The sequence below is a fragment of the Microbacterium sp. CH1 genome, assembly GCF_001595495.1.
Lineage (GTDB): Bacteria > Actinomycetota > Actinomycetes > Actinomycetales > Microbacteriaceae > Microbacterium.
In genome coordinates this window covers 100116-152017 of record NZ_LOSO01000002.1, presented here as the reverse complement: position 1 = coordinate 152017, position 51902 = coordinate 100116, and the positions used below count along the sequence as shown (strand labels likewise).

The window sequence follows — 51902 nt, the reverse complement described above, 5'->3', positions numbered from 1 at the left end:
GGGGCCGGCGGGGCGTGTCCAGTCTACCGGCGCGGGTCGGGCGGGACGCTTCTGCCCTAGGGTGTGGGTATGCACCGTCGCCCCCGCCTCCTCCTGGTCGGGCTGGTCGCGGTCCTCGCTCTCGCCGGGTGCGCCCCGGACGCGAAGCCGACGCCCGAGCCCACCCGCACGACCGCCGCGTCACCGACCCCGACACCGACCCCGACGGAGGAGCCGATCGTCGCCCCGGACGCGGCGTTCGACGTGACGTGCGCGGACGTGGCCGCTGTCGTCGAGGGCCTCGGTCTGCCGGCGGTCGGTGCGCAGGAAGTGCTGGCTCTCACGTCCTCCCCCAGCTGGTACCCGGGGCCGGCGCAGCACATGATGCAGCGCGTGGGTGGCGTCGCCTGCTCGGCCGGAGACCAGGAGGCTCACGACCCGGACATCATGCCGCAGGAGTCGTGGGAGGTCTTCCTCGTTCCCGGAGCGCAGGCCATCGTCGACGGGGTCACCGCACGCTTCGAGGATGCGCCGTGGACGGAAGAGGCGTGGTGCGACGAGGGGCGATGCGTCGCGATGCTGCGCGACGGCGACGTGCTGCTGAGCGCGGCCCTCACCTCTCCGTCCCTCACCGCGGGCGACACCGACCGCGTTCGCGGGGCGCTGGTCGAGCTCCTCGGCCCGGCGTCCGCCACCGCGCGATCGGTGGAGCCGGCGTCGAGCGAGATCCTCGGCATCGCCTGCGACGACCTGCTGACGGCTCAGGAACTGGGCGAGCAACTCGGGAAACACGTGGAGAGCGTCGACCACTCGCAGTTGGGCGGCTGGGGTGTTCCGGCAGAGGTCTACTACGTCCGCAGCGGAGCGCAGTACTGCATGTATGCGGAGGGGCAGGACGTCTACAACGACGAGACCTTCCTGACCATCAACACGCTTCCGGCGGGCGCGTGGGCGTTCCAAGGCCTCGCGGATGGGACGCCCGTCCCGGTCGACGGCGCGGATGAGGCGTCCTTCCGCACCGACTACTACGGACGCTCGGCTCTGGACGTGCGTGTCGGATCGGATTGGATCCGTTTCACCATGTTCGACGGAGGTACAGCGGAGACGCTGGCGCCCATCGCCTCGATGGCCGTCGAGCACCTGGAGCGGGGACGTTCCGCATCGCAGTGAGCGAGCGCGCTCATGGCGCCGGGGCGGTGGCCGCGAGGATCCTGGTCCCCAGTGTGGCCGCGGCCTCTCGGAGAGCTTCGGGGCCGGTGATGGTGAAGGGCGCGTCGAAACGCGCGACCGTAGCGAGCACCCCGGTCCATGACCAGGAGCCGACGGTGAGCCGGCAGGTACCGTTCGGGAGGGCTTCGACCTCGTCGTCGCCCACCCACGGAGCGACCTCACGGGCCTCCCGCTGCACCACGACCACGCCGACACAGGGCCAGCGGTCCTGGGTGGTGGAGCCCTTCGCGCGGGCTGCGAGGTAGGTCTGTGCGTCCGCGGCGGGGAGTGGTCGCGGGGGGAAGGTCGGCCCGATCGGGACACGCGGTCTCATCCGGTCCAGGCGGTACGTGCGCCAGTCGGCGGCGTCGAGATCCCAGGCCAGCAGGTACCACCGGCCTTCTCGCGCGACGACAGCGTGCGGTTCGGCCCGCCGCGGAGGTCGGTCGACCGCGTCCCCGTAGTCGAAGCGCAGCACCTGGCGGTCGCGGACCGCGGCGCTCGCCACCTCCAGGACGCGCGGATCGACGCGGTGCTCTGGCGGATTTCCCGCGAAGCGGATGCCGTCCATGCGATGCCGTAGCCGGGACGGCATGACCTGACGCACCGTCGCGAGCGCGCGTTCGGCGTCCTCCGCGATGTCGATGCCTCCCGCTCCGGCGTTCTGCAGCGCGACGGCCACGGCGACCGCCTGGCCTTCGTCGAACAGGAGGGGGGGAAGCTCCGAGCCGGCCTCGAGGCGATAGCCGCCGTACGGGCCCTTGCTCGCGGCCACCCGGTATCCGAGGTCGCGCAGGCGATCGATGTCGCGCCGTACGGTGCGCGGGGTGACGCCGAGGCGTTCCGCGAGGGCGTGCCCTGGCCAGTCGCGCCGAGCCTGCAGCAGCGACAGGAGGGCGAGCATGCGCGAGGACGTTCCGGACATGGATCAATTCTGGGTCCAGTCGCGGACAGAAACTGACCTCTACCCCGGGGATCGTGAAAGGTGCGCGGACCGAGAGCCGGGACGCGGAGACGGAGGACACCATGACCATCACGACCACCACACACCTGAACTTCCGCGGAACGGCGCGACAGGCGCTCGAGTTCTACCGGTCGGTCTTCGGCGGGGAGGTGACCGCGGCGACGTACGGACAGTTCGGCATGCCGGACGGGGCCCCCGGTTTCGACAAGATCGTGTTCGGGCAGCTGGAGGGTCCGGTGCGCCTGATGGCGTACGACATCCCGGGGCTGAACGACGGCGACCCCGCGGCGACCGCAGGCAGCACCCGCCGAGAGAACGGGATGACGATCACCGACCGCTCCTTCTTCCAGTCGTTGCGGGCCGGGTCTCTCGACGAGCTCCAGCCCGTCTGGGACCGTCTCGCGGACGCCGCGACGGTGGTCGAGCCTCTCGCCGCCTCGGCGTGGTCTGCCGGCTTCGGCATGCTCACCGACCGCTTCGGCGTGACCTGGGTGCTCGACGTCGCCTGAGCGCCGACCCACCCCCTTGCGGTCGACCCGGCCTCTTGCGGCCGACCGCAACGGGCCGGGATGCACGGAAGGGGGTGGGTCCGCGCCCGGGGGCGACTCGACATGTCAAGGGCCTCTTCGTCGTCGGTCGCCTCACGTAGAAAGGAGGAGACGAAAGGCAGGGCATGGCCGCAGGAGACATCGAGACGTTCTCGCGCAACGGCATCTGGTTCAACCGGATCCAGGGCGAGTCGCACACGCTGGGCAGCAGCTTCGAGTCGATGGAGGAGGCGGTGAAGGTCGGCCGTGGCGCGGCGACAGCGCGTCAGGTGCAGCATTTCGTGCGCACGGAAGAGGGGCCGTCCGACGACGTGGCTCCGAACGAGGCGCACCCGCGCGACCTCATGTGGTGAGTCGCGGATGATCCTGCAGGCCTGCGTGAACGGTGCCAGGGACGTCGCGGAGCATCCGTGGCTGAGCGCTGACGAGACGGTGGTGGCCCAGGACGCCGCCGCGGCCGTGGATGCTGGTGCCGCAGAGATCCATGTGCATGCGAAGGACGCCGCCGGTCGCGACTCCCTGGCGCCCGAGGATGTGCGGCGGTGGCTCGGAGCCGTCCGCGCCGCGGCGCCGGGCGTGCCCGTGGGCGTGACGACCGGAGCTTGGGCCGAGCCGGAGGTGTCGCGACGGCTCGCGGCCATCGAGGGCTGGACGGAACTCCCCGACTACGCCTCCGTGAACTGGCACGAGGCCGGAGCCGACGAGGTGGCCGCGGCGCTGCATCGACGGGGGATCGGCGTGGAAGCGGGCATCTGGGACGCGGCGGGGCTCGAGGCGTGGCGGGTCTCCCCGGTCCGTAGCGCCTGCCTGCGCGTGCTCGTGGAGCTGCCGGCGGAGGCCGCCGACGTCGTCCGTCCGCATGCCGAGGGGCTGATCGCCCACGTGGCGCGCGAGGAGCCCGAGCTGCCGATCCTGCTGCACGGCGAGGAGCTGTCGGCTTGGCCCGCCCTCGACCTCGCGGGGGAGCTCGGCCTCGATACGCGGATCGGCCTGGAGGACACCCTCCTCCTCCCGGACGGCACCGACGCCCCGAGCAACGCCGCCCTCGTCCGCGCCGCCCGCGCCCGCCTCCCGCGCGCCTAGCCCGGCCGCTCTCGCGCGGCACCGGTGCGTCGCGCCAGTGCGGGCGCAGAAACGTCCCTCTCTTCGCGGTTCCCGGACCCTTTTCGCACTCCACATCTCAGGCCCCGCTCGTGCGAGTGCAGAACCGTACCTCACCGCGCGAACTCCGGCTCGTTTTCGCACTCCCCATCGCCGGTCGCGCACGCCCCGCCGCACACGCCCTGCCGCACACGCCCCGCCACGCACGCCCCGCCACGGGTGCGAAACCGCTCTTCCCGTGGCGCGCTCCGGGCCGTTCTTGCACTTCGCACCGCCGGAGCCACGCCGGCCCCTCGAGTGGGGGCGCAGAATCGCACCTCCCGTCGCCGGTTCCGGGGCGTTCTCGCACTCTCCTTCGGAAGGCGGCGGTCCGAACCCTGTCAGGGCCTTCCCGAGGAGCAGGACCGTCCCTACGCTGGAGCGATGTTCGCCGGTGCCTCCGTCTTCTTCCTTCTCGTCTACGTGGTCGTCCCGCTCCTCGCGCTGCTGCTTCTGTGGTTGATCATCTACTCGGCGGTCCGGGCGGCGCTGACTGCCCATCGCCGCGCCCTCGCCGCCGAGCGTGCCACCGCGCCGGATACCCCCTGATCCTTCTTCCCGCGACCTCGCGGCCGCACGCCTCGCCCCTGACGTCTGGTGCGGGCGCAGAACCGCTCCTCCCGCCACCCGGCTCCGGCACGTTTCTGCGCTTCCCTGCACGGCGCCTGTCCGGGACACCGGTGCGGGTGCAGAAACAGCCCCGGTCCCGCCCGCTCCGGAACGTTTTCGCACTCGCCAACGGCATGCGCGCCGCCCGGGACCCGGTGCGGGTGCAGAAACGTCCATAGTCCCGCCGGCCATGGAACGTTTTCGCACTCGCCAACGGCGTACGCGCCACGCTGCCCAGGTGCGTGTGCAGTAATGCCCCTCAGCCCGCCCACCCAGGAACCTCTTCGCACTCCGCACCCGCGAGAGCCCGCACGAAGACCGCGGACTCACGCGGCTCTCCACCCGCGCCAGTCGGGACGGTCGACGATGCAGAAGCGGTTCCCCTCGGGGTCTTCCATGATGATGTAGTCCGCATCGTCGGGGCGGCCGTCCCAGTGCACCTCCCGTGCTCCGAGCCCGGCTAGACGCTGCACCTCGGCAGCCTGGTCCTCCGCGTAGATGTCGAGGTGGATGCGCGGTGGCAGCACACGCTCCGAGTGGTGCGCGTCGAGCGCGATGCACGGTGCGTCGGCGTCGCGGGGTTTGAGGACGACCCAGTCGTCCTCCGCGGGGTCTCGTTCGACGTAGTCGAGGGCGGCCTTCCAGAACGCGGTCTGGGCCGAGAGGTCGTCCACGCGGATCACGATCGACACGATCTTCAACATGCCCGCGAGAGTACGGCGGGGATCCACGTCCCGCGGAGGGGCTTGCGCGGCCGCGCGGGATCAGCTTCCGGACCGGCCGAAGTCGCTCGTGAGCCAGTCCTCGACCGACGCGAACGGGAACTCCCGCGCCGCGAACGTCCCCGGCACAGTCCGCACCTCCCGCATCCGGTCGAGCCGGAACAGCCGCCAGTCGTCGCGGTCGATGTCGAAGCCGACCACGTACCACCGTCCTCCGCGGAGGACATGCCGATGCGGCGCGATCACCCGCTCCGAAGCGCGGTGGTGCTGGTCGGTATAGGTGAAGGCGACCCGACCACCCTGGGCCACCGCGTCCGCGAGCGTCCCGACCGCAGCCCACGCCGCGGGCGCCGCGTCCGCGCGGAGGATCTGCGTGGACAGCGCCGTCGCCGCGGCCCGTCGTCGGAGGCCCGGTGGGAGGACCTGCTCGATCTTCCCGCGGGCGACGGTGGCGGCGGGGTCTTCCGGGCTCCACGCTTCGAGGACGAGCAGCCCGGTGATGATCGCGGTGACGTCGTCGGCGTCCAGGAGCAGCGGCGGGATGCGTGTCCCCGGTCGCAGGCGATAGACGGCGCCGGGACCGGGGCGAGAGTGGACGTCGTAGCCGAGGTCACGCAGGCGCTGCATATCGCGGCGGACCGTCCGCGGGCTCACCGCGAGGCGGGCGGCGAGGTCGGGCACGCTCCACTCGCCGCCGGTCTGCAGCAGCGACAGCAGATGGAGGGCGCGGTGCGAGGGGGCGTCCACGGCTCCATCATCGCGCGAGGTGCGGCCGGAATCAGGCCGCATCTGTCTTTAGCGTGGAGCGACACCGACCGAGAGGACCCTCATGCGCATCGCTGTCACCACACCCAACGGCCACGTCGGGCACCACCTCACCCGGATGCTGATCCGCGCCGGCGTCCGCCCCCTGCTGCTCGCACGGAACCCGGACGGCATCGCCGCCGACTTGCTCCCCTACGTCGACATCGCGCAGGCCGACTCGCACGATGCGGCGGAGGTCGTCGCCGCGACGCGGGGCGTCGATGCCCTGTACTGGGTGGATCCGTCGGTGTTCTCCGACGACCCGCTCGCCGACTACGCCCGTGCGACCGAGGCCCTGGTGCAGGCCGTGCAGGCGAACGGCGTCCGGCGGGTGGTGTTCCAGAGCAGCGTCGGCGCGGAGAAGCAGCACGGCGTCGGCGAGATCGACGGCCTGGCCGGCACGGAGGTCGCTCTCGACGGGCTCGAGATCGACGTGACGCATCTGCGCTGCGGTTACTTCTTCACCAACCTGCTGCTCGACGTCGAGTCGCTGCGGGCAGGGACGCTCGCCACCGTGCTCCCGCTCGACTTCCGGATGCCCTGGGTGGCGCCGCGCGACATCGCGGAGGTGGCCGCCCTCACGCTGTTGAACGGGGAGTGGACGGGGCGGCGGGTGCAGGCCGTACACGGGCCCGCGGACCTCAGCTGGGCCGAGGTCGCCGCGATCCTGACGCGCGAGCTCGGGCGAGAGGTGACCGTGCAGCGCATCGACGACGAGGAGATGCGCCAGGGGCTCCGTGCCGCGGGGATGCCGGAGGCGATGGCGGAGGCCGTGCTCGGGATGTCGACCGGACTCCGCGACGACTTCACGGCGGAGCAGAAGCGGTCCGTCCTCTCGACGACACCGACGACCCTCGAAGCGTGGGTGCGCGAGGAGCTCGTCGGAGTGGTGTGAGACGGAGAACGCCCCCGCCGTTCGGGTCGGCGGGGGCGTCGGTTCCATGGAGTCGCGTTACTGCACGGACCAGCCGCCGTCGGAGGCGAGGATCGCGCCGTTGATGTTCACGGCGTCGTCCGAGAGCAGGAAGGTGATCGACGCGGCCAGGTGCTCGGCGGTCGCGACGGTCGGGATGGCCTGCTGGAACGGGGCGAGGCGGCCGGAGCCGTACTCGGACATGTGCGGGGGCATCGGGATGCCGGTGGCGACGCCGCCCGGGGCGACGGAGTTCACGCGGATGCCCTTCGGCCCGTACATGAACGCGGCCGACTTGGTGACGCCGATGATGCCGTGCTTGCTGGCCGTGTAGGCGTTGCCCGAGGCGTTGCCGCGCAGGCCCGCCTCGCTCGACACGTTGAGGATCGCGCCGCGGCCGGCCTTCTCCATGACGGGGATGACCGCGCGCATGAGCTTGAACGGCGCGGTGAGGTTGATCGCGATGACGCGGTCCCACACGGCATCCGGGGTCTCGCCGGCGGGTGAGAAGTCGTCGTTGATGCCGGCGACGTTCGCGAGCCCGTCGATGCGGTCGCCCGCAGCGGCGATGACGGCGTCGATCGCGTCCTGCTTCGTCAGGTCGCCCGCGACCGTGACGATGTCGGCGTCCGGCAGCTCGGCCTTGAGGGCATCGAGCTTCTCCGCCGCGATGTCGCTGGCGATCACGCGACCGCCTTCCCGGGCGATGCGCGAGGCGGTGGCCTTGCCGATGCCGGAGGCGGCGCCCGTGACGATGACGGTCTTGCCGGCGAAGCGGCCCGCCGTGACCTTCTCGGTCCAGCCCTCGGAGGCGTCGTCCTCCGGGATCTCGCCGTTGTTCGCGGCGCGCACGAGGTCGTCGACGACCGACTGCGGGAGCTGGCCCTGGCTCATGGCGACGAGCTGCTGCAGGGGGAGTCCGAGCACGGGGGTGAGGAGCTCGGGGTCGGCGCCCGTCTGCTCGAAGAGGCCCCGGATGAGCGGGCCGCCGGTGGGGTCGTTCATCCAGTCGCCGATGGTGGAGTGTGCGGTGAGGGCCATGCTCTTTCTCCTTGCTCGGGTTTCGCAACGGTGCGTCTACTTATGTTCCAGTGTACGCCTCTGTACGCTCGAAAGGTGCCCCGTCCTCGCAGTGAAAAGGCCCGCCAGTCCGTGCTGGAGGCGATGCGTCGCGCGCTCGCCGCAGACGGGTACGAGGCCGTGACGATCGAGGGTCTCGCGGCTGAGGCGGAGGTGTCGAAGCAGACGATCTACCGGTGGTGGCCGTCGAAGGCCGCGATCCTCGGGGAGGCACTGCTCGAAGGCGCGGTCCCTGGTGCGGATGTCGTCGTGCCGATGACGGACGACCTCGGCGCGGACCTGCGCGCGTGGTTCACGGCGGTGTCCGCGGGACTGGCCCGACCCGAGGGCGTGTCGCTCGCGCGGGCACTCATCGAGGTGACGGCGGCTGATCCGGAGCTGGGGCTTGTGTTGAACGAGCGGCTGGCGGCGCCGATCCGGGAGTGGGTGGCGGAGCGGGTGTCGCGCGGACGGGCTGCGGGGGATGTGCGGGCTGACGTGGATGCGGGTGCGATTGCGGATCAGTTCATTGCGATGGCGTCGTACTCCGCGCTGATCGGGCAGCCGTTAAGTGCGGAGCGGGTGGAGGAGACGGTGGTGCGGTTGCTGCGGGGGATCGCGGCGAGCTGAGTCTCTCGCGGGATTGCTGTGCGACGCGACGGTCGCGGTTATCGTGTCGGGGCCGGCGGGTGTGTGGCGGCCGTGGGTGAGGAACTGCTAGAGGTAGACATCATGCTTTATGTCGCGGTGGGCGTAGCTCTTCTCCTCTGGGGGGCGTTGGTGGGGCGGGTCGGCACGAAGCTCGGCACTCTTCTTGCCATCGTTCCCGTTCTGGTGTGGTTCGGGGTCCTTGCGTGGTTCGGCTCGTCGGGCGACCTCGACAGCCCGGCCGGAGATGCGCTACCGGTGTACCTCGTGATCGGCCTCCTTGCCTTTACGATCGGCGTCGACCTCACCAATCGCTCCGCGTCCGTGCGCAATTCACGATGGAAGCCATGACCCGGTCGGCGTGTGATGCTGGCGACGAGTGTGGCGGTGACGTCTTGACGGTGCCGCCGGCCGCGGTCTGACCTGCTCGGGCTGAGAAGTCGCCCTCCGCCACCGGGAAGCAGACCAGCCCGCGAGACCGCCACATCTCGACCAAAGAGACGGTGGTGCTGTTGCTGCGGGGGACCGCGGCGTAACTAGTCCGCGGTCGGGCTGAATCTGAGCACGTTCGTCTCACGCCTGCGGAACCCGACGGACTCGTACAGCCGCAGTGCGGACTCTCGGGACGGGCGTGAGGTGAGATCGAGCGTCCGGAGTCCGCGCTCTTGCGCGAGCTGAGTCATGTGCTCCAGGAGGAGTCGCGCGATGCCGCGCCCCCGTACCGCCTCGTCGACCACGACATCTTCGACGTGCCCGCGGAGCCCGGTCAGGGAAGGCGCGGTCACGAGAGTGGCGGTGCCGACGATGCGCCCCCTATCGCGCGCGACGAGGAGATCGGTCGCCTCGTGTGCGATCACCGCCTCGGTGCGGGCGCGATCGAAGTCGACCGACGCGGAGAGCGGCGTCAGGAGCGACGCCAATGCAGCGGCATCGGTGTCGGTGAGACTCTGCAGCGACTCGACGATCAGGGGCGGTTGGTCTATCTCGGTACAGTAGTCCGGCCGCGGATCACGATGTGGGCCCGGGCGGCGAGGAATGCCGGCGCGCGTTGCGATATCGCTTCATCATCGCGCCGAACCACACCGCGGCGCCCGCCGCCGCAGTCGCTTCGAGTGCCGGAGCGAGCTGCGGCACAGAACCCGCGCCCACGAGTACTGCGAGGAACCAGCCCCAGACGCACAGGGTCGCGATGAGATGGCTTCGAGGGCGTGTGGTGGTTGAGAACCACGTGGTGGGCTTCATCGACGGTTCTCTCCGATCAGATCAACTGCCCGCCTGTGACCAATTCAAGACCTCATACGACGACGTATGCAATATATTCGAGGAGTCCGCCGCGGAGCGGGCGGAGCGCTAGGCTCCAGGCATGGACGCGTCGCTCTTCAGCTGGACCGGGCTCGCCATCACCGCAGCGGTCGCGGTCGTGATCCTCGTGCTCGCGTTCCTGCTCGTGCGCGCGGTATCGCGAGTGATCGCGCGACGTCGGAGTCGTGGCCGGGGGCGCGTGCCATCCGCACCTCGACGACCGTCTGGGAGCTGAGTGCGACCTGCCTCACGCCGTGGGCTCGTTCGCGGGCGCTGCCGTAGGGGCTGCTGTCCTTCCGTCCGTGAACCGCGCCTGCGCGCGGTCATGGCGTCGCGGTACGGGCACGTGCTCCGTCGCGGCCGCGAGGCCCATGCGCTTCGTCGAGACGTACACGCTCTCGGCGGTGTCGACGAGGAACGTCTCGTGCCACACGCCGACCGCTCCCGGAGCCTTGCGGGCGGCGCGGTTGAAGGCGGTCCACGCCGGACGATGCTGCTGGTCCGGGTTCGACGCATAGGCGTACAGCTTGTCGACAGACGACCAGAACTGCACGACGTAGGGCCCGCCCGATCCGAGGAGGAGTTGGTAGCCGAGCAGTCCGGAGTCGGGCTCGGTGCTGAGCTCGCGGAGCATACGCGGCATGGCAACGAACGCGGGCAGCCACAGGTCGGGGCGCCACCACCGGTTGATCTGCATCCCGATGTGGAACACGACGAGCTCGCCCTCGTGGTGGTGGGTCATGCGGCCCGTGACGACTTTCGACATGGCAACTCCTCGATTGGATAGCGATGCTATCTATAATGGATAGCGCTACTATCGAAGTCAAGGGGTGGCCATGAGGATTTCCGAACTGTCAGCGCAGGCCGGCGTGACCGTGCCGACGATCAAGTACTACCTGCGCGAGGGGCTGCTGCCCGAGGGAGAGCGCACCTCCGCGACACAGGCTCTCTACGGCGAGAAGCATGTCGAGCGGCTGCGCGTCATCCGGGCGCTGCTCGATGCGGGTGTGAGCATCGCCGAGACGCGGCGGGTGGTCGCGGCGCTGGATGATCCGCCCGCGAACCCGCACGAGCTGCTGGGGACCGCACATGCCACGATCACGCCGCCGGCCGATGACGCGTTGGACCTCTCCGGCGCCGAGGCGCTCGCCGCCCGGCTCGGGTGGAAGCCGGGGATGTGTGATCCCGCGGTGCTGCATGCGGTCGCGCGAGCGTTGCAGGGGCTGGAGCGCGTCGGGTTCACGGTGCCGGAGGCGGTGATGGCGGAGTACCTCGCGAGTGCGCGGCGGATCGCTGATGCGGAGATCGCGGGGGTGCCGGGGGAGTCTGCGGAGGCGGCGGTGCGGTACGTGGTGTTGGGGTCGGTGTTGGTGGAGCCGTTGTTGCTGGCGTTGCGGCGGGTGGCGCAGCAGGTGAGCTCGGGGGAGCGGTTCGTTCGCCCTGCGGGCAGCTAGCGATTGCTCGTCGGGTTCTCCGACCGCACTGCGGACGGGTACCGCGGAGAAGAGGCGCCCACGCGATCGCTAGGCCTCACGAGTCGCTCCCCGAGCCCAGCCCGAAGAATCGGTCGAAGAAGCGCGCAAGCGCCTCGACGGCAGTCCGCTTCTTCTCGCCATGCCCGCCGTCCACAGCAAATCGCGATACCGGCGGAAGGATCTTCGTGATGGCGGTCCCCGTCGTTCGAAGCTGGCCATCGCGAAACGCTGCCTCGACGAACGCACGCGTTTCGTCGGGACGGAGCTTCTGAGCAGTGATCAGCGTCTCAAGCTCGGCATCGCGCTTCGCCGTCACGAACGCCTTCCATTGTTCGTCGACGGCGCCGGTCACGGAGACCGAGTCAACGAAGTCCTCGACGAGGTCGCGCTTGCTGCGCAGACTCGGGCTGGCGTCAACTGCGCGGGAGATCTCGGCGCGAATCTCCTTGTCCTCGCCGTCTCCGAAGCTGGCGCGGTATTTCTCAACGAGCATCAGGATGTAGTCGACGTTGATCTCAACCTGTTTGATCAGCTCGATCTCGAACACGACGTCGTCGTTGATGAGTTCCCGGTCGGAGTCTCGGTCTCTGCGGTACTCGGCATAGAAGTCCAGATACCAACTGCGATAGTCCTGTGCCTGCCGCTCGGTCAGCGGATCGTGACCGGCGAAGTCATCGAACGAGGTGAGGATGTTCTGGAGTCGCAGGATGGCACCGAACAGGGCAATGAAATCCTTCTGTGCAGACTCTCCGATGATCTGGGTGCCGAGCGGGAACCGCTGCAGGAGCTCCGAGACCTTCTCGACGTAGTCACCGTAGTACTCCTGGTACGGCTTGAGGAGAACGACTCCGCGGGCATCCTTATTGCCGAACAGTTCGAGGGCCGCGTTCGTCGCATCCTCGAGGTTTCGGAAGGAGACGATATTGCCGTAGGTCTTGACGGAGTTGAGGATGCGGTTTGTGCGCGAATACGCCTGGATGAGGCCGTGGGATCGGAGGTTCTTGTCGACGAAGAGTGTGTTCAGCGTCGTGGCATCGAAGCCGGTCAGGAACATGTTGACGACGATGACCAGATCGATCTCGCGGTTCTTCATCCGCTGCGACAGGTCCTTGTAGTAGTTCTGGAACTTGTCCGCACTCGTGTCGTAGCTCGATCCGAACATGTCGTTGTAGTCCTGGATGGCATCTTCCAAAAACTCACGGTTGTCGGTTGAGAGCGCATCGGTGTCGAACGCTTCATCGTCGAGCAGGTCCTCTTCCGGCGCATCGTTGGCGCCGTAGGAGAAGATGACGCCGACCTTCAGACGGCGATCCGGTGTCAGGTCCTGCTGCTGAATCTGGAAATGGTTGTAGTAACGGCGCGCTGCCTCGATCGATGCCGTCGCGAAGATTGCGTTGAAGCCGCGGACTCGCTTCTTCTTCCGTAACGCCTCAGCACGCCGACCGGTGCGGACTGACTCAGCGACGTTGGTGACGACGGAGTGTTCGTAGCTCGAAGCACGCTTTGTCTTCTGATCGAAGTGCTCAAGCGTGTACTTGACGATCTCACTGATGCGCCGTGAGTCGAGTAGTGCTTTCTCGGTATCGATGGACGAGACTTGCTTGTCGTCCGGGTCGCCGATCTTGACGGTGTTGATGTAGTCGATCCGGAAGGGCAGGACGTTCTTGTCCGTGATCGCGTCGACGATCGTGTAGGTGTGCAGCTTGTCGCCGAACGCCTGCTCGGTGGTCTTGAGCTGGGGGTTGCCGCCGGTTCCAGAGTTCGCGGCGAAGATTGGCGTGCCGGTGAACCCGAAGAGGTTGTAACGCTTAAACGCCCGGGTGATGTCGGTGTGCATGTCGCCGAACTGCGATCGGTGGCACTCGTCGAAGATGATGACGACGTGGCCCGAGTAGATCTCGTGGCCCTTGTTTGTGCGGATGAAGTTCGAGAGCTTCTGGATCGTTGTGATGATGATCCGCGAGTTCGAGTCCTCGAGCTGCTTCTTCAGGACCGCCGTTGACGCGTTCGAGTTCGCGGCGCCCTTCTCGAAGCGGTCATACTCGCGCATCGTTTGATAGTCGAGGTCTTTCCGGTCGACGACGAACAGCACTTTGTCGACGCTGGCGAGCTTCGATGCGAGCTGCGCGGTCTTGAACGACGTGAGCGTCTTGCCCGAACCGGTCGTGTGCCAGACGTAGCCGCCTGCGTCGACCGTGCCGAGACGCTTGTAGTTGGTGGCGATGTCGACGCGCTGCAGGATCCGCTCGGTCGCGACGATCTGGTAGGGGCGCATGACCAGCAGGTCGCGGTCGACGGTGAGCACGCAGTACTTCGTGAGGACGTTCAGCAGCGCGTGCTTCGCGAAGAATGTCTTCACGAATGCGGTCAGCTCCTGGATCGGCCGGTTCTGCGCGTCCGCCCACCACGACGTGAACTCGAAGCTGTTGCTGGTCTTCTTCTTGCTTCCCGAGCTCTTCTTGCTCTCATCGATGTGACGGTTGCGAGTGGTGTTGGAGTAGTACTTCGTCAGCGTGCCGTTGCTGATCACGAACAGCTGGGCGTATTCGAAGAGACCGGAACCAGCCCAGAAGCTGTTCCGCTGGTAGCGGTTGATCTGGTTGAAGGCGTCGCGAATGTCGACGCCACGGCGTTTGAGTTCGATGTGCACCATCGGAAGGCCGTTGACCAGGACGGTGACGTCGTAGCGGTTCGCGTGCTGCGCTCCGCCTTCGCCCTGCCCGATCTCGTACTGGTTGATGACCTGCAGATGATTGTTGTGGATGTCCTTCTTGTCGATGAGCATCACGTTCTTTGTCGAACCGTCTTCGCGCGTCAGGATCTGAACGTGATCCTCCTGGACGCGGATCGTCTTCTCGGCGATGCCGTCGTTCTGGCTCGCGACCTTGTTCCTGAAGAAGTCGTCCCACTCCGTGTCGGTGAAGGTGATGCCGTTCAGCGACTCCAGCCGAGTGCGCAGGTTCGCGACGAGCTGTGCTTCCGTCGTGATTGGGAGGTACTCGTACGCCTGCGACTGGAGCAGGCGGATCATCTCGCGTTCGAGGTCGGCCTCCGACTGGTACGCCGTCGCCTGGGTGGGATCGGGAATGTACTCCGCAACGACCGTGCTCTCCGCGGAGACGGCGATCGGATCGAACTTGCGGGTGGGCGTTTCACTCATGATGCCGCCTCAGGGAATGTCAGGAGCTTGTGGCAGTAGTGCTCGTACTGTCTGCGACGTGCGGCGAGCTCCGCCCCCAGCTCCGCCTCCAGCTCGGCCTGCAGCTGCGTTAGCTGGTCCAGTATCCTCACGATCTCACGCTGAATCTGGAGGGGCGGCACGGGGATCCGAAAGGCCTTGAGCTGAGGAGTATTGATCGAGGTCACCGAACCCCCGGACTTACTTGCTCGGCGAAGGATCTCCTGGCCCTTTGCTGCCAGAAGATGGCCGAGGTAATCAACCAAGACGTCATTGAAGGGAACAAGGGCCTTCATATCTTGATTCAGTGCTACGGGAACAGGCACAATCGCGGTTGGGAACGTGTGGTCAAGGATGCTCGAACGAACAACCATCGCCACAGATGTCGGTGGAACGAGTTTCGTCGCTGAACCTTGAACCGCGGCTTCGGTGATCGAATCGATAGAGGAATCGACAAGTCGGCGCCCCATGTCTTTCGGCGAGATCCAAGGGATGGTGCCGTTCGTCCAATACTCAGGCTTCCCCTTCGACGGGGTGCCACCTCCATACCAAGTTCCAATAGACCCGAGCGTCCTGTATTCGACGCCCCCGGGGCAATGGTCTTGAATCAACTTGTCGATGCGACTCTCCTGGGGCCCACCAGATCCCGCAACGATCTCATCGATCGCCGTACGAAGCTCAGCTTGTCTTGCGGCAATACGCGCGATCTCCGCATTCAGCACCGTGATGTCGACAACCTCGCGAGTGTCCTCAGCCTTGACGTATGACGACACGGCGATGTTGTAGCCATTCGCCGCAATGTCCGCATTCGAGACCAGCGCTGAGTAGTGCGCTTCCTCCACGCGCTGTTCAAGGGTCGTCAAGACGTTCTGCTGGTGGTCGTGCGTCAGCTTGTTCTTGTTGCCGACGCGCGTGAACTCGGCTGAGGCATCGATGAACAGCACCGAGTTGTCTTGCTTGGATTTCTTCAGCACGATAATGCACGTCGCGATGGTCGTGCCGAAGAAGAGGTCCGGCGGCAGCTGGATGACAGCATCGACGTAGTTGTTGTCGATGAGGTACTTGCGGATCTTCTGCTCTGCCCCGCCGCGATAGAGCACTCCAGGGAACTCGACGATCGCGGCCGTGCCGTTCACGGCAAGCGAGCTGAGGATGTGCATCGTGAAGGCCAGGTCCGCCTTCGACTTCGGCGCGAGCACGCCGGCAGGTGCGTAGCGCTCGTCGTTGATGAGAAGCGGGTTCGCGTCACCCTCCCACCGGATCGAATACGGCGGGTTGGACACGATCGCCTCGAATGGCTCGTCATCCCGATGCGCCGGGTCGATAAGGGTGTCGCCGTGCGCGAGGTTGAAATCGGCGTGGTTGATGTCATGGAGGAACATGTTGATCCGGGCGAGGTTGTACGTCGTCAGGTTGATCTCCTGACCGTAGAACCCGTCGCGGACGTTCTCCTTGCCGAGCACCTTCGCGAACTTCAGCAGCAGCGAGCCGGAACCCGCGGCCGGGTCGTAGACCTTGTTCACCGAGGTCTTGCCGAGCACCGTGATGCGTGCCAGCAGCTCAGAGACTTCCTGTGGTGTGTAGTACTCGCCGCCCGACTTTCCGGCGTTGGCCGCGTACATCTGCATGAGGTACTCGTAGGCGTCGCCGAACAGGTCGATCGAGTTGTCCTGCAGATCGCCGAGTGGCAAGTCGCCGATGGCGTCCAGCAGCTTGACCAGCGTCTTGTTGCGCTTTGGGACCGTGGCACCGAGCTTGTTGCTGTTGACGTCGAGGTCGTCGAAGAGACCTTTCACATCGTCTTCGCTGTCCGTGCCGAGAGCCGAACCCTCGATGTTCTTGAAGACCCGCTCCAGCGTCTCGTTGAGGTTCTCATCCGATGCCGCCCGAGCGCGGACGTTCGCGAAGAGCTCCGACGGGACGATGTAGAAGCCTTTCTCGGCCACCGTCTCTTCCCGACCGAGCTCGGCAGCAGTGTCCGGGAGCCGGGAGTAGTCAAACTCAGCGTCGCCCGCCTCGTGCTCGCCTTTGTTGATGTATGCCGTCAGATTCTCGGAGATGAATCGGTAGAAGAGCATGCCGAGCACGTAGGACTTGAAGTCCCAGCCGTCGACGGATCCACGAAGATCGTTCGCGATCCGCCAGATCGTCTTGTGTAGCTCGGCGCGCTGGCCTTCTTTCGTGCTCGGTGCCATGGTGTTCGTCTCCTGCGCAGCGTGGCGCGATTCCTAGTGGTCGCGCTCATACCCAAGCTATCGGTCGATGCCGACACCGGGCGGGAGTGCCACAGCGGGGACCAACGATGCGCCGAGCTCCATCACCCGACTCACCAGTGCGCCCGGTTCGCCACCGATATCCACCGCATGCGCCACAACTGTCGTTCCCGTCGCCGCGATCTCATACCGCCGCGGCCCCACATCTCCCGACACATACAGCAAATGCACCTCGCGCACTCCTGCCGTCACCGCATACGCGAGCGCCTGATACACATCCACGTTGGGCGGCGAGCCGTCGCTCTCGCCCCACACCTTGTACTTCGTATCCGCGACCGTGATTACTCGCCCACCCCGCGAGATCACGATGTCCGGGCGCATCCGGACCTTCCCATCCGTGTCCAACCGCCAGTCCGACATCTGCAGGTCGACGTCGAACCCCTCCGGATGCAGCGTCGCCTGAAGAACCCGCCCGACGAAGTCTTCGTACATCTTCGCAACGTTCAGCAAGAACGCGGACCCCGAGCTCGCACCCTCGGGGTGTGCCCACGATGTCGCCTCGAGAACCCATCGGGCGAGGCGGAGTGCCGGCTGGTAGTGCGCGTTCAACCGTGACTCCGCGGGCAGCATGACCGGGCCCGTCGCACGCAGATCGGATACCTCGGAGAACAACCCCAGCAGCGGACCGAGCTTGTCGACCACCCGCCCCGGAAGCTGGTCCAACCGCACCAACGCGCGCAGCGCAGCCTTGAGAATCCTGTTCTCGGGAACGTCTTCGGTGTAGTCGTCGTAGGTGAGCTCCACCGGCACGGGAATACCCGGCCGCACCTTGAGCTGCCGCGCGATGTCCCAGCGGCCGCGGATCACGGTGCGCGTCTCCTCGACGGAGACGTATCCCTTGAGTAGCCCTCGGCCCGTCGCCTCTCCGACTGCCCGCAGCAACGCGGATGCCAGCGCGGCAGGCAGATCCTGATCGGCCTCGAAGGAAAACGACGCATCATCCACCTCCGCCTGCAAGCCTGAGTACGAGGCCATGAAGATAAGACTTCGGAGCGGCGTCTTCGGGCGCACGATCAGACGCACGTCATCGATCGCGACCACACCGACGCGCGTCACGTCCGTGACCCGCCAGATGCCGAGATCCGTCGTTGGCGAGACCCGACAGAATCGCAGCTCCTGCAGACGCGCCGCTTGTGACGCAGTGAGCCCGACCAAGGACTCGCCCTTCTCCGTGATCTCCTCGATACGAGGCTCGGCCAGTACGGCGTTCATGTCTGAGGCGATGGGTCCGCGCTCACCGTGACGGTCGCGAGCAGAGCATCCAGCCCGTACTTCACGTGTACGTCGACACCCGTGCCGATGTGCCGCTCTTCGAGCAGAGGCAGGATGCTCTCTTCCCACACGGCGCGCAGGTCCGCCTCGCTCAGGTCGTCCTTGCGGAGCAGATGGCTCGGGCCGATGCGGTCCTCGCGATCGCGGATGCTCTCGTTCAGCAGCTCGAACAGCTCGGCGACCGGAAGTGTCTGCGGATGTTGTTCCGCCCACCGCCCGAGGATGCCCTTCACAGGAGCGACATCCGGATGCAGCTCGAAGAAAGCGAACCGGCGGCGCATCGCCGAGTCGAGCAGTGCGATCGACCGGTCGGCGGTGTTCATCGTTCCGATGATCAGCACGTTCGCGGGGAGGCTGAAAGACTTCCCGCCATCATCGCCCGACCCGGCGTAGAGCACGTCGATCGCATCGTCTCGGTACTCGAGCAGGTAGTACAGCTCACCGAACACCTTGCTGAGGTTCGCCCGGTTGATCTCATCGATCATCAGCACGTGCGGCACATCAGGGTTCTTTCGGGCCTCGTCCGCGATCTCTCGCAGCGGCCCGCGCGTGAGGGAGAAAGACAGCTGCCCCGCGGCATCCGTCACCGGTCGGTAGCCGGCGAAGAAGTCCTCGTAGGTGTACGACGGGTGGAACTGAATGCGCTTCACGACGCTGCCGGGCTTGCCGAGTCGGTCGGCCAGCGCGCGAGCGACATACGTCTTGCCCGTTCCGGGAGGGCCGTAGAGGATCACCTGGCCGCGGCGATGAAGGGCGCTCGCGACCTTGCCGAGCCAGGCCTCGTGCAGGTGGGTCGAGTCCGCGAGTTCGGCGAGGTCGATCTCGGCGGGGACGAAGCCTCGGGGGTTCGTGCTCACGACATCGTCGGTTTCATCGTCATCCAGCGGAAGTGCGGTGCCGCCTTTCTTCGCATCAGGGTGCCAACGGTCGCGAAGCGGCTCGTCGTACACAGTCACCGGCTTGCCCGCCTTGAGCTGAAGGGCGATCTGGATGCGCTGCAGGTCTGAGTCTGCGTCGTCGGAGAACTCCCCGCCGATCTCGCCGATGAATGCCTCTCGGATGAGACGACGATGATCCGTCGAGACGATCGGTCCGAAGAAGCCGGGGTGCACCAGGTACAGCAGCGCATACCGCTGGGTCGGGAAAGCCGTGTCGGAGCCCAACACGACATCACGCCATTTTCGGGGATCCTCCAACGCTGCGACCTGTTCTTCATCACTGAGTTCGGTCCACGCAAGGAGAACATCGAGGATGACGGTGATCGCCTTGTTGACGTGTGATTGCATCCCCTGACCCGGGTTGAACGCACCGCCGCCGAATGCCTCGTCGAAGACCTGGGGGATTTCGACCGGATGCCGCATCGTCTTCAGCATTGACTCGACGCGCTCCCGCTTCTTGGCGTGGCCGATGATCCAGCCGATCGGCAGCACCTGAAGTGTGATGACCTCGGCCATCAGAAGGCGCTGATCATCTGTAGCGTCGGCAAACTGGATCGCGAGGTTGCCCGTGAAGCCCTGTCCCTCGGTTGCTTCCGCCGAGTTCCAGATGGCACGAACTTCGCGGATGTTCTCGCTGCTCCACACCTCCCGCCCGGGAGCGAAGGCGGACATCCCCTTGCGGAGTCCCTCCTGAACGATCACGTCAGCAGCCGCGAGAAGCTTCCGCTGAGCGCTGTCAGTGCTGACCCACCGCTCAGGCAGCGCTTGGTCGATCTCGTCGCGGAGTCGCGCACGTCCGAGTGAGTATCGGCGCTGTGCCTCGAGAAGAAGCGCGTCTCCCTGGTGAGCATTCAGTGCGTCGACGCCTTCCTGAGTGATCGCCCACTCGCCAATTCCGGAGGGGTTCTTGCGGAGCCACCCCGCCGCGACGAGGTCCGCGCTGGACCATCGCCAGTCGATCTCACCCCGCGGCCGGTTGTGCGACTTCAGCTCCGACTCATACGGCGTGAGCGGGACGCGTTCAAGGCACGCTGCCCAGATCGTGGAGACAGGGAGATACGTTCCTTCGGGGACGCGTTGGCGGAGAATCTCCAGAGCGGCGCGGGCACGCTGGGCACGCTTGACTTCCTTTTCCATCAATGTCCTCCGGTCAAATTGTCGCGAGCGTGGGTGAATGACGTCTTCCTTCAGCTCACAGCAACGTCGCGACGTTGTCTGCTTCTTGCTCTGGGGCTCCGGGCTCCAGGCCGTTCTCTGGCATGAAGACCAACGCGCGCTCGACGGCTGTGATCTTGCGCTTCAGCTCTTTGAGCACGGAAGCGCCCTCGTCGGAAAATCCATCCAGTCGCTCGTGCTCGCGACGGACCTCTGCCTCGATTTCGACGAGCATCTCCCAAACGGCCGCATCCTGCTCAAGGTGTTGTTCGGCGCGATGATTGTGACCTCGCCGAGATGCGGATACCCCAGCTGTTGAAGTGTCGCGGCGAGTTGATTCCGCCATTGGTTGTCGGTATCCCCGTCGCCGACGCCGTGCAGGAAGAGCAGGACTGTCTTGTCCGAGGGCGCTCCATTGATGTCCATCTAATGATCATGGCGGAGGTTGATCTCACTAGGGTGGGACCGATGACAGAGTTCGTGGAGCATCGCGACAGTTGACATGGTGCGGAGAGAGCAGAATGCTCAGAGAGGACCCGACAGATGGGCAACCACTCGTTGCTGACGGTAACCGAGGACGACCTCCGCTTCGAGGTGCTCATCAAGAAGGGGTGCCGGTCTTTCGGTAGCCCACAGTCGTGGTCGGACGACCAGCGCGGGGTTGGCGGCGAATTGCTGATCGCTGACATTCTGGCAGCGCAAGTCAACGCGGCGGCAGGCGGCTCGGTGCTTTTCCTTGGTCTAGATCTGGGAAAGCGTGATGCGCCGTACCTGAACGTTGTCCCAGATCCTCGGGTGCCGCTTACGGGTTTCGGGGGCGACGTGGATGTCGCGCTCTTCCTACGTGAGTATCAAGTGGCATCTCCCCGTTATGCATCGAGTCGACGAGGGCTGCAGCAGGACCATCTTGTGCTTATCGATTCAAAACAGTACTCGAAAGGCTGGCGCCGAGACCATCATTTCGAACGAGCGGAGCGCGTGCTTGGCTGGTTTCGGCATACTCTTTCGCACCCGCGATTGCTCGGTGGCGGCAATGATCCTGGCAGCCTTCGGATGTCATACCACTTCGCGCACACCGGCGCGTGGGTTCCTGACTCCTGGCTCAGCCGGGTGAACGGAGTTCCGAACGCTCCTGAGCAGGTGCCTCCAAACTTCAGGTGGTGGAATTCGCAGGACGATCTCGTTCTCGAGAGTCCGGTGGAGGTCTTGCTGGGGCAGCTTTCGCTCTTGCTGTCGTTCACTCATCCTGGTTATCGACCAGTGGTTCCGAACTCTCTCTGGGACCTGCTTGCACCGCGAGACCGAAAGCCCTATCACCCATTCGCATGATCGTGTGGTCCGCGCCCGGCCGCCTACTCGAACCCACCCGTCAACCGCCCACGCATCTGCTGGCTGCTCTCATTCATCCCGACGATCTCCACCGTCTTCCCCAACGCGGCATACTTCGTCTCGATCGCGTCCATAGCCGCAACGGTCGACGCATCCCACACATGCGACTCGGACAGATCCACCACCACCCGCTCGGGATCCTCCGTATAGGAGAACAACGTCGTCAGGTCATTGCTCGACGCGAAGAACAACTCCCCCTCCACGACATACGTCACCACATCGCCAGCCGGTCCCAGAACCCGACGAACCGAAACGAAGTGCGCCACCCGCCGCACGAACAGTACGGACGCAACGAGCACCCCACCGACGACCCCCACCGCCAGGTTGTGCGTGATCAGCACCAGCACCACGGTCGCCACCATCACGAACGTCTCGCTCTTCGGCATCCGTTTCAGCGTCGACGGCCGCACACTGTGCCAGTCGAACGCTCCGATCGCGACCATGATCATCACGGCCACGAGCGCCGCCATCGGAATCATCCCGACGAAGTCGCCGAACACGACCACCAGCAGGAACAGGAAGATCCCGGCGCAGAACGTCGAGATGCGGGTCCGCGCGCCCGACGCCTTCACGTTGATCATCGTCTGACCGATCACGGCGCACCCGCCCATGCCGCCGAACATGCCGGACAACACGTTCGCGACGCCCTGCCCCCACGACTCGCGGGTCTTGTTCGAGTGGGTGTCGGTGATCTCGTCGACGAGCTTCGCGGTGAGCAGCGACTCCATGAGCCCGACGAGCGCGACGCCGAGCGCGAAGGGCGCGATGATCGTGAACGTCTCCCACGTCAGCGGAACGTTCGGGATGAACAGCGACGGCAGGCTCCGAGGCAGCTCGCCCTGATCGCCGACCGTCGGCACCGTGATCCCGAAGGCGAGCACGACGCCCGTCACGATGATGACCGACACGAGCGGCGCCGGCACGATCTTGGTGAGCTTCGGCATCACGAGCATCACGACGATGCCGAGCGCCACCAGCGGATACACCAGCCACGGCACGTCGATGAGCTGCGGGAACTGCGAGCTGAACACGAAGATCGCGAGCGCGTTCACGAACCCGACCATGACGCTGCGGGGGATGAACCGCATCAGCTTCGCGACGCCGAGCACCCCGAGGACCACCTGGAAGATCCCGGCGAGGATGACCGTCGCGATGAAGTAGTCGAGGCCGTACGTCGGCGCGACCGGAGCGATCACGAGCGCCACGGCACCGGTCGCCGCGGTCACCATCGCGGGTCGCCCGCCGAGGAACGCGATCGACACCGCCATGATGAACGACGAGAACAGGCCGACCTTCGGGTCGACGCCCGCGATCACCGAGAATGCGATCGCCTCCGGGATGAGCGCGAGCCCGACGACGAGCCCGGCCAGCACCTCCCGCGTCAGCAGTCGCGGGTTCTTCAGCGCGTCGAGCACCGAGGGGTGGGCGCGATAGCGGGCGCGGTCGTCGATCGTCGTTGCAGACATGGAGCTCCAGGGGAAGGCGTCTCAGAGAGGAGGCAGACGTTCCAGCCTAGGACTGATGCGCAAGTCGCCCACCCCGCGCCCCTTCCACCCGTCCCTCACATCCGCCAGGATGAACACGACCGCCCCGAGAGGAGCCCCGCATGGCGTCGCAAGCCCCCTCCACCTCCCCGGACACGGCACCCGCCGCGCTCCCCGGCGCCGTGGTCATCGCCGCGATCCGCCGCGTCCTCCTCTGGTCGCTGATCACCGCATTCCTCTACCCCGTGTTCATGACCGCCAGCAAAGGCATCTGCCCCGGCGGGGTCGACGCGAACGGCGGGTTCATCGACTCCGCGGGTCAGCCGGTCGACGAGGCTCCGCAGTGCATCCAGCTCACGCTCGCGCCGAGCCCCCTCGTCTACATCGCCATCGCCGTCACCGTGCTGCTCGCGCTCGGTCGCGTGATCAAGGCGACTGACGAGCGCGCGGCGCTTCGCACCCTGGAGTGGACCCTGCGCGGAGTCGGACTGTTCGTGGTGGTCGCGATCGTCGTCTCGCACGTCTGGTTCGCGCTGATCCCGCTCGAGCAGTTCACCGGCGACTCCTGGACCGTGTTCAGCCCGTTCCCGTTCGGCTCGATCGACGTCGAGGTGACGCCGATGACGACCTCGTGACCGCTTAGTCGCGCCAGTCGATCCCGACACCGGCGATCCGTCGTCCGGCCTCGTCGGCGGCGACCGGCTCGCCGACATCGGCCCCGCGTTCGAGCGAGACGGCGGAGTGCACGATGGTGTCGGCGTACACGTGCACGAGGTTGTAGCCCTGCGCGGCGTCCTGTCCGCGGGTGGCACCCACGGGCTGCGCGAGGTCCTGTCCGTACGCGCTCGACGAGGCGACGGCCACGGGGATCCCGGCGAAGGTGCCGAACGACGGATGGTGCACGTGCCCCGACAGGATGCCCCGCACGTCCGACCCCCGCAGCACCGCGGCCAGCGCGTCCTGATCCCGCAGCTCGACCGTCACGGCGAGGTCGAGCACCGTCGGCAGGGGCGGATGGTGGATGAGCAGCAGCGTGCCCTGCGGTGCCGCCGTCGACAGCTCTCCCTCCAGCCGATCCAGCTGCGACGACGGCACCTCCCCCCAATGCGCGCCGGGCACGGTCGAATCGACGACGATGACGCGCATCCCCCCGAACCACCGCACCTCGACGATCGGCTCATCACCCGCCCCCGCGAGTCCGAGCTCCGATCGCATGGCACGGCGGTCGTCATGGTTGCCGGCCGCCCACACGACCTCGCAGCCGAGCGCCTCGGCGGCAGGCGCCACGAGCTCGTGCAGGCGCTTGTAGGCGGCGGCATCGCCCCGGTCCGTCAGGTCTCCCGTGAACAGCAGCGCGTCGGGTCGGAGCCCCGAGGCGACGAGCCGGTCGAGCATCTCCGCCAGGTTCGCGTCGGCGTCGGCCCCGCTGCCGTACAGCGGCGACCGCTCACCGGGCAGGTGCGTGTCGGAGATGTGCACGAAGGTGTGCGACGGGCGAGGGTGTTCGGTGAGGATCATGTCTCTTCCTGGTCGGCGGACGGAGGCAGGTCGGGGCAGATGTCAGACGGCGGCGGCCGTGGAGCCGGGGACGAGGGCTCCCGTGAACGAGCGGCGGACGAGCGTCTCCGGCTCGTCCGCGGTGAGCAGCTGCTGCATGGTCTCGACGGCGGCCGCGGCCACCGCCTCTACGGGGATCCGCAGGGTGGTGAGCCCGAGTAGATCGGCGCCGGGCAGGATGCCGTCGCACCCGGTCACGCTCACGTCCTCCGGCACGCGGAGCCCGGCCGCGCGGGCGGCGCGCATGACGGCGAGCTGCCGGTAGTCCGAGGCGCACATCACCGCGGTCGCCCCGGCCCGCACGGCGGCGAGGGCTTCGTCGACGCCGTCCTCGGGACGCGCGCCGGCCGAGATCATCGTCACGGCGACGCCGGCCGCGGTCAGCACCTCCCGCATCGCGAGCGCGCGCAGGTGCTCGGGGTACGAGGCCTCGGGGCTTCCGGCGAGCACGACGACGGTCCGGTGCCCGAGCGCGACGATGTGCTCCGCGAGCAGACGTCCGTGCCCCTCGTCGTCATAGTGGGCGGTGTGGATACGGCCCGCCGACTCCACGCGCCCGGCACGGAGGATCGGCACCTGATCGGCGAACGGCTCGAGCTGCGCGGCGGAGATGCCGCCGGTGGCGACGATGAGTCCCGCGACGCGCATGCCGAGCAGCCGGTGCAGCGCGTTCACCTGCTTGGCGCCCTGTTCGTCGGCGCCGATCGTGACGGTCACGAGGTCGAGGCCGCGCTGGTGCGCCTCCTCCTGCAACCGGGAGAAGAGGAGACCGTACGCGGGGTTGCTCGCGTCGCGCAGCATGAGGCCGACGGTGCCGGTGCGTCCGGCGGCGAGCTCCGCGGCCATCGTGTTGCGCACGTATCCGAGCCGCTCGGCCGCTTCCAGGATGCGCTCCTGCGTCTCCGGCGCGAACCGGCCCTCGCCCTTCAACGCTCTGGTCGCCGTGGCTCGCGACACCCCGGCCGCCGCGGCGACGTCGCTGATCGTGACCCGCAGCGCGGGCGTCCCGGCATCCGCCCCGCTCATGCGCGCTGCTTCCGTCGGCGGGGCGCTCCGGCGCGCGAACCTCGTCCATACACGAGATACATGGTGACACCCATGATGATCATGAGCAGCACGGTGTAGACGAACGTGATGGGCATCGCGTCGAGGTTGTTCTCCCCGCGCGTGCTCTCCTGGATCGCGACGCCGAGCGGCTTGTACAGCGGGTGGTAGAGGAAGATCGCGGCGTCGTAGTCGTCGAGCAGGCTGTTGAAGTTCAGCGCCGTGATCGCGGCTGCGGTCGGCAGCACGAGGGGGATGAGCACGCGCCGGAACGTGGTCAGCGAGCGGGCGCCGAGGATGCGCGAGGCGTCTTCCAGGGAGTCCGGCACGGACGCGAACCCGGCCTTGAGCAGCCGCAGCGTGAACGGGATCTTCACGCAGATGTACGCGACGAGCAGCAGGACCGGCGTCCCCGTGAGCACGATGTTGCCCACGAGCGGCTGCGGGGCGTCGAACGCCATCACGAAGGCCAGCGCGATCAGCACGATCGGCAGGATCCACGGGATGTGCAGCACGTACTCGATGGCCGTGGTGAGCAGGTTGCGGTGCTGCTGCATCATCCGCGCGACGAACAGCAGCCCGCCCACCACGATGACCGCGGCGAGGGCGCTGTAGACGACGCTCACGATGAACGGTCGGAGGGCCGCCGCGCTGGAGAACACGGTGATGTAGTTGTCGAGTGTGAAGCTGTCGAGCGTGATGGACCCGGCGAGGATGCTCCGCGCGTCCACGAACGAGAAGATCACGATGAGCACGACCGGGATGAGGTAGATCACCCAGAGCAGGTAGGCGACCACGTGCACGACGGCGTTCGCGAACGGGTTGCGAATCCGCTGCTTCTGGATCGGCGTCGCCACCTTCGCGACCGAGAAGTACACACCGGACTTCTCGGCTCGGTTCATGATCGCGAGCAGGATGATCGTCGCGACACCGAGCACGATCGCCAGCAGCGCCGCGATGTCACGCGTGATCGGGCTGCGCGACAGGTCGATGATGAGGGGCGCGACGGTCTGGAAGTCCGGCCCGCCGAGCACGAGCGGCGCGGTCAGGGCCCCGAGGCCGATGAGGAACGTCAGCACCGTGACGGCGAAGAGCATCGGCTTCATGACCGGCAGCACGATGCGGCGCAGGATCGTCCACGTCGAGGCGCCCATGAGTTTCGCGGCCTCGATCGACGCGTAGTCCACCTTGCCGAGCGACGAGGACAGGAACAGCATGTGGTTCGTCGTCGTCGCGAAGGTCATCACGAACACGACCGCGAAGTAACCGGAGAACCAGTCCCGGTTCATGTCCGGCCAGATGTTCACCATCAGGTTCGTGATGAAGCCGAACTTGCCGTAGATGAAGTTGTAGCCGGCGGCGAGCACGATGCCGCCGTAGATCAGGGTCGTGGCGTAGCCGAGCCAGAGGAGCTTGGCGCCGCGCACCTGGAAGTACTGCGTCACCAGCACGATGAACACCCCGACGACGTTGACCGTGACGGACAGCGTGATCGCGAGGAGGAAGCTGTTGCCGAGCGTCTTCAGCGCGCGCTCGCTGCCGAGCAGCTTCTCGACGGCGCGGATGCTGAACTGGCCGTCCGGGAAGAAGGTCGCGGCGAGCAGCTCGGCGTTCGGCAGCACGAGGAAGGCGGCGGCGAACCAGATCACGACGATGCCGGTCACCCAGGCGAGCGGCGAGCGGAGCATCGCGCGCACGCTGCCGGGCCGTCCGCGGCGGAGGCGGGGCTTCGTCGCGGTGCCCGCCTCGGCGGCCTCGGTCGTCAGGGCGCCGGGCGCGTCGGTCATGGTCGCGGACGGCGGCGGCACCGGGCGGGAGTCGTTCTGCGGAGCGCTCATGTCACGCCGCCGGGTACTGCAGGATCCACCGCGGGTCGACGTCGATGCGCACGGCGTCGCCGACGTCCCACCGGTGCGCGCTCGCCGCGGCCGGCACGCTCACCCGGAGCGTCCCGTCGGCCGCCGACACCGTGTAGACGCTGTGGCTGCCGTGGTACGTGCGCTCCGCGACGGTGCCGTCGAGCGACGCCGTGCTGCCGGCGGTGGCCCCGGACGGCGACGCGAGGTGCAGCTTCTCCGGCCGCACGTAGCTCTCGGCCGTGGCGTCGAGGCCCGCGCCGATCGCGACGAGCTGCGCGGGCGTGAGCCGGTTGTTCTCGCCGATGAACCGGCAGACGAAAGGGGTGGCGCTGCGGTCGTAGATCTCCTCGGGCGTGCCCACCTGCTGCAGCGTCCCGGCGTCGAGCACGGCGATCCGGTCGCTGAGGGTGAGCGCCTCCTCCTGGTCGTGGGTGACGTACACGGTGGTCACGCCGACCTCGTGCTGCAGCTCCTTGAGCTGTTCGCGCAGCTGCACGCGGAGCTTGGCGTCGAGGTTCGACAGCGGCTCGTCGAGCAGCAGGATGCTGGGGGTGAGCGCGAGCGCCCGGGCGATGGCGACGCGCTGCTGCTGGCCGCCGGACAGCTCCGCCACGTTCTTCTCCAGCTGCGATGCGGCGAGCCCGGTGCGGTCGGCGACCTCGTCCACGCGCCGCCGCTGCTCGGCCTTCGACACCTTCTGCACCGAGAGGCCGAACGCGATGTTCTCCCGCACGTTCATGCTGGGGAACAGCGCGTAGTTCTGGAACACCATGCCCACGCCGCGCTTCTCGCTCGGCACGCGGGTCACGTCGCGACCCGCGATGTGGATCCGACCGCCGGTGGGCTCGATGAACCCCGCGAGCGTGCGCAGGGCGGTGGTCTTGCCGCATCCGGACGGACCCAGGAGGGTGAAGAACTCACCCTCCTGGATCTCCAGATCGAGGTGCGAGACCGCACGGTGGTCGCCGAACACGACCTCGACGTCGTCGAAACGGATCATCGTCTTCTCTCTCTGCCGGTGCGGGACTGCGCGGGTCAGCCGATGTACTCGAGCGTGACCTTCTCGACCCAGGCGCCGAGGTTCTCGCTCACGAAACCGAAGTCGATGTCCTGACGGTCGAGCGTGCCCATGAGTTCGACGACCTCGGGGTTGGCCTTCTCGACCGCGCCCTCGTTCACCGGCATGGCGTTGAACTCCGCGGCGAACTCGCCCTGCACCTCGGCGCTGCCGAACCAGTCGATGAACTCCTGCGCCTTGTGCTCGTTGTCCGTGCCGTTGATCTGCGCGATCTGCTCGGTCACGTAAGGGACGCCGTACTCAGGGACGATCATCCCGGTGCTGGTGCCGTACTCCTCGTCGCGGGCGGAGATGCCGCTCGACGGCAGCACGCCGTAGTCCACCTCGTCGCGGGTGATGCGGGCGTAGAGGTCTGTGCCCTCCACGGCGGGGGAGCCGTTGGCGTAATACGACTTCACCAGGTCCCAGCCCTCGTCGCTCACGCCGAGGTCGCCGTCCTCGTCGAGGTGACGGGTGAGCATGCTGGCGAGCACGAGCTGCGGGGTGGCCTGGCCGAGCGCGGGGTTGACCTCGTAGCGGCCGGCGTACTCCTCCTCGGTGTACAGGTCGTCGGGGTCGGTGGGTGCGTCGGTGATGCGGTTCTCGTCGTAGACCGTGACGATCGCCTGCTCCACGAGCGGCCAGAACGCGCCGTCCTTCGGGTCACCGGCGTCCGCGGGCACCTCGCCGCTCCAGGCCGGCTCGTAGGCCGTGATGGCCTCTTCGGTCTTGAGCTGCTCGAAGAACATGTTGTTCAGGCCGAAGACCACGTCGCCGACGGGGTTGTTCTTCTCCGCGATGATGCGGTTCGTCAGGTCGGCGCCGCCGAGGCCCACGATCTCGATGTCGATGCCCGCGTCCGCCGCCTTCTCGGTGATCCACTCACCACGGCCGTCGCTGTTCGAGTTCGTGTAGACGATGAGGGTGTCGCCGGAGCCGCTGTCGCTGCCGCCGCCGTCCGCGTCTGCGTCGCCGCCCGCCGTGCATCCGGTGAGCGCGATCGCCGCCGCGGCCGTCAATCCGATGAGCGCCCAGCGCCTCTGCTGCCTGTCGGCCATGTTCGTCCCTTTCTCGCCTTCGAGGTGTGTCGATGCGACACTACCGGTTCTTGTGGTGAAGGCACAAAGATTGTCTGGTTTCGTGAGCGCGGTCGCGCGTCCGCACTCAAGGAAAGCACGCGGCATGAACGCGAGGATGCGGCGAGGTGAACGGGTGGGGGCCTGCGTCGGATCGAGGGCGAGGTGTCCTGTCGGCCCGGGCGGAATGCCAGCATCCGTTAGAACAAATCTTCGAAAGTCGGGCCACTCGGAGATAAAATGAAACATGTCGAAAATGTCCGGGTTGCGCGAGGCGATGGAGCGTCTCGACGAGGCGTGGGACTCTGCGGGCGATGCGTCTGAGCTCTCCCGCGCGCAGCTCGTCGACGTCGCCGACGCGATCGGACTCCTGCAGCGCCGGCTCGATGCACTGCACGTCGACGTGGCCGCCGGCATCGCCCGGGAGTCACGCGCGGAGCTCGGGGCCGACAGCCTGGCGAAGCAACGTGGGTACCGCACGGCGGCGAAGCTCATCGCCGCGATGACAGGCATTTCGACGGGAGAGGCGCAGCGCCTGGTGAAGGTCGGAGAGGCGACCGCCCCGCGGAGCGATCTGCTCGGTGCGCCGCTGCCCGCGCGGTATCCGCTCCTTCGCGAGGCGCTCGCGTCGGGTGCGCTCGGCGCCCCGGCGGCGGCACTCCTCGTCGCTTTGCTGGACCGCTGCCGCGTGGCTGCGGGAGCAGAGCGCATCGCTGAGGCGGAGCGTGTGCTGACCGCCGCCGCCGAAGGGCTCGAGCTTGACGCCGTGCGCAAGCTCGTCCTCCGCGCCGAGGCCTGGCTGGACCCCGACGGCGTGGCGCCGCGCGCGGAAGAGCAGCGCAGCCGGCGCGGACTGCGCATCTTCGAGCGAGACGGCATGGTGCACCTGCACGCGCAGCTCGATGCCGAGACCGCGGCGCCGGTCGTCACGGCGATCCGTGGACATGTGTCCGCCGTGTTCGCCGCCCGCATCGACACTCCCGATGGCGCGGCGGCTGACGCAGACCGGCGCTCCGTCGCGATGATTCAGGCTGACGCGCTGTCCCTCTTCTGCGCGCACGTGCTCGGGTGTGAGGGAGATCGGCTCCCGCTCGCCGGCGCGACGGTGATCGTCCGGGTATCGCTGGACGACCTGCAGGCAGGAACCGGGTCGGCGACGATCGACGGGCTTGACCAGGTGATCGACATCGGTGCCGTGCGGCGGATGGCGGCCAGCGGGGGCGTCATCCCCTGCGTCCTCGGCGGTGCGAGCGAGGTCCTGGACTGGGGTCGCGAGAAGCGCCTCTTCACTCGAGCCCAACGCCTGGCGCTGGCCGAGCGGGATGGCGGGTGCGCGATGTGCGGGCTTCCCCCGGGGATGACGAAGGCTCATCACCTCCGCTGGTGGCAGCGGGATGGAGGTCCGACCGACCTCTCGAACGGGATCCTGCTCTGCGAGACCTGTCACCACCGCATCCATGACAACGGCTGGGAGATCGTCATCGAGGGTTCCGGCGTGGCCGGTCGGCCATGGTTCCTCCCGCCGGCGTGGGTCGATCCGCGGCGGATGCCCCGGCTGGGCGGACGGGCGCGCTTCGATGTCGCGGCCTGACGGGGTGTGGTCAGCCTTCGTCCGGTACCCAGCGCAGGAGGTCACCGGGCTGGCAGTCCAGCGCCGCGCACAGGGCGTCGAGCGTCGTGAAGCGCACGGCCTTCGCGCGCCCGTTCTTGAGCACTGCGAGGTTGGTCGGGGTGATGCCGATGCGTTCGGCCAGCTCGCCGACGCCGATCTTGCGGCGGGCCATCATCACATCGATGTCGACGACGACAGCCATCAGATCACCTCATCATCGAGTTCGGTCTGCAATGCTCGTGCCTCGGCGTCGCGCTCGATCGCCTGGCGGAGCAGGGTCTTCATCACCACGACGAGCAGCGCCGCCCCCGCGATGACCACGCCCGCGCCGCCGACCAGAGCGACCACCCCGGGAGCGACGGTGCCGGCGGCGAAGACCGCAGCCAGAGCCCAGGTGAGCACGGCAGCCGCGAGGATCGCCCCGATGATGACATTGATGGGTCCGAACGAGGATGCCGTGAAGATCGCTCCGCGCCGGACGCTCGTGAGGAGGAGCCAGACGCACACGCCCACCACCTGCAGTGTGACGATGCCGGCCCCGAGCAGCACCACGACGGTGATCCGTCCCCAGAGCTGCTCGTCAGCGAGGTCGAGCCACAGCAGAGGCAGGATCAGCGCTTGCACCGCCACCGACCCGGCGAGGGCGACAGTGAGAAGGATACGCAGTGCTGTGATCGTCGCCTTCGTCATGGGGACACCTCCGAGAGCTATCGAAGAACAACGAGAATCTATCGTTAATCGTTCGATATGGCAATCGACGGCATCAGCGGCGGAGGCGGGAGCGCACGCGTCGCGCGGTGCGTGCCAGGGCGTCACGCCAGGCGCCTCCGGGCCATTGCCGGTGCAGGCGCAGGCTGCCGTCGTCGTTCCGCACGAGTTCGACCCGCCGGCCCGCGAGAAGGGGCGAGCGGCCGAGGTGTGCGACCACGTCCGGGGCGGCCGTCAGCGGCGCCGTGAACACCCAGCCGGCCAGGCGGACCGCGACCGACAGATCGGCGTCGCGCCCACCGTCCTCGCGGAACACCTTCATGGGGTCCACGGCGATGGGCACCGCGTCGAGGCGCTTCGGGCGGCGCCCGCCGACCTTGCGCTCCGAACCCGCGGTGGACTCCGCGGGCTGCCCCGGCGCCGGCGTGTCCTGCGCGACGATGTCGACGCGGTCGGCGCGGCGTTCCTTGCGGGCGTTCAGCAGTCCTGGCGGGAGGTCCTCGGTCGCCGACAGCGGCAGGGACAGCAGATGATCCGCCGAGCCGACCGTCTCGAACACGAACGCCTCTTCGCCGTTCCGACGCACGCGGACGCGCACGGTCAGCTGGAGCCCTCCCCGCGACCAGCGCGCCGCGGTCACGGCGGCGGTACAGGTCGTCTCGGCCTCGAACGCGGCGAAGGCGAGCAGATCGTCGCGGCGATCGGCGCGCAGCAGAGCGGCCCGGATGCGCTGCGGGAACGACAGCCCCGCGTCCACGCCGGGTCCGAAGCGACGCTGCGCGAGCGGCACCACCACATCCAGCAGACGGTCGCGGTACTCCGCCGGATACTTCACCATCCGGCGCCCGGCGATCCTGTTGAGGATCTTGCCGCGGAACCAGTGCCGCAGCAGCCGATCCCGCACCTTCCCCGGTTCGGTGTTCGCCTCGACCACGTCGAGCACGGTCTCCAGATGCGGGAAGTACGACTCCGGCTCGATGCGGGCCGAGCTCGCGCTCCCCGGCTCCTTCACCCACGCGTAGCAGGGCTCGCTCGCGAGCACCGAGATCGTGTCGGCGGCGAAGTACGCCTGCATCACGAAGAGATGGTCCTCGAGTCGCACCTTCCCGTCAGGGAAGCGGATGCCGTTCTCCCGCAGGAAGGCGGTCCGGAACATCTTGTGCGGTGTCAGCATCTCCAGGATCGGGTCTTCCCCGAGCACCGCGCGCGGGATGTCGCGCTGGAAGATCTTGGCGGGCAGCTTCCGTCCGACGCCCACCTCCTTGCCGACCACGACATCGGAGCCGTTCTCGTCCGCGTAGTCGCACAGCCGCTCCAGCGCTCGCGGGTAGAGGCGGTCGTCCTGATCGACGAACTGCACGTACGTCCCTCTGGCCTCTTCGACACCCCGGTTGCGCGGAGTGCCCGGCCACCCGGAGTGCGGCAGCGACAGCACGCGCACGTGCGGACGGCCCTTCGCGATGCTCTCGAGCCGCGCGGCCGTCTCCTCTCCGGAGCCGTCGTCGCAGAGCAGGACCTCGAAGGACCCCGCCGGCAGCGTCTGCGCGTCGAGCGAGGCGATGAGGTCGTCGAACGACGCCTTCGGCCGGAAAACCGGCACCACGACGCTCACCCGCACGCGGCCCTCGGCCGCGCCGTCCCCGGTCGTACTGCTCATGGACGTCATCCCCCTGTGATCGTGACCGGCCCGAATCTCCCCCGCCGGAGGTTCCAGCCAACCATCCCTTCCTGTGGAGCGCGCCAGGCTCGCGCCGGAAGGCGACGACCGGGCGGGTGCGCCGGCGTTCCCACCCCGCATTCAGCGTTAACGATATATCGTTGACTATCGTTCACGACTGGGAGGTCATCATGAACAACGCATTCCCCTCCACCCCGTTCGGCGGCAACGGCAACGGCAGCAACGGCGGCGACTTCGTCGGCGGCCTCGGCAACCTCTTCGGCGGTGCGCAGGGCCCGGCCGGCGCGCTGTTCGAGGCGATGGACCAGCTCCGCAAGTCGTTCGAGTCGCGTCCCTCCGGCGGGTCCCGCATGGCCCGCGGCGACGTGCGCGCCGCCGTGCTCTCGCTCCTCACCGAGCGACCGATGCACGGCTACCAGATCATCAACGAGATCGCCGAGCGCAGCGGCGGCACCTGGAAGCCGAGCGCCGGCTCCGTCTACCCGACGCTCCAGCTCCTCGCCGACGAGGGGCTGATCGAGGCCGAGGAGCAGAACGGTCGCAAGACCTACGCCCTCACCGAGGCCGGCCGGGCCGTCGCCGCGGAGAGCACCGAGACCCCGCCGTGGGTGCCGTCCTCCGACAAGGACCGCGGCCGCGACGCCCGGTACAGCGCTCTGCCCAAGGCCGGGGTCGACCTCGCCGCCGCGGCCGCGCAGGTCGGGCGCAGCGGCTCCCCGGAGCAGGTGCAGCAGGCCATCGAGGTGCTCGACGAGGCCCGCCGTAGGCTGTACACGATCCTCGCCCAGGACTGACCGCGTCGTGCGGCGTCCGGCGCGGAACGGCGGAAGGATGACGCGATGACGGCAGCGGCGGCACAGGGTCCTCACCGAGCCCGGTACCGCCGCATCCTGTCGTTCGCGAGCCGTGAGTTCGTGGCGATCTGGTGGTTCGAGCTCGTGCTTCCGCGGTTCGGGCTGTCTTCCGTCGCGGAGCGCACGCGCGCCCGCCGCATGCAGCGGTTCGCGCGGCGGTTCCATACGCTTGCGGTCGAACTCGGCGGGCTCATGATCAAGGTCGGGCAGTTCATGTCCTCGCGCCTCGATTTGCTCCCGCCCGAGATCACGGCCGAGCTGGAGGGGCTGCAGGACGAGGTCCCCGCCGTGCCCACCCCGCAGATCCGGGCGCTCGCGGAGGCCGAGCTGGGCATGCCGCTCGAGCGGGTGTACACCTGGTTCGACGACACCCCCGTCGCAGCCGCGTCTCTCGGCCAGGTGCACCGTGCCCGGCTGTCGGCGCTCGACGCGGAGGACACCGGTCTCCACGAGGTCGTGGTCAAGGTGCAGCGCCCGGGCATCGACGAGATCGTCGCCGTCGACCTCGCCGCCCTCCGCCGGGTCGCGCGATGGCTCACCCGGGTCCGGATCGTGGCCGACCGCGTGGACGCCCCCGCCCTCGTGGAGGAGTTCGCCGTCACGAGCATGGAGGAGATCGACTACCTCCACGAGGCCCGCAGCGCCGAGCGGTTCCGCGAGAACTTCGCCGACGACCCGCGGGTCGCCGCCCCCGAGATCGTCTGGGAGCGCACGACCCGCCGGGTGCTCACGCTGTCCGATGCGACGGCGATCAAGATCAACGACACCGCGGCGCTCCGGGCGGCCGGCATCGACCCCTCCGCGGTCGCCGACGCCTTCGCCGAGGTCATGTTCGACCAGGTCTTCACGCACCGGTTCGTGCACGCCGACCCGCACCCCGGCAACATCTTCGTCACGCCGGTCCCTTCGACGGGCTCAGGGACCCAAGGGGGCTCAGGGACCCCGGGCGGCTTCCGGCTGACGTTCATCGACTTCGGCATGATGGCCGAGGTCTCCGACAACCTCCGGCAGGGACTGCGGACCCTCCTCATCGCGGTGACCGCGCGGGACAGTCGCGGCCTCGTCCGCGCCGCGAAGGAGATCGGCGTGCTTCTCCCCACGGCCGACACCGGCGAGCTGGAGCGGGCGCTGACCGCCCTCTTCGCGCGCTTCGGCGGGATGGGGTTCGCGGAGCTGAGCCGGGTGGACCCGCGGGAGTTCACCGACTTCGCCGAGGAGTTCGGCGACATGGTGCGGCGGCTTCCGCTGCAGCTCCCCGAGGACATGCTGCTCCTCATCCGGGCCGTGTCCCTCACCTCCGGCATGTGCAGCGGCCTCGATCCCGCGTTCAACGTGTGGGACGCGGCCGAGCCGTACGCCGCGCGGCTGCTCCGCGACGAGTCCGGCACCCTCATGCAGGACATGGCGCAGCAGGCGATGGCGAACGCGGCCACCACCTGGCGGCTCCCGAAGCGCATCGACGACATCATCACCCGCGTCGACGACGGCAACGTCTCCTTCGACACCTCGCGTCTGGAGCGCCGCCTCGACCGGCTGGAGGGCATCGCACGGCGGATCGCCTCCGGCGTGCTGTTCGCCGCGATGCTCGTCGGCGGGGCGCTGCTCGTCGGTCCGCTCCCGCCGCTGGGTATCACTCTGCTGTGGGTCTCGGTGCTCCCGCTCCTCGGCGCCCTCTTCCTGGGTCGTCGCCGCCCCCGCTGACCCCCTAGGCCCGCCAGGCCCCGCCCGAACCCCGCCCAAACCCCGCCCGGCGGCCGCGCCAGAGCAGGCGAACGCGCGGAATCAGGCGCTCCCGCGCGGGAGTGCCTGATCTGCCGCGTTCGCCTGAGCCCGCTCAGGTGGAAAGATGGTCTCTCATGGACACGCCTGACGAGAAGCCCACCGAACGCTCCGCAGGATCCCCGACCCGTCCGCGCACCGACGCCGTCGTGACCGGGACGCACCGCCAAGCCGCGAAGGCTTCCGAGACGGCGCGCAAGATCGTCCGCGACATCACGACGGTCCCGCCGCGCAGCGTGCACCCGGCGCTGGTTCCCGGGGTGTCGGTGGAGGAGACGGGGCGCACCTACCGCACCGACCCGCTCGTGTTCGGCGTCGCCGCCGCGTTCGCCCTCGCCTTCATCGCGTGGGGCGTGTTCGCGGGGGACAACCTCGCCGGCACCACGAGCACGGTCCTCGCCTGGGTGGTCGAGTACTTCGGCTTCTTCTTCACGACCATCGCCACGATCATCCTCGTGTTCATGCTGTTCGTCGGCTTCAGCAAGTACGGGCGGATCCCGCTCGGTCGCGACGACGAGGAGCCCGAGTTCTCGATGTTCTCGTGGATCTCCATGCTCTTCGCGGCGGGCATGGGCATCGGCCTGGTGTTCTGGGGCGCCGCCGAGCCGCTGACGTTCTTCGAGAACCCGCCGCCGGGCACCGTCGAGGCGAACACCCTCGAGGCCATGCACACCGCGCAGACCCAGGTGCTGTACCACTGGGGTCCGCAGGCTTGGGCGTTCTACGCGCTCGTCGGTGGGGCCATCGCGTACGGCGCCTACCGCCGCGGCCGCACGCCGCTGATCTCGTCGATCTTCGCCCCCCTGCTCGGCGAGAACCGCACCACGGGCCCGGTCGGCCGCACGATCGACATCTTCTCCATCATCGTGACGCTGTTCGGCACGGCCGCCTCCCTCGGTCTCGGGGCGCTGCAGATCGGCCACGGCGTCGAGCTCGTCAGCGGCATCGGCCCGCTCGGCAACGGCATCCTCATCGCGGTCATCGCGGTGCTCACGGCGTGCTTCATCGCCTCCGCCGTGTCCGGTGTCTCCAAGGGCATCCGGGCACTGTCGAACATCAACGCCGTGGTCGCGATCCTGCTCGCGTTCTTCGTGTTCTTCGTCGGCCCGACGCTGCTGATCCTGAACGTGATCCCGTCGGTCGCCGTGCAGTTCCTCGGCGATCTGCCGACCATGATCGGCCGCTCCGCATCCCAGGGGGAGGCCGCGCAGGCCTTCCTGTCGAGCTGGACGATCTTCTACTGGGCGTGGTGGATCTCCTGGTCGCCGTTCGTCGGCATGTTCATCGCGAAGATCTCCCGCGGACGCACGCTCCGTCAGTTCGTGTCGGTCGTCATCGTGGTGCCGTCCGCGATCTCGCTCGTGTGGTTCGCGATCTTCGGCACCACGGCGATCCAGCAGCAGATGGACGGCGCAGGACTCACCGTCGACCCGCCCGAGGAGGTGCTGTTCGGGGTGCTGGAGAACCTGCCGTTCCCGCTCATCACCAGCATCGTGCTCATCCTCCTCATCGCGATCTTCTTCATCACGGGCGCCGACTCCGCCTCGCTCGTCATGGGCACGCTGTCTCAGCAGGGCCGCCCGGAGCCGTCGCGCTGGGTCGCCGTCGTCTGGGGTGTGCTGGTCGGTGTGATCGCGGCCGTGCTGCTCGTCAGCGGCGCCGAGGGGAGCGGTCTGCAGTCGCTGCAGAACGCGACGATCATCGCGGCGCTGCCGTTCGCGATCATCATGGCGTTCATGATGATCGCGTTCATGAAGGATCTGCGGCGCGATCCCCTGATCCTCCGTGATCGGTATGCCCGCGCCGCCGTCCGCCACAGCGTCATGGCGGGGCTCGAGGAGTACGGCGACGACTTCGCGCTCGTGCCCGTCGAGTACGACCACTCCGAGGACGACCTCGCCTGGATCGACGAGGACACCGTCGACGACACCCTCGCCGAGGTGTACGAGGCCGCGACCGAGGCGATCGACATCCTCCCGCCGGCCGAGGTGGACGCCGCCGTCGATGCCGCGATGGATGCCCCTGCCGACAAGGACTGAGGCGAGAGCTCAGGCGCTCACGCCGGGTCAGGCACGTCCTCACGCAGGACGCCTGAACCGGCGTGGTCGCCTGTCTCGGCGGCCGCGGTGATCCGCGCGGCCATGCCGGAGAAGATGAGCCCGTGGAACGGCAGCACGGCGAGCCAGTACAGCCGGCCGAGGAGTCCGCGGGGGAAGAACACGGCGCGCTGCTCGTAGCGGGCCCCCTCGCCGTCGGGAACCGCACGCAGTTCGAGCCATGCCTCGCCCGGCACCTTCATCTCGGCGCGGAGCCGCAGCAGACGCCCCTCCTCGGTCTGCTCGACCGCCTCGACCCGCCAGAAGTCGATCGCGTCGCCCACCCGGGCGGCAGTGCGACTGCGGCGTCCGCGGCGGAGGCCCACGCCACCGACCACGCGGTCCATGAGCCCGCGGATCGCCCAGAGCAACGGTGACGAGTACCACCCGTTCTCGCCGCCGATCCCGAGGATGACGCGCCACAGCTCCGCCACGGACGCGCGGGTCGCGACGGAGCGCTTGTCTGTGAACACGGTGCGTCCGGCCCAGTCGGGGTCGCTCGGCAGCGGGTCGCTCGGGGCTCCGCTCACCTCGGCGTCCTGCCAGCTCGTCTCCACGGCGTCCGCGTCCACCCGGCCGAGGGCCAGCGCCACGGACCGGCGATACGGCGTGAGCCCGCCCTCGGGGCGCGGGATGAGCGCGTCGACGGCGTGGTCCTTCATGATGCACTCGTTCTGCAGCGAGGCGACGAGGGGCCGGGCGATGGAGCGCGGCACCGGCGTGACGAGGTTCACCCAGTGCGAGGCGAGCTCCGGGGTCAGCACCGGAAGGGCCGCGATGGCGCGCTGCCGCAGCCCGGCCTCTACCGCGTACCCGTTCATCATCTGGCCGTAGCGCAGCACATCCGGTCCGCCGATGTCGACCGCGCGGTTCACCCGGTCGTCGACCCGTGCCGCCCCGAGCAGGTAGTGCAGCACGTCGCGCACGGCGATGGGCTGGATGCGGTTGCGCACCCATTTCGGCGCCGGCATGTACGGCAGCACGTCGGTGAGGTGCCGGATCATCTCGAAGGACGCCGAGCCGGAGCCGATCACCACGCCCGCCTGCAAGACGAGGGTGGGCACCCCGGACTCCAGGAAGATCTCGCCGACGTGGACCCGGGAGCGCAGGTGCGGGGAGAGCTTCACGTCGTCCGGGTGCAGGCCGCCGAGGTAGACGATCCGCCGCACCCCGGCTCGGGCGGCCGCCGTGGCGACGATGGTCGCCGCGCGCTCGTCGCTCTCCTCGAAGCCCTTGCCGGCCGACATGGAGTGGATGAGGTAGTACACGACGTCGACGTCGTCCATCGCCGAGGCCACGGCGTGCTCGTCGTCTGCGGACCCCTCAAAGATCTCGCACTCCTCGCCCCAGCCGAAGGAAGCGGCGCGGACGGCGTCCCGCGCGAGGACCCGGACCCGGTAGCCGCCGTTCAGCAGGCGAGGGGTCAGGCGGCCGCCGATGTAGCCGGTGGCGCCGAGCACGAGGGCGCGGGGTGCAGAGCCGTCGTCGCGGGGGACCGCCCGCAGGGCGTCTTCGCGACCGGTGGGCTGGGTGAGCTCGCTCATGCTCCGAGCGTAGATCCCGGGGCGGACACGCGGAACGGGCTAGGCCGGCTCCTCCACGAGATCGGCGCCGCCGTGCACGGCGTCCGCCTCCGCGGCCTCCTGGATCGCGGCGGTCATCCCGACGAGGAACCGCATGACGACCACGCGCTCCTCATCGGTGAGGTCGTCCACGAGGGAGAGCATCCGGCGGTGCATGGCACCGAGTGTCGCGCGCACCTCGTCGTCGCTGCTCACGGTGGGCACGACGATGCCGGCGCGGCGGTCGGTCGGGTGCGGTTCGCGGCGGGCGTGCCCACCCTTCTCCAGCCGGTCGATGAGCGTCGTCGTCGACGCGGTCGAGATGTCGAGCATGCGCGCCAGATCGATGGGCCGCACGATGCGGCCGGCCTTCTGCTCGCGCAGCAGGAACCGGAGGGCGACGAGGTCGGTCTCGTTCATGCCCATCGACGCGCGCGTCCGGGCGCGCATCGCCGTCTCGGCACTGCGGTAGCGCCGCAGCATGTTGAGCACGTCGACCGTGGTGGCGCGCTCGCTGTCGGGGTACCAGTACCCGGAGGCGTGGAACTCGCCGGTGCTGTCGGTCACGCGACCTCTCCTTCGTCGCTGGAACCGGCCTCCCGCTCGAGCATCTCCATCGCGCCGGTCTCGACCTCGGCCGGGACGATGCGCAGAAGCCCGCCCGTGATCGCATCGGTCTCGGCGGCGATGATCTGCTCGATCCGGCGTCGCGAGACGGAGGGGAAGAGTTCCTCCAGGCGTGCGAGCAGATCGGCGTAGCGGATGTACGACGCCTCCTCGAGGCTCAGTGGCTCGGGCATGGCATCCTTTCGAGGGCAGGGTTCCATCATCGCACCTCCGGAAGTCCCTGGTCGCACCCGATATCGCTAGACAGCCTTACTGTCAGGTTGTCGAGGTACCATGGAGAGCGGGGAAGGAGGATCTCTGCATGGGAAACACGAGTACCGACGTCACGACCTCAGCGCTCGCTCGCGATGTCGACGACTTCCGTCGCGCCGACGCGCAGTTGAACCGCCGTCTCGCCGCCCGGCGCGAACCCAACGATACCGACCGTGCGGCGATGCACTTCATCAGCACCGCGCCCGTCGAGAAGCCCGTCACCCCCCGCGACCTTGCCACCTATCTCGGCATCAGCACGGCCGCCGTCACGAGCGTCGTGCGGCGGATGTCGGAGCGGGGGCAGATCGTCGTCGCGCCGCACCCTCTGGATGCGCGGTCCAAGGTCCTTCGGCCGTCGCTCCGCGATCTGCACGGACAGGGGGACGAGCTGGCGCAGCGCGTGGCCGCCGTCGAGGGTGAGTTCACCGCAGAAGAGGCGACCGTGATCTCCCGCTTCTTGCGCCGCCTGACCGACGAGCTCGGCGATCTTCCCTGATCGATTTGATTTAACTAGTTAAACTAGTAAACTATCCTCGTCCAGGTTTTCTGCCACGAGGAGAAGAACATGGGAACCCTCACCTACGCGAACCTCGCCGAGCCGATCGAGATCGACGACGAGCTGCTCGCCCACCTTCGCGCCGCCACCGTCACCAAGCTGCGGCGCAACGAGCCGTTCGCGCTCACGGTGCAGACCGGCGCCGACCGCACCGAGACGCTGTGGATCCACGCGTCCATCCCGATCCGCTTCGTCGTCGAGACGTCGGTCACCCTGCAGCGACCGCTGCTGGCCCGTCTCATGCAGGCCGCGGGTTCGACCGGCGGACTCGACCTCACCGACCCCGAGCTCGCGCTCGATGCGGTATCGCGCGAATTGCACGCGATGTCCGCCTGATAACGGAGGGGTGCAGACCTGCCTCACCGCCTCGGGATCCTCTTCAAGGGCTCTCGGATCCCGGGCGGTGACGGCTACGGCGAGAACGGAGCGGGGGCTCTCGATCGCCGACCGCGGCATCCGGCCGCCGGGATTCGGGTTCCCGGCAGCCGGATGCCGTTTCTTCGTCAGAGGGCGGTGTAGCCGCCGTCGACCAGGTGGTAGCTACCGGTGATGAAGCTCGCGGCGTCGCTCGCGAGGAACACCACGAGGTTCGCGACCTCCTCTGCCTGGCCGAGGCGCCCGATCGGGTGCTTGGACACGAGGAAGTCCTTCGCCTCGTCGCCCATGTTCGCCAGGAGCGGGGTGTCGATGAAGCCGGGGCCGACCGAGTTCACGCGGACGCCCTGCGCCGAGTACTCGAGGGCGGCGGTCTTCGTCATGCCGACGACGCCGTGCTTGGCGGTGACGTAGGCGGGGGAGCCCGCGAAGCCGACGCTGCCGAGGATCGAGGCGATGTTCACGACCGAGCCGCCGCCGTTGGCGAGGATCGACGGGATCTGCGCCTTCATGTTGCGGAACACGGCGTTGAGGTTGATGGCGATCACCTTGTCCCACGCGTCTTCCTCGTAGTCCGCGGTGGGTGCCGTCGCGCCGCCGATGCCGGCGTTGTTGACGCCGATGCGGAGCGGGGCGAGCGAGTTGGCGAGCTCGACCGACGAGGCGATCCAGGCCGGGTCCGTCGCGTCGCCGACCGACGCCTCCGCGGTGCCGCCAGCGGCGCGGATCTCCTCGACGACCGCGTTCGCGTGCTCCGCGTTCAGGTCGTTCACCACCACCGCCGCGCCGTTCTGCGCCAGCAGCAGGGCGACCGCGCGGCCGATGCCGCTGCCCGCTCCTGTCACGATCGCCGAGCGGTTCGAGACGTCGTACTGAGCCACTTTCGGGCTCCTTCCCGGGCGGGCGCGGTGCCGGGAGATCTTCTCGGACGGTCCGTCCTTCCCTCCAGCCTACGCCGGGAATACCGGTGTGGATTCATGCGAATGGAAATGCTCGGCGGGCTGGCTACGCTGTGGGAACCGTCTGCTCCGGGAGGACCGATTCCGGCGGGACGAATCCCGAGGAGGCGACCAGTGCACCCGCTTGCAGATGATTCCGCGAGCTCTCCGGGGGCTGACGTGTTCTCGCCCCTCACCGTGATCGTCGTCGGGGAGGATCATGGTGTGGTCGTGCGCCGTCTGCGTGCGGCGCGGCCGGACGCGGTCGTAACGGGACTCGGGCCTGTCGACGCGGCCACCGTGGCGCACGCCTCCGCGACGGCTCATCTCGTGCTCGGGATCGGCGAAGTCTCCGCCGTCGCGTGGTGCGACGCGGTTCTCGCGGAGGGCGACGAGGACGGCCTGTCCCGCTTCCTCGCCCGAGCGGCGGAGGTCGAGGAGCGCCGGAGGGCTCGGCGACTCCCTCCGGACACGCCGCCGATCCTCGAGTCGTGGTCGCCGCACTGGGCGGCGGATGCCGCTCGCCTCGGCGCCCGCGTCGCCGCGGCGTTCGACGGCGTCCCGGTGCGCGTCGATCACATCGGCTCGACGGCCGTGCCCGGGCTGCGCGCCAAGCCGATCATCGACCTTCAGGTGGGGGTGCGCGACCTCGCGGACGCGGATGCGGCGGAGCAGCGCCTCGGGGACGCCGGCTTCGTGAACGTGCAGCGCATCGTGCCGGACGCGCCGGGCGTCTCCCGGGACAACGCGCGGACGAGCGGCGACCAGGGCGAGTGGTCGAAACGCCTGTTCGCGAGCGTGGACGCCGGCGCGCGGGCGATCGTGCATGTGCGACGCGTCGGGGCGTCGAACGCGCGGTACGCCCTCCTGTTCCGGGACTGGCTGCGGGCGGACCCGGGGGCGCGCGACGAGTACGCGGTGCTCAAGACCGCGCTGGCCTCCGCCCACCGGGACGACCGCGACTTCGACGACTACGCGCGCGCGAAGGACCACTGGTTCGACCGGGCGCAGCGGGAGATGGAAGCCTGGGCGCGAGCGACCGGGTGGGTGCCGGGAGGCCGTGGGGCGTGAGTGCCGCGAAGAGATCCGAGCTCATGACGCAGGGCGAGGCTGCTCCTCGCCTGCGGGATCCCCGTGCTGCGGTGCCGCGTCGTCTGAGTCCTCGGGGTCATCGACATCCTCGCGGGGTTGAAGGCCACGCATGAGCGTGACACCCAGGCACAGCAGGACGAGAGCGACCACGCCGGCGCCGACGAGGGCGAGCCGGGGGCCGGCCACCGCCACGATGATGCCGGCGGAGAGGAAGACGAGGATCTGGATGACGTTCTCGGCCATCTCGTCGAGCCCGCCTATGCGCCCCAGGTGTTCGTCCTCGACGCTCGTCTGGAAGAGCGAGGTGACGGCGACGTTGTAGGGCGCGTTGACGAGCGCGCTGATACCCACGCCGACGAGGAGGACTCCGATGTGGGGTGCCATGCCCATCACGAACTGCGCGACCACGAAGAAGGCGAGGCAGACAAGGAACAACGGTTTGACCTTCACCCACTTCACGAAGACCCCCACCAGCAGAGCAGCGACGACCGCGATCAGTCCGTTCCACGACAGCACGATTCCGAGGGTCTCGACGGGGAGGCCGAGTTCGTCGTCGAGGAGGAAGAGGAGACCGAAGGAGTTGACGCCCGCAGTGAACGTCACGCCGTAGGAAGCGACCAGCATGCCGAGCGCGAGTCGGTTGCGCGCCAGGATGCCGACAGCTTCGGGAATGCCGCGGATCGAGTCGGCGGCTTCCGCCAGGCCGGTGCGGATGCTGACGCGGAGAGGCGTCTTCTCTCCGCTCGTGGGCTCAGGGCGGATCAGGACCTGCAGGAGCGCGGCCGAGACGAGGAAAGACACAGCGTCCAGGAGGAAGGCGACCGACGGGCCGTAGGCGGCGAAGGCAAGTGCCGCCAACGCCGGACCGACGGAGGCGAGGGCCCAGCTCACCGCCTGGATGATGCTGTTCGCGCGGGGGATCATCCCGCGCCGAACCAGGCGGGGCACGAAGACGAACGCCGACGAGGCGAAGAAGACGCTCGCCGTCGCTGCGCTGAAGACGAGCACATAGGCGAGCGCGCCTGGCGCAACCGACCATGCGACGACAGCGAGCGCCACGCTGAGAGCGCCGCGGATGAGCATGGTGGCGATGAACGTCTTCCGAAGGTCGAAGCGATCGGCGATCGCACCGGCGATCGGGGCGAAGAGCATCCCGGGGACGACTCCTGCCAACAGGAGAAGGACGCGGGTGAGCTCCTTGTCCGGCGTCTCCTCGTAGAACCAGAGATTCAACGACATGACCCGGAAGGCGTCGCCGAGGTTCGATACGGCGATCGTGCTCAGGAACACGAAGAAGGTCCCGGGGAGGCCGACGAACGACCTTCCGGGGTGCCGCACTGTGTTCATGCTCTGCCTTCTCGAGTCGGTGCAAGAGGATCCGCCCACCGTAGCCGAGCGGGAATCGTCCACAGGAAGGTTCTTGACACACTCCCGACGCAGGTCTAACGTACAACCAAATGGTTGCACAAACGGAGTTGAGCGAAGCGGAGGTCGACCGTGTGTTCCACGCACTGGCGACGTCGACCCGGCGGGACATCCTGCGCCGGACGATCGAGCGGGAGCAGTCCGTCTCGACCCTCGCCTCCGAGTACGAGATGTCGTTCGCCGCGGTCCAGAAGCACGTGGCCGTGCTGGAGGCGGCGAACCTCATCGTCAAGCGCGCCGAGGGACGCGAGCGGCTCGTCCGCGCGAACCCCGAGATGATCGCCCGCGCCAGGGCGCTCCTCGCCCGATACGAAGAGCTGTGGCGGTCGCGCATCGCCCGGCTCGACGATCTCCTGGCCGAGCCGTCCCCGCCCGCGGGGAAGCGACCGGCCTCCACCGACCCCACCAGCAGTCAACGCACCGAATCGCAAGGAGACTGACATGCCTGTCACGGACATCATCACGGATGCCGAGAACGTCACCATGACCGTCGTCGCCGACCTCGCCGCGCCCGTCGAGCGCGTCTGGGCCGCCTACACCGACCCGCAGCAGCTCGAGCGGTTCTGGGGTCCTCCCGGCTGGCCGGCCACCTTCACCCAGTGGGACCACACCGTCGGCGGCCGAGCCGTCTACACGATGAACGGTCCCCGCGGGGAGAAGGCCTCGGGCACGTGGGAGTTCCTGGAGATCGACGCGCCGCGCAGCTTCACGGTGCTCGACTCGTTCGCCGACGAGGAGGGCACGCCGGATGCCAACCTCCCCTCCATGCGCATGACCTTCACGTTCGAGCCGACGGCCGAGGGCACGCGCATGGTCAACACGAGCCACTTCACGTCCGCCGAGGCGCTCGAGCAGGTCGTCGCGATGGGCGCCGTGGAGGGCACCCGGATGGCCATGGCCCAGCTCGACGCCGTGCTGCAGGACCTCCGCGACTACGCCCAGGGCAAGGGCACGCGGGTGGAGCTGCTCGACGACACGCACGTGCGCATCACCCGCCTCGTCGAGGGTCCGCGCGAGCTGGTGTGGCGCGCCCACTTCGAGCCCGACCTCATCCGGCAGTGGATGCTCGGCCCGGACGGGTGGGAGATGACCGAGTGCGTGTCGGCGACCGAGGTCGGCCAGTCGTACCGGAACTCCTGGGCGCCCGTGGGTGACACGGAGGGTGAGCCGTTCGGCTTCGAGGGGGAGGCACTGCTGATCGACGCCCCGAAGCGCGCCGTCACCACCGAGCGGATGCAGGGCATGCCGACCGAGACGCTCAACGACCTCAACCTCTACGAGGAGGACGGCGCGACCCTCGTCACGGTGCTCATCGAGTACCCCGACAAGGAGACGCGGGACATGATCCTCGCCACCGGCATGGCCGACGGCATGGAGGCTTCGTTCGCGCGACTGGAGCGGGAGCTGCTGTCCGTCTGACACCCAGGCACTCGCGCCGGAACAGGCGGTTCTCATCGAGAGCCGCCTGTTCCGGCGCGAGTGCCTGTGCGAAAGCGGGATAAAGTGGCGGCACGATGAGGATCACGCGCCGTACCCTGCTCCTCGGCGCCGGAGCCGGTGCCGTCTCGGTGCTTCTCGCCTCCTGCACCCCGGAGCCGGAACCGACGCCGACCCCCACCCGCACGCGCGAACCGGAGCCGCCGCCCGGTGTCCCCGCCCCGAGCGGCAGCGTCCGCAGCACCTGGACCACCGACCCCTTCGCCCGGGGTGCCGCGAGCTTCACTCCCGTGGGGGTGCTCGCCGCGACCCGTGCGGCACTCGCGCAGCCCGTCGACGACCGGCTCTTCTTCGCCGGCGAGGCGACCGACGACGAGGCGCCGGGTACCGTCCGGGGAGCCCTGCGCTCGGGCCGCCGTGCCGCGCGGGAACTCACCGTCGCCGCCGAGGACGGCGAGCGGGTGGCCGTGATCGGCGCCGGGATCGCCGGAGCGACCGCCGCCGCGCAACTCGCGGAGGACGGCCTGCAGGTGACGGTGTTCGAAGCGCGCGACCGCGTCGGCGGCCGGATCCTCTCCCGCGCAGACGAGGAGTGGCCGGTTCCGGTGCAGCTCGGCGCGTGGCTGTTCGGCGACGCCGACGCGGAGCTTCTCGAGACGATCGACGCGGGCGACGGCGACCTCGTCGACCTCGACGGGGCGCGGTGGCGCTCGGCGGAGGGCGACGTCGCCCCCGTGGATCCGCAGCGCGTGGAGGCCGCGGTGACCACGGCGCAGTCCGCCCCGCAGGACTCCTCGGTGGCGGACGCCCTGGTGGCGGCCGGCATCGACCCGGATGACCCCGCGACCGCCGCGCTCCTCGCGCTCCTCGCGGCACGGACGGGCGCGGACGCCGCCGACCTGTCGAGCTGGTTCGCCCTGCCGCTCCCCGACGCAGCGCTGCAAGGAGTCGGCGACGACCTGACCCCGTTCATCGAGAGCGCCCTGGACGGGGTGGAGGTGGGGCTGAGCTCGCCGGTCACGCGCCTCGCGTGGGACGACACCGGGGTGAGTGTGCGCCTCGGCACAGGGGAGGCCCTCTCCTTCGACCGGGTGCTGCTGACGGTGCCGCTCGGGGTGCTGCAGGAGCAGGGCATCGAGTTCGATCCGCCGCTGCCGTTCGACAACCGCGGCGCCGTCTCCGCGCTCGGCATGGGTGCCATCGAGACGGTGTGGCTGCGATGGGACGAGCCGTTCTGGGACGGCGACGAGGCGATCTGGCACGCGGTCGGCGACGACATCGCGATCCCCACGTGGATCAACCTGCGCCCCTCGACCGGCGAGAACGTACTCGTCGGCATCGTGGGCGGGGCGGCGGCGCGGGACTTCGCGGAGCTCGGGGATGCGGAGGCCGTCGAGGCGGCGCTCGCCTCGCTGGCGCTCTACGCCTGAACCGTCTCGCGCGCGGCCTCGGTCGGGGCGCGGTCCTCGGGAGGGGGCTCGGCAGGAGCGCGGTCCCACGGGTCCGGCAGGCGACTGATGAGCACGAGCGCGGTCGCCACGGCGGCGAAGACGGCCAGCGCGATCGCGCAGGAGACGGTGAACTCGACGGGACCGCTCACCTGCCGCGGGTCGAGGAAGTAGTACGGATACCAGCCGATCAGCGGTCCGCGGATGAGCGTCACGACGCCCCACAGCACCGGGTAGGCCAGGGTCACCGGGATCACGCGCCACGGCACCGCCCGATGCCCCGGGGCCAGGGCCCAGGCCGCGACGGTCACCGCGGGCAGCCAGAAGTGCAGCACCTGATCCGACCACGGCACGTCGATGCGGATCCCCCGGACCCCGGCCTGCCAGACGAGGATCGCGAACACGAGCCCCGCCGTGATCGTCCAGGTGAGCACGAGGGCGAGGGCTACCGTGAGCCACCGCGGGTCCTGGGCTCTCCGCAGCGCGAGGACTCCGGCGACGGTGAGGAGGACGACGAAGGCGATGTTCGACTGGTTCGTCAGGTACGCGAAGAAGTTCTGGCTCGCGATGGTGTTCGACGCGAGTCCCCACGCGAGGCGGTGGATCAGCGCGATGAGGCAGACGGCGACAGCGGTGAGCCGGAGCAGGCCGAAGACGGTGCGCCTGCTCACCGTCGCCTCGTCCTTTCCGCCATCCGCCGAGTCTACGGAGCCGACCCGGGGGGACGCCGCATCAGGCTGTCGCGCGGGTTCAGGCGTGGGTGGGTGTGGGGGGGCCTGTTCTCGCGCGGAGGCCTGTTCTCGCGGGGTGGGTCAGCGGCGCGGGGCGCGCGTTGACCACAGGGCCAGCGCGATGAGCGCCGGCTGGAAGAACAGACGCACGAAGCGCTTCATGTCGGTGTCGAGGCCGAAGCCGTCGCGATGATGCATCCACTGCGCCACGTTGCCCGGGAAGACCGCCGCGAAGAAGAGGGCGGCGACGGTGCCGACCGTGCGGCGGCGGCGGGCGAAGAGGAGAGCGGAGCCGAGCGCGACCTCGGCGACGCCGGACGCGAGCACCGTGGTGTCCGGGTCGAGCGGCAGCGATTCCGGTACCTGCGCCTGGAACTCCTCGCGGGCGAACGTGAGATGGGAGATGCCGGCGAACACGAGCGCGGCGCCGAGGAAGATCCGGCCGATGGTGCGGGGAGTCGACATGGTGCGAGTGTACGCCTCGCGGTCTCCGTCAGATCAGGCGGCGGAGTGCTTCTTCGAGGGTGATGCCCTGCGCCTCAGCGCGGTCCCGCAGACGCGCGTGCTCGTCGGGCGACAGCGGCAGCTGGAGCACGATGGGGTCGTCCTGCGCGAGGTCGAGTCCGTCGAGCAGGTCGGAGGTCTCGGCCCACAGCGGCGCGGCGAACTCCGCCTCGGCGACGGGTGTCGAGGTGCGAGACGAGGCTGTCGTTGCGGAGGATGCCGGGGCTTCGGTAGCGGCAGCGGCGACCGGAGCGGACGCGGCGACGGCGGCTCCGGCATCGGTCGCGCGGGTGAACCCGGGGCCTCGACGCGGCTCCTGCTTCTGCTGATAGGCCTTGGCGGCGGCGTTCGCGCGCTCGTCGGCGGCTTCGTTCAACGGGTGCCCGGCGTGACCCTTGACCCAGGAGAACTCGACGTCCCGACCGCGCAGGGCCTCATCGATCCCCTCGAGGAGGTCGCGGTTCAGCACGGGCCCGCCGTCGGACTTCCGCCACCCGCGGCGCTTCCAGCCGGGCATCCACTTCGTCACCGAGTCGATCACGTAGCGGCTGTCGCACTCGATCAGGAGCTTCTCGTCGGTGCCGGCCGTCGCCCGGAGCAGTTCGAGGACGGCGCGGAGCTCGCCCTGGTTGTTCGTGCCGTGCGGGGAGCCGCCGGCCGCCCAGTTCGCGTCGTCGATGTACCAGGCCCAGCCGTTCGGGCCGGGGTTGCCCAGGGCGGAGCCGTCTGCGGCGGCGGTGATGGTCATCCGTCCACCGTATCGCTGGCCGCGGACGCCCTTTCGCGCCGCGGTCGCACGGAGTTGCCCGGAAGCTGCGACGGGAGTGCGAAACCGCGACGCCGCGCGGGGTCAGGCCTCGGGGGCAGGCGGGGCGACCGGGAACACGATGGAGCTCACGGAGGACGGGGTGTCGAGGCCGAGGGTCAGCGGGTCGACCGTCGGCGCGGCGTCGAGCGTGTCTGCGGCCGAGGTCTCGAGAGGTTCAGAGGGGAGTCCCCACTGCTTCTCTTGTTCCTCCGGTCGCTGCTGGAAGAGTCCCATGTCTCCATTGTCACCCCCGGGCGGCGCGGGGTCGCGGTTTCGCACCGAGGTCGCAGCGATCCGGCGGATCCGTGCGACGGGAGCGCGAATCTCCGACCGCGGCTCACTCCGAGCGCGCCGCCTCGCGCACCGCGTCGATGAGGGTGCGCCACGGACCGTCCACCGCGGAATCGGGCAGCTCCCGCTCCCGGCGCTCGGACGGCGTGCGGGCGCGGATGCTCCACACGAACCGATCGGCTCCGGGCGGGGCGTCGACGTCGTCGTCCCAGGGGCAGCTGTCGATGAGGCCGATCCATTCCTCGGCCTCCGGCGGCTCGGCCTCCACATGCCACTGGCGACGGATGCCGGCGAGCCCTCCCGAGCGGACGACGGCGATGACGACGGGGGCGTCAGGCGGAGTCGGGTCCTCGGTCATTCTCATAGACTCCCACGGTCGTCCAGGCGCGTCGAGCGGCGACGACCGCCTCTCGGTCGACGGAGGCTGCGGCGGCGACCGTGGCGTCGGCGAAGTCCCTGAAGGTCGCGGTGCTCGACAGCCCGCCGGTGAGTGCCCGATACCAGACCGTGCCGGCGCGTTCCCAGGCGTTGCCGCCGAGGTCGAGGGCGAAGAGGGCGAAGGCGCGGTTCGGGATGCCGGAGTTGATGTGCACGCCGCCGTTGTCTTCGGTGGTGCGCACGAATCCGCTCATGTGGTCGGGCTGCGGGTCTTTCCCGAGCTCATCGTCGTCGTAGGCCGTGCCCGGCGCGATCATGGAGCGCAGCGCTGAGCCCTCCACCGCTTCCGTGAAGATCTCGGCCCCGATGAGCCAGCTCGCCTGGTCGGCGGACTGCCCCAGGGCGTACTGCTCGGTGAGCGCGCCGAACACGTCGGCCACGGACTCGTTCAGTGCGCCCGGCTGGCCCTGGTACTCCAGGTTCGCCGTGTGCTGCACGACACCGTGGGCGAGCTCGTGTCCGATCACGGTGAGCGAGCTCGTGAAGTGCTGGAACACCTCGCCGTCGCCGTCGCCGAACACCATGCGCTCGCCGTCCCAGAACGCGTTGTCGTAGTCGACGCCGTAGTGGACGGTCGCGTCGAGAGGAGCGCCGGCGTCGTCGAGCGAGTTGCGGCCGAACGCGGAGAGGAGCATCTCGAACGTCGCGCCCAGGCCGTCGAAGGCCTCGTTGACCGCGGCGTCGGCGACGGGCTCGTCGTCTTCCGTGCGGACCACGGCCCCCGGAAGCTGCTGCGTGTTGCCGGCGTCGCTGATCGTGCGGTTCGGCGCATCGGAGAGCTGCGCGACGAGGTCGCCGTTCTCGTCGATCGAGAGATCGATGCGGGCGCGGAACGGCGGGCGCCCCGCGGTGAGCGTCTGTCGGGCGGCGGCGGCGGCCTTCGGGAAACGACCCGACTCCGCCAAGCGGGCGAGCAGGTAGGAGGGGACGACGCCGGGATGCGGGATGGATTCTGCGCTGCTCATGCGATGACCCTACGCCGGGGATCCGACGTTGCGGCGGAAGTGATGACACCCTCTCGTTCTGGGGCTATCTTT

The 51902-nt window shown here is 68.6% G+C and carries 53 protein-coding genes and 1 pseudogene; 22 read left to right on the top strand and 32 right to left on the bottom strand.

Going from position 1 to position 51902, the window contains the following annotated elements; translation table 11 throughout:
• The first annotated feature begins 69 nt into the window (after positions 1-69).
• Positions 70-1149: a hypothetical protein gene (locus AUV07_RS01595; RefSeq protein WP_062633283.1), complete on the top strand. Its 1080-nt coding sequence runs from the start codon at positions 70-72 to the stop codon at positions 1147-1149.
• 10 nt (positions 1150-1159) lie between these two features.
• Here AUV07_RS01595 and AUV07_RS01590 read toward each other — a convergent pair whose 3' ends face one another.
• Positions 1160-2113 (bottom strand): helix-turn-helix transcriptional regulator, encoded by a 954-nt coding sequence (locus tag AUV07_RS01590; RefSeq protein ID WP_062633282.1) that lies wholly within the window; start codon positions 2111-2113, stop codon positions 1160-1162.
• Positions 2114-2214: 101 nt separating this feature from the next.
• Here AUV07_RS01590 and AUV07_RS01585 point away from each other — a divergent pair, with 101 nt between their 5' ends.
• The 4 genes from AUV07_RS01585 (at position 2215) to AUV07_RS17475 (ending at position 4389) form a co-directional block, all read left to right on the top strand.
• Positions 2215-2661, top strand: coding sequence for a VOC family protein (locus tag AUV07_RS01585; protein WP_062633384.1), 447 nt, complete (start codon positions 2215-2217; stop codon positions 2659-2661).
• 164 nt (positions 2662-2825) lie between these two features.
• Positions 2826-3053 carry a hypothetical protein gene (locus AUV07_RS01580; protein WP_025104100.1) on the top strand — a complete coding sequence of 76 codons (228 nt, stop codon included), beginning with the start codon at positions 2826-2828 and terminating at the stop codon, positions 3051-3053.
• A 7-nt stretch (positions 3054-3060) separates the two neighbouring features.
• Positions 3061-3783 (top strand): 3-keto-5-aminohexanoate cleavage protein, encoded by a 723-nt coding sequence (locus tag AUV07_RS01575; RefSeq protein ID WP_062633280.1) that lies wholly within the window; start codon positions 3061-3063, stop codon positions 3781-3783.
• A gap of 441 nt (positions 3784-4224) precedes the next feature.
• Positions 4225-4389: a hypothetical protein gene (locus tag AUV07_RS17475; RefSeq protein ID WP_157523851.1), complete on the top strand. Its 165-nt coding sequence runs from the start codon at positions 4225-4227 to the stop codon at positions 4387-4389.
• A gap of 386 nt (positions 4390-4775) precedes the next feature.
• On the opposite strand, the gene AUV07_RS01570 is transcribed toward AUV07_RS17475, so the two are convergent.
• Both AUV07_RS01570 and AUV07_RS01565 read right to left on the bottom strand, forming a co-directional pair.
• The gene (locus tag AUV07_RS01570) at positions 4776-5153 is read right to left on the bottom strand and encodes a VOC family protein (protein WP_062633277.1); all 378 of its coding nucleotides are present in this window, start codon (positions 5151-5153) and stop codon (positions 4776-4778) included.
• Between the two features lie 60 nt (positions 5154-5213).
• The gene (locus AUV07_RS01565; RefSeq protein WP_062633275.1) at positions 5214-5918 is read right to left on the bottom strand and encodes a helix-turn-helix transcriptional regulator; all 705 of its coding nucleotides are present in this window, start codon (positions 5916-5918) and stop codon (positions 5214-5216) included.
• An 82-nt stretch (positions 5919-6000) separates the two neighbouring features.
• Between AUV07_RS01565 and AUV07_RS01560 the strand changes: the two genes are divergently transcribed.
• Entirely contained in the window at positions 6001-6870 is an 870-nt protein-coding gene (locus AUV07_RS01560; protein ID WP_062633274.1) for an NmrA family NAD(P)-binding protein, read from the top strand.
• 57 nt (positions 6871-6927) lie between these two features.
• Here AUV07_RS01560 and AUV07_RS01555 read toward each other — a convergent pair whose 3' ends face one another.
• A complete protein-coding gene (locus AUV07_RS01555; protein WP_062633272.1) occupies positions 6928-7929 on the bottom strand; it encodes an SDR family NAD(P)-dependent oxidoreductase in 1002 nt (333 codons plus the stop codon).
• 75 nt (positions 7930-8004) lie between these two features.
• On the opposite strand from AUV07_RS01555, the gene AUV07_RS01550 reads away from it, so the two are divergent.
• Positions 8005-8577, top strand: coding sequence for a TetR/AcrR family transcriptional regulator (locus AUV07_RS01550; protein ID WP_231868166.1), 573 nt, complete (start codon positions 8005-8007; stop codon positions 8575-8577).
• A gap of 102 nt (positions 8578-8679) precedes the next feature.
• On the top strand, positions 8680-8946 hold the full coding sequence (locus AUV07_RS01545; RefSeq protein WP_062633270.1) for a hypothetical protein: 267 nt from the start codon (positions 8680-8682) through the stop codon (positions 8944-8946).
• 185 nt (positions 8947-9131) lie between these two features.
• Here the strand turns inward: AUV07_RS01545 and AUV07_RS01540 are convergent, their stop codons facing one another.
• A complete protein-coding gene (locus AUV07_RS01540; RefSeq protein WP_231868165.1) occupies positions 9132-9515 on the bottom strand; it encodes a GNAT family N-acetyltransferase in 384 nt (127 codons plus the stop codon).
• A 443-nt stretch (positions 9516-9958) separates the two neighbouring features.
• Between AUV07_RS01540 and AUV07_RS17470 the strand changes: the two genes are divergently transcribed.
• Positions 9959-10132 carry a hypothetical protein gene (locus tag AUV07_RS17470; RefSeq protein ID WP_157523849.1) on the top strand — a complete coding sequence of 58 codons (174 nt, stop codon included), beginning with the start codon at positions 9959-9961 and terminating at the stop codon, positions 10130-10132.
• 12 nt (positions 10133-10144) lie between these two features.
• Here AUV07_RS17470 and AUV07_RS01535 read toward each other — a convergent pair whose 3' ends face one another.
• On the bottom strand, positions 10145-10663 hold the full coding sequence (locus AUV07_RS01535; protein ID WP_062633267.1) for a monooxygenase family protein: 519 nt from the start codon (positions 10661-10663) through the stop codon (positions 10145-10147).
• Positions 10664-10733: 70 nt separating this feature from the next.
• On the opposite strand from AUV07_RS01535, the gene AUV07_RS01530 reads away from it, so the two are divergent.
• A complete protein-coding gene (locus AUV07_RS01530) occupies positions 10734-11351 on the top strand; it encodes a MerR family transcriptional regulator (protein ID WP_062633265.1) in 618 nt (205 codons plus the stop codon).
• A gap of 76 nt (positions 11352-11427) precedes the next feature.
• On the opposite strand, the gene AUV07_RS01525 is transcribed toward AUV07_RS01530, so the two are convergent.
• The 6 genes and pseudogenes from AUV07_RS01525 to AUV07_RS17465 all read right to left on the bottom strand — a co-directional run bounded on the left by AUV07_RS01525 (position 11428) and on the right by AUV07_RS17465 (position 20534).
• Positions 11428-14532, bottom strand: coding sequence for a type I restriction endonuclease subunit R (locus AUV07_RS01525; protein WP_062633263.1), 3105 nt, complete (start codon positions 14530-14532; stop codon positions 11428-11430).
• Positions 14529-15161 carry a restriction endonuclease subunit S gene (locus AUV07_RS17900; RefSeq protein WP_231868172.1) on the bottom strand — a complete coding sequence of 211 codons (633 nt, stop codon included), beginning with the start codon at positions 15159-15161 and terminating at the stop codon, positions 14529-14531. The genes AUV07_RS01525 and AUV07_RS17900 overlap by 4 nt, the downstream gene beginning before the upstream one ends.
• Positions 15162-15185: 24 nt before the next feature.
• Positions 15186-16745 (bottom strand): annotated as a pseudogene (locus AUV07_RS01520) (type I restriction-modification system subunit M); the annotation flags it as partial.
• A gap of 57 nt (positions 16746-16802) precedes the next feature.
• Entirely contained in the window at positions 16803-18035 is a 1233-nt protein-coding gene (locus AUV07_RS01515) for an McrC family protein (protein WP_062633261.1), read from the bottom strand.
• On the bottom strand, positions 18032-19735 hold the full coding sequence (locus AUV07_RS01510) for an McrB family protein (protein WP_197462092.1): 1704 nt from the start codon (positions 19733-19735) through the stop codon (positions 18032-18034). Before AUV07_RS01510 ends, AUV07_RS01515 begins: the two co-directional genes overlap by 4 nt.
• 490 nt (positions 19736-20225) lie before the next feature.
• On the bottom strand, positions 20226-20534 hold the full coding sequence (locus AUV07_RS17465; RefSeq protein WP_157523847.1) for a hypothetical protein: 309 nt from the start codon (positions 20532-20534) through the stop codon (positions 20226-20228).
• 197 nt (positions 20535-20731) lie between these two features.
• Between AUV07_RS17465 and AUV07_RS17460 the strand changes: the two genes are divergently transcribed.
• On the top strand, positions 20732-21517 hold the full coding sequence (locus AUV07_RS17460; protein WP_157523845.1) for a hypothetical protein: 786 nt from the start codon (positions 20732-20734) through the stop codon (positions 21515-21517).
• Between the two features lie 23 nt (positions 21518-21540).
• Here the strand turns inward: AUV07_RS17460 and AUV07_RS01495 are convergent, their stop codons facing one another.
• On the bottom strand, positions 21541-23043 hold the full coding sequence (locus tag AUV07_RS01495; RefSeq protein WP_062633253.1) for a SulP family inorganic anion transporter: 1503 nt from the start codon (positions 23041-23043) through the stop codon (positions 21541-21543).
• A 140-nt stretch (positions 23044-23183) separates the two neighbouring features.
• Between AUV07_RS01495 and AUV07_RS01490 the strand changes: the two genes are divergently transcribed.
• A complete protein-coding gene (locus AUV07_RS01490) occupies positions 23184-23696 on the top strand; it encodes a hypothetical protein (RefSeq protein WP_062633251.1) in 513 nt (170 codons plus the stop codon).
• Between the two features lie 4 nt (positions 23697-23700).
• Here AUV07_RS01490 and AUV07_RS01485 read toward each other — a convergent pair whose 3' ends face one another.
• The 5 genes from AUV07_RS01485 to AUV07_RS01465 all read right to left on the bottom strand — a co-directional run bounded on the left by AUV07_RS01485 (position 23701) and on the right by AUV07_RS01465 (position 29636).
• The gene (locus AUV07_RS01485) at positions 23701-24579 is read right to left on the bottom strand and encodes a metallophosphoesterase (protein WP_062633249.1); all 879 of its coding nucleotides are present in this window, start codon (positions 24577-24579) and stop codon (positions 23701-23703) included.
• A gap of 42 nt (positions 24580-24621) precedes the next feature.
• Entirely contained in the window at positions 24622-25644 is a 1023-nt protein-coding gene (locus AUV07_RS01480; RefSeq protein ID WP_062633247.1) for a LacI family DNA-binding transcriptional regulator, read from the bottom strand.
• Positions 25641-27350, bottom strand: a complete 1710-nt coding sequence (locus tag AUV07_RS01475) for an ABC transporter permease (RefSeq protein ID WP_062633380.1) — start codon at positions 27348-27350, stop codon at positions 25641-25643. Before AUV07_RS01475 ends, AUV07_RS01480 begins: the two co-directional genes overlap by 4 nt.
• 151 nt (positions 27351-27501) lie before the next feature.
• Positions 27502-28521, bottom strand: coding sequence for an ABC transporter ATP-binding protein (locus AUV07_RS01470; protein WP_062633245.1), 1020 nt, complete (start codon positions 28519-28521; stop codon positions 27502-27504).
• 35 nt (positions 28522-28556) lie between these two features.
• The gene (locus AUV07_RS01465) at positions 28557-29636 is read right to left on the bottom strand and encodes an extracellular solute-binding protein (RefSeq protein ID WP_062633242.1); all 1080 of its coding nucleotides are present in this window, start codon (positions 29634-29636) and stop codon (positions 28557-28559) included.
• A 265-nt stretch (positions 29637-29901) separates the two neighbouring features.
• On the opposite strand from AUV07_RS01465, the gene AUV07_RS01460 reads away from it, so the two are divergent.
• Entirely contained in the window at positions 29902-31245 is a 1344-nt protein-coding gene (locus tag AUV07_RS01460) for an HNH endonuclease signature motif containing protein (protein ID WP_231868164.1), read from the top strand.
• A gap of 10 nt (positions 31246-31255) precedes the next feature.
• Here AUV07_RS01460 and AUV07_RS01455 read toward each other — a convergent pair whose 3' ends face one another.
• The 3 genes from AUV07_RS01455 to AUV07_RS01445 form a co-directional block, all read right to left on the bottom strand.
• Positions 31256-31468, bottom strand: coding sequence for a helix-turn-helix domain-containing protein (locus tag AUV07_RS01455; RefSeq protein WP_062633238.1), 213 nt, complete (start codon positions 31466-31468; stop codon positions 31256-31258).
• The gene (locus AUV07_RS01450; RefSeq protein ID WP_062633236.1) at positions 31468-31956 is read right to left on the bottom strand and encodes a DUF2975 domain-containing protein; all 489 of its coding nucleotides are present in this window, start codon (positions 31954-31956) and stop codon (positions 31468-31470) included. Before AUV07_RS01450 ends, AUV07_RS01455 begins: the two co-directional genes overlap by 1 nt.
• A gap of 73 nt (positions 31957-32029) precedes the next feature.
• On the bottom strand, positions 32030-33631 hold the full coding sequence (locus AUV07_RS01445; protein WP_197462091.1) for a glycosyltransferase family 2 protein: 1602 nt from the start codon (positions 33629-33631) through the stop codon (positions 32030-32032).
• 191 nt (positions 33632-33822) lie between these two features.
• Between AUV07_RS01445 and AUV07_RS01440 the strand changes: the two genes are divergently transcribed.
• The 3 genes from AUV07_RS01440 to AUV07_RS01430 all read left to right on the top strand — a co-directional run bounded on the left by AUV07_RS01440 (position 33823) and on the right by AUV07_RS01430 (position 38324).
• Entirely contained in the window at positions 33823-34446 is a 624-nt protein-coding gene (locus tag AUV07_RS01440) for a PadR family transcriptional regulator (RefSeq protein WP_062633378.1), read from the top strand.
• Positions 34447-34491: 45 nt separating this feature from the next.
• Positions 34492-36207, top strand: a complete 1716-nt coding sequence (locus tag AUV07_RS01435) for an ABC1 kinase family protein (protein WP_062633232.1) — start codon at positions 34492-34494, stop codon at positions 36205-36207.
• 155 nt (positions 36208-36362) lie between these two features.
• Entirely contained in the window at positions 36363-38324 is a 1962-nt protein-coding gene (locus AUV07_RS01430; protein WP_062633231.1) for a BCCT family transporter, read from the top strand.
• Between the two features lie 17 nt (positions 38325-38341).
• Here the strand turns inward: AUV07_RS01430 and AUV07_RS01425 are convergent, their stop codons facing one another.
• From AUV07_RS01425 to AUV07_RS01415, 3 genes are read right to left on the bottom strand one after another with little or no spacing between them, the layout of a single operon-like run.
• Positions 38342-39925, bottom strand: coding sequence for an SDR family oxidoreductase (locus AUV07_RS01425; RefSeq protein WP_062633230.1), 1584 nt, complete (start codon positions 39923-39925; stop codon positions 38342-38344).
• Positions 39926-39964: 39 nt separating this feature from the next.
• Positions 39965-40510: a MarR family winged helix-turn-helix transcriptional regulator gene (locus AUV07_RS01420; RefSeq protein WP_025104061.1), complete on the bottom strand. Its 546-nt coding sequence runs from the start codon at positions 40508-40510 to the stop codon at positions 39965-39967.
• Positions 40507-40743, bottom strand: a complete 237-nt coding sequence (locus tag AUV07_RS01415) for a hypothetical protein (protein WP_025104060.1) — start codon at positions 40741-40743, stop codon at positions 40507-40509. The genes AUV07_RS01420 and AUV07_RS01415 overlap by 4 nt, the downstream gene beginning before the upstream one ends.
• A 128-nt stretch (positions 40744-40871) precedes the next feature.
• Between AUV07_RS01415 and AUV07_RS01410 the strand changes: the two genes are divergently transcribed.
• Positions 40872-41318 carry a MarR family winged helix-turn-helix transcriptional regulator gene (locus AUV07_RS01410; protein ID WP_062633229.1) on the top strand — a complete coding sequence of 149 codons (447 nt, stop codon included), beginning with the start codon at positions 40872-40874 and terminating at the stop codon, positions 41316-41318.
• 69 nt (positions 41319-41387) lie between these two features.
• Complete coding sequence (locus tag AUV07_RS01405; protein ID WP_060921944.1) at positions 41388-41714, top strand: DUF7882 family protein; 327 nt, start codon at positions 41388-41390, stop codon at positions 41712-41714.
• A 167-nt stretch (positions 41715-41881) separates the two neighbouring features.
• Here the strand turns inward: AUV07_RS01405 and AUV07_RS01400 are convergent, their stop codons facing one another.
• Entirely contained in the window at positions 41882-42634 is a 753-nt protein-coding gene (locus AUV07_RS01400) for an SDR family NAD(P)-dependent oxidoreductase (protein ID WP_062633228.1), read from the bottom strand.
• A 192-nt stretch (positions 42635-42826) separates the two neighbouring features.
• Between AUV07_RS01400 and AUV07_RS01395 the strand changes: the two genes are divergently transcribed.
• The gene (locus AUV07_RS01395) at positions 42827-43762 is read left to right on the top strand and encodes a GrpB family protein (protein WP_157523843.1); all 936 of its coding nucleotides are present in this window, start codon (positions 42827-42829) and stop codon (positions 43760-43762) included.
• 21 nt (positions 43763-43783) lie between these two features.
• Here AUV07_RS01395 and AUV07_RS01390 read toward each other — a convergent pair whose 3' ends face one another.
• Complete coding sequence (locus AUV07_RS01390) at positions 43784-45130, bottom strand: MFS transporter (RefSeq protein WP_082802809.1); 1347 nt, start codon at positions 45128-45130, stop codon at positions 43784-43786.
• Positions 45131-45240: 110 nt separating this feature from the next.
• Here AUV07_RS01390 and AUV07_RS01385 point away from each other — a divergent pair, with 110 nt between their 5' ends.
• The 3 genes from AUV07_RS01385 (at position 45241) to AUV07_RS01375 (ending at position 48075) form a co-directional block, all read left to right on the top strand.
• Positions 45241-45648, top strand: a complete 408-nt coding sequence (locus AUV07_RS01385; RefSeq protein ID WP_062633225.1) for an ArsR/SmtB family transcription factor — start codon at positions 45241-45243, stop codon at positions 45646-45648.
• Between the two features lies 1 nt (position 45649).
• Positions 45650-46627, top strand: a complete 978-nt coding sequence (locus AUV07_RS01380) for an SRPBCC family protein (protein ID WP_062633223.1) — start codon at positions 45650-45652, stop codon at positions 46625-46627.
• A 95-nt stretch (positions 46628-46722) separates the two neighbouring features.
• Positions 46723-48075 (top strand): flavin monoamine oxidase family protein, encoded by a 1353-nt coding sequence (locus AUV07_RS01375; protein ID WP_062633221.1) that lies wholly within the window; start codon positions 46723-46725, stop codon positions 48073-48075.
• Here the strand turns inward: AUV07_RS01375 and AUV07_RS01370 are convergent.
• From AUV07_RS01370 to AUV07_RS01345, 6 genes are all read right to left on the bottom strand, one after another.
• A complete protein-coding gene (locus tag AUV07_RS01370) occupies positions 48066-48764 on the bottom strand; it encodes a Pr6Pr family membrane protein (RefSeq protein WP_062633219.1) in 699 nt (232 codons plus the stop codon). The two genes, AUV07_RS01375 and AUV07_RS01370, sit on opposite strands and share 10 nt — an antisense overlap.
• A 141-nt stretch (positions 48765-48905) precedes the next feature.
• Complete coding sequence (locus AUV07_RS01365) at positions 48906-49289, bottom strand: DoxX family protein (protein WP_062633217.1); 384 nt, start codon at positions 49287-49289, stop codon at positions 48906-48908.
• Between the two features lie 28 nt (positions 49290-49317).
• The gene (locus AUV07_RS01360; RefSeq protein WP_062633215.1) at positions 49318-50076 is read right to left on the bottom strand and encodes a ribonuclease H family protein; all 759 of its coding nucleotides are present in this window, start codon (positions 50074-50076) and stop codon (positions 49318-49320) included.
• A gap of 102 nt (positions 50077-50178) precedes the next feature.
• The gene (locus AUV07_RS01355; protein ID WP_062633213.1) at positions 50179-50370 is read right to left on the bottom strand and encodes a hypothetical protein; all 192 of its coding nucleotides are present in this window, start codon (positions 50368-50370) and stop codon (positions 50179-50181) included.
• A gap of 103 nt (positions 50371-50473) precedes the next feature.
• Positions 50474-50785, bottom strand: coding sequence for a protealysin inhibitor emfourin (locus AUV07_RS01350; RefSeq protein ID WP_062633211.1), 312 nt, complete (start codon positions 50783-50785; stop codon positions 50474-50476).
• Positions 50760-51830 carry a M4 family metallopeptidase gene (locus AUV07_RS01345; RefSeq protein ID WP_062633208.1) on the bottom strand — a complete coding sequence of 357 codons (1071 nt, stop codon included), beginning with the start codon at positions 51828-51830 and terminating at the stop codon, positions 50760-50762. The genes AUV07_RS01350 and AUV07_RS01345 overlap by 26 nt, the downstream gene beginning before the upstream one ends.
• Positions 51831-51902 lie beyond the last annotated feature (72 nt).

Excerpts from the sequence above, each read along its gene's own strand:
- AUV07_RS01595 (WP_062633283.1), top strand. The coding sequence starts at position 70 with ATGCACCGTCGCCCCCGCCTCCTCCTGGTCGGGCTGGTCGCGGTCCTC.
- AUV07_RS01590 (WP_062633282.1), bottom strand. The coding sequence starts at position 2,113 with ATGTCCGGAACGTCCTCGCGCATGCTCGCCCTCCTGTCGCTGCTGCAG.
- AUV07_RS01585 (WP_062633384.1), top strand. The coding sequence starts at position 2,215 with ATGACCATCACGACCACCACACACCTGAACTTCCGCGGAACGGCGCGA.
- AUV07_RS01580 (WP_025104100.1), top strand. The coding sequence starts at position 2,826 with ATGGCCGCAGGAGACATCGAGACGTTCTCGCGCAACGGCATCTGGTTC.
- AUV07_RS01575 (WP_062633280.1), top strand. The coding sequence starts at position 3,061 with ATGATCCTGCAGGCCTGCGTGAACGGTGCCAGGGACGTCGCGGAGCAT.
- AUV07_RS17475 (WP_157523851.1), top strand. The coding sequence starts at position 4,225 with ATGTTCGCCGGTGCCTCCGTCTTCTTCCTTCTCGTCTACGTGGTCGTC.
- AUV07_RS01570 (WP_062633277.1), bottom strand. The coding sequence starts at position 5,153 with ATGTTGAAGATCGTGTCGATCGTGATCCGCGTGGACGACCTCTCGGCC.
- AUV07_RS01560 (WP_062633274.1), top strand. The coding sequence starts at position 6,001 with ATGCGCATCGCTGTCACCACACCCAACGGCCACGTCGGGCACCACCTC.
- AUV07_RS01555 (WP_062633272.1), bottom strand. The coding sequence starts at position 7,929 with ATGGCCCTCACCGCACACTCCACCATCGGCGACTGGATGAACGACCCC.
- AUV07_RS01545 (WP_062633270.1), top strand. The coding sequence starts at position 8,680 with ATGCTTTATGTCGCGGTGGGCGTAGCTCTTCTCCTCTGGGGGGCGTTG.
- AUV07_RS17470 (WP_157523849.1), top strand. The coding sequence starts at position 9,959 with ATGGACGCGTCGCTCTTCAGCTGGACCGGGCTCGCCATCACCGCAGCG.
- AUV07_RS01535 (WP_062633267.1), bottom strand. The coding sequence starts at position 10,663 with ATGTCGAAAGTCGTCACGGGCCGCATGACCCACCACCACGAGGGCGAG.
- AUV07_RS01530 (WP_062633265.1), top strand. The coding sequence starts at position 10,734 with ATGAGGATTTCCGAACTGTCAGCGCAGGCCGGCGTGACCGTGCCGACG.
- AUV07_RS01525 (WP_062633263.1), bottom strand. The coding sequence starts at position 14,532 with ATGAGTGAAACGCCCACCCGCAAGTTCGATCCGATCGCCGTCTCCGCG.
- AUV07_RS01515 (WP_062633261.1), bottom strand. The coding sequence starts at position 18,035 with ATGAACGCCGTACTGGCCGAGCCTCGTATCGAGGAGATCACGGAGAAG.
- AUV07_RS17465 (WP_157523847.1), bottom strand. The coding sequence starts at position 20,534 with ATGGCGGAATCAACTCGCCGCGACACTTCAACAGCTGGGGTATCCGCA.
- AUV07_RS17460 (WP_157523845.1), top strand. The coding sequence starts at position 20,732 with ATGGGCAACCACTCGTTGCTGACGGTAACCGAGGACGACCTCCGCTTC.
- AUV07_RS01495 (WP_062633253.1), bottom strand. The coding sequence starts at position 23,043 with ATGTCTGCAACGACGATCGACGACCGCGCCCGCTATCGCGCCCACCCC.
- AUV07_RS01490 (WP_062633251.1), top strand. The coding sequence starts at position 23,184 with ATGGCGTCGCAAGCCCCCTCCACCTCCCCGGACACGGCACCCGCCGCG.
- AUV07_RS01485 (WP_062633249.1), bottom strand. The coding sequence starts at position 24,579 with ATGATCCTCACCGAACACCCTCGCCCGTCGCACACCTTCGTGCACATC.
- AUV07_RS01480 (WP_062633247.1), bottom strand. The coding sequence starts at position 25,644 with ATGAGCGGGGCGGATGCCGGGACGCCCGCGCTGCGGGTCACGATCAGC.
- AUV07_RS01475 (WP_062633380.1), bottom strand. The coding sequence starts at position 27,350 with ATGCTCCGCTCGCCGCTCGCCTGGGTGACCGGCATCGTCGTGATCTGG.
- AUV07_RS01470 (WP_062633245.1), bottom strand. The coding sequence starts at position 28,521 with ATGATCCGTTTCGACGACGTCGAGGTCGTGTTCGGCGACCACCGTGCG.
- AUV07_RS01465 (WP_062633242.1), bottom strand. The coding sequence starts at position 29,636 with ATGGCCGACAGGCAGCAGAGGCGCTGGGCGCTCATCGGATTGACGGCC.
- AUV07_RS01460 (WP_231868164.1), top strand. The coding sequence starts at position 29,902 with ATGTCGAAAATGTCCGGGTTGCGCGAGGCGATGGAGCGTCTCGACGAG.
- AUV07_RS01455 (WP_062633238.1), bottom strand. The coding sequence starts at position 31,468 with ATGGCTGTCGTCGTCGACATCGATGTGATGATGGCCCGCCGCAAGATC.
- AUV07_RS01450 (WP_062633236.1), bottom strand. The coding sequence starts at position 31,956 with ATGACGAAGGCGACGATCACAGCACTGCGTATCCTTCTCACTGTCGCC.
- AUV07_RS01445 (WP_197462091.1), bottom strand. The coding sequence starts at position 33,631 with ATGAGCAGTACGACCGGGGACGGCGCGGCCGAGGGCCGCGTGCGGGTG.
- AUV07_RS01440 (WP_062633378.1), top strand. The coding sequence starts at position 33,823 with ATGAACAACGCATTCCCCTCCACCCCGTTCGGCGGCAACGGCAACGGC.
- AUV07_RS01435 (WP_062633232.1), top strand. The coding sequence starts at position 34,492 with ATGACGGCAGCGGCGGCACAGGGTCCTCACCGAGCCCGGTACCGCCGC.
- AUV07_RS01430 (WP_062633231.1), top strand. The coding sequence starts at position 36,363 with ATGGACACGCCTGACGAGAAGCCCACCGAACGCTCCGCAGGATCCCCG.
- AUV07_RS01425 (WP_062633230.1), bottom strand. The coding sequence starts at position 39,925 with ATGAGCGAGCTCACCCAGCCCACCGGTCGCGAAGACGCCCTGCGGGCG.
- AUV07_RS01415 (WP_025104060.1), bottom strand. The coding sequence starts at position 40,743 with ATGCCCGAGCCACTGAGCCTCGAGGAGGCGTCGTACATCCGCTACGCC.
- AUV07_RS01410 (WP_062633229.1), top strand. The coding sequence starts at position 40,872 with ATGGGAAACACGAGTACCGACGTCACGACCTCAGCGCTCGCTCGCGAT.
- AUV07_RS01405 (WP_060921944.1), top strand. The coding sequence starts at position 41,388 with ATGGGAACCCTCACCTACGCGAACCTCGCCGAGCCGATCGAGATCGAC.
- AUV07_RS01390 (WP_082802809.1), bottom strand. The coding sequence starts at position 45,130 with ATGAACACAGTGCGGCACCCCGGAAGGTCGTTCGTCGGCCTCCCCGGG.
- AUV07_RS01385 (WP_062633225.1), top strand. The coding sequence starts at position 45,241 with ATGGTTGCACAAACGGAGTTGAGCGAAGCGGAGGTCGACCGTGTGTTC.
- AUV07_RS01380 (WP_062633223.1), top strand. The coding sequence starts at position 45,650 with ATGCCTGTCACGGACATCATCACGGATGCCGAGAACGTCACCATGACC.
- AUV07_RS01375 (WP_062633221.1), top strand. The coding sequence starts at position 46,723 with ATGAGGATCACGCGCCGTACCCTGCTCCTCGGCGCCGGAGCCGGTGCC.
- AUV07_RS01365 (WP_062633217.1), bottom strand. The coding sequence starts at position 49,289 with ATGTCGACTCCCCGCACCATCGGCCGGATCTTCCTCGGCGCCGCGCTC.
- AUV07_RS01360 (WP_062633215.1), bottom strand. The coding sequence starts at position 50,076 with ATGACCATCACCGCCGCCGCAGACGGCTCCGCCCTGGGCAACCCCGGC.
- AUV07_RS01355 (WP_062633213.1), bottom strand. The coding sequence starts at position 50,370 with ATGGGACTCTTCCAGCAGCGACCGGAGGAACAAGAGAAGCAGTGGGGA.
- AUV07_RS01350 (WP_062633211.1), bottom strand. The coding sequence starts at position 50,785 with ATGACCGAGGACCCGACTCCGCCTGACGCCCCCGTCGTCATCGCCGTC.
- AUV07_RS01345 (WP_062633208.1), bottom strand. The coding sequence starts at position 51,830 with ATGAGCAGCGCAGAATCCATCCCGCATCCCGGCGTCGTCCCCTCCTAC.